At 62.9% G+C, this 53702-nt stretch carries 60 protein-coding genes, 1 tRNA gene and 1 pseudogene (2 of these 62 cut by a window edge); 28 read left to right on the top strand and 34 right to left on the bottom strand.

Annotated elements, in window-relative coordinates; translation table 11 throughout:
- The 5 genes from G9C82_RS02505 to mct form a co-directional block, all read right to left on the bottom strand.
- Positions 1–194, bottom strand: the start of a protein-coding gene (locus G9C82_RS02505) for a TRC40/GET3/ArsA family transport-energizing ATPase (protein WP_007190474.1). 895 nt of this gene lie to the left of the window's left edge; the window shows 194 of its 1089 coding nt (coding positions 1–194); its start codon is at positions 192–194; its stop codon lies beyond the left edge, outside the window.
- A gap of 271 nt (positions 195–465) precedes the next feature.
- Positions 466–2919 carry an ATP-dependent DNA helicase gene (locus tag G9C82_RS02500; RefSeq protein ID WP_127013277.1) on the bottom strand — a complete coding sequence of 818 codons (2454 nt, stop codon included), beginning with the start codon at positions 2917–2919 and terminating at the stop codon, positions 466–468.
- 140 nt (positions 2920–3059) lie between these two features.
- The gene (locus G9C82_RS02495; RefSeq protein WP_004516850.1) at positions 3060–3620 is read right to left on the bottom strand and encodes a TATA-box-binding protein; all 561 of its coding nucleotides are present in this window, start codon (positions 3618–3620) and stop codon (positions 3060–3062) included.
- Between the two features lie 203 nt (positions 3621–3823).
- Entirely contained in the window at positions 3824–4264 is a 441-nt protein-coding gene (locus tag G9C82_RS02490; RefSeq protein ID WP_127013276.1) for a TRAM domain-containing protein, read from the bottom strand.
- Between the two features lie 70 nt (positions 4265–4334).
- A complete protein-coding gene (gene mct, locus G9C82_RS02485) occupies positions 4335–5525 on the bottom strand; it encodes a succinyl-CoA:mesaconate CoA-transferase (RefSeq protein ID WP_127013275.1) in 1191 nt (396 codons plus the stop codon).
- A 121-nt stretch (positions 5526–5646) separates the two neighbouring features.
- Between mct and glmS the strand changes: the two genes are divergently transcribed.
- The 5 genes from glmS to citE are packed head-to-tail and all read left to right on the top strand — an operon-like array spanning position 5647 to position 10917.
- The gene (gene glmS / locus G9C82_RS02480; protein ID WP_004592954.1) at positions 5647–6087 is read left to right on the top strand and encodes a methylaspartate mutase subunit S; all 441 of its coding nucleotides are present in this window, start codon (positions 5647–5649) and stop codon (positions 6085–6087) included.
- A gap of 2 nt (positions 6088–6089) precedes the next feature.
- Positions 6090–7553 carry a methylaspartate mutase subunit E gene (locus G9C82_RS02475; RefSeq protein ID WP_127013274.1) on the top strand — a complete coding sequence of 488 codons (1464 nt, stop codon included), beginning with the start codon at positions 6090–6092 and terminating at the stop codon, positions 7551–7553.
- Positions 7543–8811: a methylaspartate ammonia-lyase gene (locus tag G9C82_RS02470; protein WP_127013821.1), complete on the top strand. Its 1269-nt coding sequence runs from the start codon at positions 7543–7545 to the stop codon at positions 8809–8811. The genes G9C82_RS02475 and G9C82_RS02470 overlap by 11 nt, the downstream gene beginning before the upstream one ends.
- Positions 8804–9880: a 2-methylfumaryl-CoA hydratase gene (mch, locus tag G9C82_RS02465; protein ID WP_127013273.1), complete on the top strand. Its 1077-nt coding sequence runs from the start codon at positions 8804–8806 to the stop codon at positions 9878–9880. The genes G9C82_RS02470 and mch overlap by 8 nt, the downstream gene beginning before the upstream one ends.
- Positions 9877–10917 (top strand): L-malyl-CoA/beta-methylmalyl-CoA lyase, encoded by a 1041-nt coding sequence (gene citE, locus G9C82_RS02460; protein WP_007190468.1) that lies wholly within the window; start codon positions 9877–9879, stop codon positions 10915–10917. Before mch ends, citE begins: the two co-directional genes overlap by 4 nt.
- A 15-nt stretch (positions 10918–10932) precedes the next feature.
- On the opposite strand, the gene G9C82_RS02455 is transcribed toward citE, so the two are convergent.
- Positions 10933–12051 (bottom strand): pyridoxal phosphate-dependent aminotransferase, encoded by a 1119-nt coding sequence (locus tag G9C82_RS02455; protein ID WP_127013272.1) that lies wholly within the window; start codon positions 12049–12051, stop codon positions 10933–10935.
- Positions 12052–12089: 38 nt separating this feature from the next.
- Entirely contained in the window at positions 12090–12233 is a 144-nt protein-coding gene (locus tag G9C82_RS02450; protein ID WP_004961837.1) for a hypothetical protein, read from the bottom strand.
- Between the two features lie 78 nt (positions 12234–12311).
- On the opposite strand from G9C82_RS02450, the gene G9C82_RS02445 reads away from it, so the two are divergent.
- Both G9C82_RS02445 and G9C82_RS02440 read left to right on the top strand, forming a co-directional pair.
- Positions 12312–12821 (top strand): CinA family protein, encoded by a 510-nt coding sequence (locus G9C82_RS02445; protein WP_007190466.1) that lies wholly within the window; start codon positions 12312–12314, stop codon positions 12819–12821.
- A gap of 36 nt (positions 12822–12857) precedes the next feature.
- Positions 12858–13364, top strand: a complete 507-nt coding sequence (locus G9C82_RS02440) for a metal-dependent hydrolase (RefSeq protein ID WP_004961832.1) — start codon at positions 12858–12860, stop codon at positions 13362–13364.
- Here G9C82_RS02440 and G9C82_RS02435 read toward each other — a convergent pair.
- On the bottom strand, positions 13361–14122 hold the full coding sequence (locus tag G9C82_RS02435; RefSeq protein WP_007190465.1) for a PHP-associated domain-containing protein: 762 nt from the start codon (positions 14120–14122) through the stop codon (positions 13361–13363). The two genes, G9C82_RS02440 and G9C82_RS02435, sit on opposite strands and share 4 nt — an antisense overlap.
- A 115-nt stretch (positions 14123–14237) precedes the next feature.
- Between G9C82_RS02435 and G9C82_RS02430 the strand changes: the two genes are divergently transcribed.
- Positions 14238–14537 (top strand): hypothetical protein, encoded by a 300-nt coding sequence (locus G9C82_RS02430; protein WP_004961826.1) that lies wholly within the window; start codon positions 14238–14240, stop codon positions 14535–14537.
- 126 nt (positions 14538–14663) lie between these two features.
- Here the strand turns inward: G9C82_RS02430 and G9C82_RS02425 are convergent.
- The 8 genes and pseudogenes from G9C82_RS02425 to G9C82_RS02390 form a co-directional block, all read right to left on the bottom strand.
- Positions 14664–14735: pseudogene (locus G9C82_RS02425) on the bottom strand (transcription elongation factor Spt5); the annotation flags it as partial.
- A gap of 133 nt (positions 14736–14868) precedes the next feature.
- A complete protein-coding gene (locus G9C82_RS02420; RefSeq protein WP_004516836.1) occupies positions 14869–15306 on the bottom strand; it encodes a transcription elongation factor Spt5 in 438 nt (145 codons plus the stop codon).
- A gap of 4 nt (positions 15307–15310) precedes the next feature.
- Positions 15311–15490 (bottom strand): protein translocase SEC61 complex subunit gamma, encoded by a 180-nt coding sequence (locus G9C82_RS02415; protein ID WP_004516835.1) that lies wholly within the window; start codon positions 15488–15490, stop codon positions 15311–15313.
- Positions 15491–15638: 148 nt separating this feature from the next.
- A complete protein-coding gene (locus G9C82_RS02410; RefSeq protein WP_174789825.1) occupies positions 15639–18092 on the bottom strand; it encodes a methyl-accepting chemotaxis protein in 2454 nt (817 codons plus the stop codon).
- Complete coding sequence (locus tag G9C82_RS02405) at positions 18089–19327, bottom strand: ABC transporter substrate-binding protein (protein WP_241244070.1); 1239 nt, start codon at positions 19325–19327, stop codon at positions 18089–18091. Before G9C82_RS02405 ends, G9C82_RS02410 begins: the two co-directional genes overlap by 4 nt.
- Before the next feature lie 128 nt (positions 19328–19455).
- Positions 19456–20616, bottom strand: coding sequence for a cell division protein FtsZ (gene ftsZ / locus G9C82_RS02400; protein WP_004592941.1), 1161 nt, complete (start codon positions 20614–20616; stop codon positions 19456–19458).
- Between the two features lie 103 nt (positions 20617–20719).
- Positions 20720–22075, bottom strand: coding sequence for a D-aminoacyl-tRNA deacylase (locus G9C82_RS02395; protein WP_127013271.1), 1356 nt, complete (start codon positions 22073–22075; stop codon positions 20720–20722).
- Complete coding sequence (locus G9C82_RS02390) at positions 22075–23436, bottom strand: sodium:calcium antiporter (protein WP_121302997.1); 1362 nt, start codon at positions 23434–23436, stop codon at positions 22075–22077. Before G9C82_RS02390 ends, G9C82_RS02395 begins: the two co-directional genes overlap by 1 nt.
- 133 nt (positions 23437–23569) lie before the next feature.
- Here G9C82_RS02390 and G9C82_RS02385 point away from each other — a divergent pair, with 133 nt between their 5' ends.
- From G9C82_RS02385 to G9C82_RS02360, 6 genes are all read left to right on the top strand, one after another.
- A complete protein-coding gene (locus G9C82_RS02385; RefSeq protein WP_007190460.1) occupies positions 23570–24367 on the top strand; it encodes a shikimate dehydrogenase in 798 nt (265 codons plus the stop codon).
- 50 nt (positions 24368–24417) lie between these two features.
- Positions 24418–25005: a helix-hairpin-helix domain-containing protein gene (locus tag G9C82_RS02380; protein ID WP_011223184.1), complete on the top strand. Its 588-nt coding sequence runs from the start codon at positions 24418–24420 to the stop codon at positions 25003–25005.
- A 70-nt stretch (positions 25006–25075) separates the two neighbouring features.
- Positions 25076–26545, top strand: a complete 1470-nt coding sequence (pabB, locus tag G9C82_RS02375) for an aminodeoxychorismate synthase, component I (RefSeq protein WP_127013270.1) — start codon at positions 25076–25078, stop codon at positions 26543–26545.
- On the top strand, positions 26542–27276 hold the full coding sequence (locus G9C82_RS02370) for an aminodeoxychorismate/anthranilate synthase component II (protein WP_127013269.1): 735 nt from the start codon (positions 26542–26544) through the stop codon (positions 27274–27276). Before pabB ends, G9C82_RS02370 begins: the two co-directional genes overlap by 4 nt.
- Positions 27261–28133 carry an aminotransferase class IV gene (locus G9C82_RS02365; RefSeq protein ID WP_127013268.1) on the top strand — a complete coding sequence of 291 codons (873 nt, stop codon included), beginning with the start codon at positions 27261–27263 and terminating at the stop codon, positions 28131–28133. Before G9C82_RS02370 ends, G9C82_RS02365 begins: the two co-directional genes overlap by 16 nt.
- A gap of 92 nt (positions 28134–28225) precedes the next feature.
- Positions 28226–28642: a Rieske 2Fe-2S domain-containing protein gene (locus tag G9C82_RS02360; protein ID WP_127013267.1), complete on the top strand. Its 417-nt coding sequence runs from the start codon at positions 28226–28228 to the stop codon at positions 28640–28642.
- 36 nt (positions 28643–28678) lie between these two features.
- Here G9C82_RS02360 and G9C82_RS02355 read toward each other — a convergent pair whose 3' ends face one another.
- On the bottom strand, positions 28679–28969 hold the full coding sequence (locus G9C82_RS02355) for a transcriptional regulator (RefSeq protein ID WP_127013266.1): 291 nt from the start codon (positions 28967–28969) through the stop codon (positions 28679–28681).
- Between the two features lie 125 nt (positions 28970–29094).
- Between G9C82_RS02355 and G9C82_RS02350 the strand changes: the two genes are divergently transcribed.
- A complete protein-coding gene (locus G9C82_RS02350) occupies positions 29095–29961 on the top strand; it encodes a universal stress protein (protein WP_127013265.1) in 867 nt (288 codons plus the stop codon).
- Positions 29962–30023: 62 nt separating this feature from the next.
- Here G9C82_RS02350 and G9C82_RS02345 read toward each other — a convergent pair whose 3' ends face one another.
- Complete coding sequence (locus G9C82_RS02345; protein ID WP_127013264.1) at positions 30024–30659, bottom strand: FAD-dependent oxidoreductase; 636 nt, start codon at positions 30657–30659, stop codon at positions 30024–30026.
- 205 nt (positions 30660–30864) lie between these two features.
- Here G9C82_RS02345 and G9C82_RS02340 point away from each other — a divergent pair, with 205 nt between their 5' ends.
- The 4 genes from G9C82_RS02340 (at position 30865) to G9C82_RS02325 (ending at position 36003) form a co-directional block, all read left to right on the top strand.
- Positions 30865–32625 (top strand): 2-oxoacid:acceptor oxidoreductase subunit alpha, encoded by a 1761-nt coding sequence (locus tag G9C82_RS02340; protein WP_004961782.1) that lies wholly within the window; start codon positions 30865–30867, stop codon positions 32623–32625.
- A complete protein-coding gene (locus tag G9C82_RS02335; RefSeq protein ID WP_004961781.1) occupies positions 32622–33485 on the top strand; it encodes a 2-oxoacid:ferredoxin oxidoreductase subunit beta in 864 nt (287 codons plus the stop codon). Before G9C82_RS02340 ends, G9C82_RS02335 begins: the two co-directional genes overlap by 4 nt.
- Before the next feature lie 249 nt (positions 33486–33734).
- On the top strand, positions 33735–34529 hold the full coding sequence (locus tag G9C82_RS02330; RefSeq protein ID WP_127013263.1) for a class I SAM-dependent methyltransferase: 795 nt from the start codon (positions 33735–33737) through the stop codon (positions 34527–34529).
- A gap of 103 nt (positions 34530–34632) precedes the next feature.
- Positions 34633–36003: a deoxyribodipyrimidine photo-lyase gene (locus G9C82_RS02325; RefSeq protein ID WP_049938822.1), complete on the top strand. Its 1371-nt coding sequence runs from the start codon at positions 34633–34635 to the stop codon at positions 36001–36003.
- A gap of 29 nt (positions 36004–36032) precedes the next feature.
- Here G9C82_RS02325 and G9C82_RS02320 read toward each other — a convergent pair whose 3' ends face one another.
- From G9C82_RS02320 to G9C82_RS02305, 4 genes are all read right to left on the bottom strand, one after another.
- Complete coding sequence (locus G9C82_RS02320) at positions 36033–36242, bottom strand: molybdopterin-binding protein (protein WP_127013262.1); 210 nt, start codon at positions 36240–36242, stop codon at positions 36033–36035.
- Positions 36243–36327: 85 nt separating this feature from the next.
- Positions 36328–36810 carry a metal-dependent hydrolase gene (locus G9C82_RS02315; protein ID WP_011223194.1) on the bottom strand — a complete coding sequence of 161 codons (483 nt, stop codon included), beginning with the start codon at positions 36808–36810 and terminating at the stop codon, positions 36328–36330.
- The gene (locus G9C82_RS02310; RefSeq protein ID WP_127013261.1) at positions 36810–37358 is read right to left on the bottom strand and encodes a hypothetical protein; all 549 of its coding nucleotides are present in this window, start codon (positions 37356–37358) and stop codon (positions 36810–36812) included. Before G9C82_RS02310 ends, G9C82_RS02315 begins: the two co-directional genes overlap by 1 nt.
- A 68-nt stretch (positions 37359–37426) precedes the next feature.
- Positions 37427–38596, bottom strand: a complete 1170-nt coding sequence (locus G9C82_RS02305; protein ID WP_127013260.1) for a hypothetical protein — start codon at positions 38594–38596, stop codon at positions 37427–37429.
- A 111-nt stretch (positions 38597–38707) separates the two neighbouring features.
- On the opposite strand from G9C82_RS02305, the gene G9C82_RS02300 reads away from it, so the two are divergent.
- From G9C82_RS02300 to G9C82_RS02290, 3 genes are read left to right on the top strand one after another with little or no spacing between them, the layout of a single operon-like run.
- Positions 38708–39943 carry a digeranylgeranylglycerophospholipid reductase gene (locus G9C82_RS02300; protein ID WP_004961756.1) on the top strand — a complete coding sequence of 412 codons (1236 nt, stop codon included), beginning with the start codon at positions 38708–38710 and terminating at the stop codon, positions 39941–39943.
- A 54-nt stretch (positions 39944–39997) separates the two neighbouring features.
- Positions 39998–40711 (top strand): NAD(+)/NADH kinase, encoded by a 714-nt coding sequence (locus tag G9C82_RS02295; protein WP_127013259.1) that lies wholly within the window; start codon positions 39998–40000, stop codon positions 40709–40711.
- A 41-nt stretch (positions 40712–40752) separates the two neighbouring features.
- On the top strand, positions 40753–41214 hold the full coding sequence (locus tag G9C82_RS02290) for a hypothetical protein (RefSeq protein ID WP_004961752.1): 462 nt from the start codon (positions 40753–40755) through the stop codon (positions 41212–41214).
- A 455-nt stretch (positions 41215–41669) separates the two neighbouring features.
- Here the strand turns inward: G9C82_RS02290 and G9C82_RS02280 are convergent, their stop codons facing one another.
- From G9C82_RS02280 to G9C82_RS02245, 8 genes are all read right to left on the bottom strand, one after another.
- A complete protein-coding gene (locus tag G9C82_RS02280; protein ID WP_004517812.1) occupies positions 41670–41939 on the bottom strand; it encodes a hypothetical protein in 270 nt (89 codons plus the stop codon).
- Between the two features lie 10 nt (positions 41940–41949).
- On the bottom strand, positions 41950–42249 hold the full coding sequence (locus G9C82_RS02275; RefSeq protein WP_005534631.1) for a hypothetical protein: 300 nt from the start codon (positions 42247–42249) through the stop codon (positions 41950–41952).
- Positions 42250–42360: 111 nt separating this feature from the next.
- Positions 42361–43125 (bottom strand): cytochrome bc complex cytochrome b subunit, encoded by a 765-nt coding sequence (locus G9C82_RS02270; RefSeq protein ID WP_004961745.1) that lies wholly within the window; start codon positions 43123–43125, stop codon positions 42361–42363.
- A 4-nt stretch (positions 43126–43129) separates the two neighbouring features.
- The gene (locus tag G9C82_RS02265; protein WP_004961742.1) at positions 43130–43933 is read right to left on the bottom strand and encodes a cytochrome bc complex cytochrome b subunit; all 804 of its coding nucleotides are present in this window, start codon (positions 43931–43933) and stop codon (positions 43130–43132) included.
- Between the two features lie 3 nt (positions 43934–43936).
- Positions 43937–44803, bottom strand: coding sequence for a hypothetical protein (locus tag G9C82_RS02260; RefSeq protein WP_007190443.1), 867 nt, complete (start codon positions 44801–44803; stop codon positions 43937–43939).
- Position 44804: 1 nt separating this feature from the next.
- Positions 44805–45224: a hypothetical protein gene (locus G9C82_RS02255; protein WP_004961734.1), complete on the bottom strand. Its 420-nt coding sequence runs from the start codon at positions 45222–45224 to the stop codon at positions 44805–44807.
- On the bottom strand, positions 45224–45880 hold the full coding sequence (locus G9C82_RS02250) for a halocyanin domain-containing protein (protein WP_004961731.1): 657 nt from the start codon (positions 45878–45880) through the stop codon (positions 45224–45226). Before G9C82_RS02250 ends, G9C82_RS02255 begins: the two co-directional genes overlap by 1 nt.
- 64 nt (positions 45881–45944) lie before the next feature.
- Positions 45945–46868, bottom strand: a complete 924-nt coding sequence (locus G9C82_RS02245) for a hypothetical protein (RefSeq protein WP_127013258.1) — start codon at positions 46866–46868, stop codon at positions 45945–45947.
- A gap of 87 nt (positions 46869–46955) precedes the next feature.
- Between G9C82_RS02245 and G9C82_RS02240 the strand changes: the two genes are divergently transcribed.
- The gene (locus G9C82_RS02240) at positions 46956–47438 is read left to right on the top strand and encodes a hypothetical protein (protein WP_004961726.1); all 483 of its coding nucleotides are present in this window, start codon (positions 46956–46958) and stop codon (positions 47436–47438) included.
- A gap of 87 nt (positions 47439–47525) precedes the next feature.
- Positions 47526–48032, top strand: coding sequence for a universal stress protein (locus G9C82_RS02235; protein ID WP_004961725.1), 507 nt, complete (start codon positions 47526–47528; stop codon positions 48030–48032).
- Positions 48033–48048: 16 nt separating this feature from the next.
- Here G9C82_RS02235 and nth read toward each other — a convergent pair whose 3' ends face one another.
- Entirely contained in the window at positions 48049–48732 is a 684-nt protein-coding gene (gene nth / locus G9C82_RS02230; protein ID WP_004961721.1) for an endonuclease III, read from the bottom strand.
- Between the two features lie 117 nt (positions 48733–48849).
- On the opposite strand from nth, the gene G9C82_RS02225 reads away from it, so the two are divergent.
- Together G9C82_RS02225 and G9C82_RS02220 are read left to right on the top strand one after the other, a co-directional pair.
- The gene (locus G9C82_RS02225; RefSeq protein ID WP_127013257.1) at positions 48850–49368 is read left to right on the top strand and encodes a GNAT family N-acetyltransferase; all 519 of its coding nucleotides are present in this window, start codon (positions 48850–48852) and stop codon (positions 49366–49368) included.
- Between the two features lie 55 nt (positions 49369–49423).
- Entirely contained in the window at positions 49424–49963 is a 540-nt protein-coding gene (locus G9C82_RS02220) for a GNAT family N-acetyltransferase (protein ID WP_011223202.1), read from the top strand.
- Here G9C82_RS02220 and G9C82_RS02215 read toward each other — a convergent pair whose 3' ends face one another.
- Positions 49964–50419, bottom strand: a complete 456-nt coding sequence (locus G9C82_RS02215; protein WP_004961712.1) for a redoxin domain-containing protein — start codon at positions 50417–50419, stop codon at positions 49964–49966.
- A 203-nt stretch (positions 50420–50622) separates the two neighbouring features.
- Here G9C82_RS02215 and G9C82_RS02210 point away from each other — a divergent pair, with 203 nt between their 5' ends.
- Positions 50623–50922 carry a PRC-barrel domain-containing protein gene (locus G9C82_RS02210; protein ID WP_004961709.1) on the top strand — a complete coding sequence of 100 codons (300 nt, stop codon included), beginning with the start codon at positions 50623–50625 and terminating at the stop codon, positions 50920–50922.
- Here G9C82_RS02210 and G9C82_RS02205 read toward each other — a convergent pair.
- On the bottom strand, positions 50919–52385 hold the full coding sequence (locus G9C82_RS02205) for a DHH family phosphoesterase (protein WP_004961706.1): 1467 nt from the start codon (positions 52383–52385) through the stop codon (positions 50919–50921). The genes G9C82_RS02210 and G9C82_RS02205 overlap by 4 nt on opposite strands.
- A 255-nt stretch (positions 52386–52640) precedes the next feature.
- Between G9C82_RS02205 and G9C82_RS02200 the strand changes: the two genes are divergently transcribed.
- Positions 52641–52714 (top strand) — tRNA-Lys (locus tag G9C82_RS02200).
- 439 nt (positions 52715–53153) lie between these two features.
- Here G9C82_RS02200 and G9C82_RS02195 read toward each other — a convergent pair.
- On the bottom strand, positions 53154–53702 hold the 3' portion of the coding sequence (locus tag G9C82_RS02195) for a YihY/virulence factor BrkB family protein (RefSeq protein WP_127013256.1). 243 nt of this gene lie beyond the right edge of the window; only the last 549 of its 792 coding nucleotides appear in the window; its start codon lies off the right edge, out of view; it ends in the stop codon at positions 53154–53156.

Genomic DNA, 53702 nt, shown 5'->3' with positions numbered 1-53702 from the left:
TCCGACAGGGAGTGGGCAGGGTCCGTAGAGACGACGAGCGTCGCCGTGTCGTCGCGCGCGGAGGCCAGCGCGGTGGCCGCAGCACACGTTGTCTTGCCGACGCCGCCTTTTCCGCCGTAGAGGACGTACTCCGCCGCATCGATTCCTGCGGGTGCATTAATATCGTCGACCGCTTCGACGTCGAGTTCGCTCATGCCAGAAGCTACGCTTGTCTGGCCTTGAGTACTTCCCGAAAAGGAGTTGTCCTACTGTCTCGAGGACCGCGCTTCACGGACATCCGCGCCGTCCCGGAGTTTGTCCTCACAGTTTGGACAGACCCGGGGGCCATGGCCTTCGACGGCTTCTGGTGTAAAAACCCGTACGTACTGCTCGGTTACAAATTCACCGCAGTTCTGACACTCGGGCATCTATAGGTACACTCGTTCCACGATGTATATGCCTTCCGCTGCCAACGAAATATTCCGGTTAATCGGCACGGTGGTCGGCCCAGAACGAATCCAGTTGGCTCGCGAGGAAATCCGGCGTCATCCGGGTAAACTCCTCGCGCTCGCCGGCGGGCAGGTACGGAGACACCGAATGCCGCGCGTCCGGCGTGTACCGTCGGCCGACCAGCGCCCGCACCCCGACCTCGTCAACGCCACGGATGACGCGGCCGATGGCCTGGCGCGCGCGCCGCACAGCCGGAACTGTCAGGGCATACTCGAAGGCGTTGTCCTCGCCGAAGGCGTCACCGTAGGCGCGCTGGACACCCCGGACACGTGGCGACCCGATGTTCACCAGCGGGATGCCGACGACCGCGCAGGTCGAGAGCTTCTCGCCGTCGTAGTCGACGCCCTCGGTCAGCGTCCCGCGAGTCGATGTGACCATGACTTTTCCATCGCCGCTGAAGAACTCGCGTTTCAGCCGTTCGGTCTCCTCGTTGCTCGATGACTCGTCCACGAGGACCGGCTTCTCGACGGCGTCTTGCAGGTATGCGCCGGCCCAGCGCGCCTCCCGGTAGTTTGGCATCGCCACCATGACGTTGCCCGGTGAGCGGGCCAGCGCGCGTAGCGCCTGTGCGTACTCGTCTCGCGTTGGATTCCAGTTGTCGCCGAGCGGCCGCATCGTTCCGGGGTCGCCGCGGTTGCGTGCGGTAAACGGTGTCGCGTCGACGAGGTACGACGCCCGGTTCTCAGGCGGGAACGGCAGGTCGTAGGTCGTCGACCGGACCGGCCGTCCGTCGCCGGATTGCTCGTCGGGGGCCGTCGAGCCCGTCTCGGCCATCGAGTCCAGCCCCGACACGCGGGTGAACACGTCCAGCGGCTCCAGCGTCGCGCTCATCAGGATACCGCCGCCGAGGTCGTCGAAGACGTTACGCAGGGCCGTCGCTGGCATGCAGTTGTAACACAGCAGTCCCGGCGTGTAGACGGCCTGGTAATCGGCATCAAGGGTCTGGCCGTGGTTCGGCGAATGCTCCAGTTCGATCTCCCGGAGGAACGTTGCGTGGTCGCGCTCCCACCACTGCCCGGCCAGCACGCCGACAGCGGCACACACCGGCTGGCGGGTCAGACCGAGCTGGTCGATAGCGTCCTCGACGGCCGCACCAACCTTCGACAGCGAGCGCCACAGCGAGCCCTCGTAGCCCTTGCGCTCGGCCCACTCGGTCAGTTCGTCCTGTTCGACCGTGTCGGGGTCCCGAAGCGGAATCTCCCTGTCGTGCTCGGGGAGGCTTGACGGGTCCGCGCGCCAGCCCTCGTGTTCGGCGTCGAGGAAGGATTCGATGCGGTTGTCGAGCCACCGAACGAGGTCGTCGTAGAACTTTCGGGCCTGGTCAACTGCGTCCAGCGGGACTTCGCGGGCTGACAGCACCTCACGGACCTGTGCCTTGTGGTCGGCGCTCTGCTGGGCGCGCTGGATGAGTGTCGTGCAGTCGTTGCGCGCTTGCACGATGCTCTGACGGCCGAGGCGGTCCGACAGGAGGTCTCGCACGCGCTCTTCGAGTCGGTGCGCCTCGTCTACGATGACGAGCGTCTGATTGTCGAGTACGTCAGACAGCAGCGGGCGAGAGCCCGGGTCGAACAGATGGTTGTAGTTCCCAACGATAACGTCAGCCTCGTTCAGCATCACGCTCATGACCCGGTGCGGGCAGGTCCCGCGCTCCGTTGCCGCCGGGAGGTAGTCGTCCATCGTCACCACGTGCTCGTCCCCGGCCGAGAAGTCGACGGGCGAGCCCTTGTTGCGGGCGTACCAGTCCGCCTCGAACGGACAGTACAGCGGCGGGTCTGACCCCTCTGCCATCGACTCTGGAGCCGTTGGCTGGGCCTGCCGGTACGGCGAGGCTGCGCCGGCCGTCTGAAGTGTGTCGTCGCCAAGGGTCGATTGCTCGACCGCATCTGGGCGTGCAGCCGCGGCGAGGTCCTGTCCTTTCCGCGGGTCCCACCACTGGTCATCGTCAGCCTCACCGGCGATTGCGGCGTCCGCGACGGCCGCGCCGTCCGAGCGCCCGTCGTCCTCAACTAACCGCGCCGTCGCCTCCCTGAGGTCCTCACAGCGGTCGTGTGTCCCTACGTCGTCCGGGAACTGGCCCTCACGACCGTACGGACAGAGGTCGCGCTTACCGACCAGTGAGATGCCGTCGAACGGCTCGTCGATTCCAGCGTTAAGCGCTCGGAGGTCGTCGACGAACTGCTGGAGTTGCTGTTTGACCGGCGTGACGACGACCATTCGCTCGTACAGGTCTGTATCGCGGACTAGCGTTGCGCCAGCGGTGAGCGCGGCCATCGTCTTGCCAGTTCCGCACGGACCTTCCATCGCGAGAAAGCCGCGTGCCTTGCCCGCCTCGATGGCTCGTTCGACGGCGTCGGCCTGATTCTCGTAGGGCTCGTCGAAGCCGAAATACGTGCGCCAGGACTCTGTGCCCGTCGAGGCGGGGTCTCCCATCGGAACGGGGTTAGTCGTCCCGGTATTTGAACCGCGGGGTTCCTGTCCGTCGCAATCGCTCTGTGCGCGTCGCGTCGGGACCGCAGTGAACCGAAAAACGGGCTGTGACTGGCCGCCGCCCAGTCACTGGCACTGAGCCGTTAGTCCAGCAGGCCGAGGTCGCTCAGCCGCTCGACGATGGTGTCAACGGCTTCTTCGGCGTCCTCTTTGCGCTTGCCACCGGTGACAACGAGCTTCCCCGAACCGAACAGCAGCGCGACCACGTCGGGTTCGTCGAGTCGGTAGACGAGGCCCGGGAACTGCTCCGGCTCGTACTCGATGTTCTCAAGCCCGAGGCCGATAGCGATGGCGTTGAGGTTGAGCGAACTTCCGAGGTCAGCGGAGCTGACGATGTTCTGGACGACGATTTCGGGGTCGTCGTCGACCTGGATGTTCAGGTCACGGAGCTTGTCGAAGACGATGCGCAGACTCTGGTGGACATCGTCTGTCGATTTCGCACCCGTGCAGACAATCTTGCCCGACCGGAAGATGAGCGCGGCGGATTTGGGGTCCTGTGTCCGATAGACGAGGCCCGGGAACTGCTCGGGGTCGTAGTCGGCTCCCTCGAGGTCCATCGCGACGCTCTCAAGGTCGAGTTCTTGTCCGATACCGGTCGAAGCAACGACATTTTCGATGTCAATGCTCTCTTTTGGGTCGACCATATAGTGTTTTAAATACCGGATTTAAATCATATAAACGTTTGTGATGCTGTGATTACTAGTCGTTCTTCGACCTCTACCACGTCCGACAGATTCCATTCAAGTAGGGGTCTGTCGGTTGAACGACCCTGCCGTGACAGTTTGCTCCGGCCTCGTAGTCTGGCCAGCCCGGCGGTCACTGAGCCGCTGAAAACGCGACGATACCGCTATACAGTGTGGCCGTCGTTGTCGACGACGCTCGCAAACGCGACGTTTTCCTGGACGGTCTCGATTTCGACGGTCGGCGAATCGCCCGGCTCGCCGTCGGGGACGATGACGACGTATCCGCGTTCAACCTTGGCGATGCCGTCGCCCTGGTCGCCCAGCGATTCGATGGTCACGTTTCGGATTTCGCCCTCGTCGACTGGCGGTTGCGGGACGCCGGTGTTGGCTCGTTCCGGGTCGGTGTCCTGTTTGGGCGTCTGCGGTTGGGCTGTTGCCGGCGCACTGGCGTCGACCTGCGAGAGCAGGCCGACGCGGTAGGTCTCGCCCGGCGAGACTGCACCGTGAGATACTTCACTTTTCGGAATTTCAACAATATATCGGTCCCCGTCCGTCTCTATTTGGGCACTGAACAATGTACTGAGCGCATCTGGAACTTCGACCATAGCCTATTCTACGGCTCATGATAGATAATGGTCCTGCCCTGATGTGGTGAAAATTGCCGGCATTTGCCGATTAGTCGTCGCTTTCCACTCGATTGGTTCCCGTATCGACCCCAGCCTCATCAAGCAGTTCCGTCCTGTGCTCGTCTAGCAGCGGCGCACGACCGCCGGGCGAGGGCATCGTCTCGGTCATCTTTATTGGGCTGCCGGCGATGGTCATCTGATCGTCCGCGCCCGGCTGGTCCACCTCGGCGAGCATCTCCCGGTCATGGATGTGCGGGTCGTCGAAGATATCGGCGGTGTTCTGGACCGGCGCGGCCGGCACGCGCCCTTCAAGCAGGTCAAGGAGCGTTTCCGAATCGATAGCGGCGGTCCACTCCGCAATTTCGGCCCGCAGCGACTCGCGGTTCGCAATCCGGCTGCCGGCGTCGGGGTACTCCGCGGCGAGGTCCGGGCGTTCCATCGCTTCACACAGCGCCTCCCAGTGACCGTCGGCGAACGCCGCGATGACGACGTGGCCGTCGGCGGCTTCGAAGGAGTCGTACGGGAACAGCGTCGGATGAGAGTTCCCCTGCCGGGTCGGCGACTCGCCGTCACAGGAGTACTGGTACACCGTTCGCTCACACAGCGAGACCATTGAGTCGTACATGGCCGTATCGACGTACTGGCCCTCGCCTGTGCGTTCGCGGTGATGGACGGCCGCGAGGATGCCGACAGCGTTCAGTACGGCAGTGAAGAGGTCGCCGACGCCAGGGCCGACCTTCGTCGGCGGGCCGTCCGACTGCCCCGTGATTTCCATGACCCCGCCCAGCGCCTGCGCGATGAGGTCGAACGACGGCTGGCCCTGTCGGTGGGTTTCACCCGTTCGCGGGTCGCCAAAGCCCCGGATGGACGAGTAGATGAGGTCCGGGTTGTGTTCTCGCAACGTTTCGTAGCCGCAGTCGAACTTCTCCATCGTGCCGGCCTTGAAGTTCTCGACCACCACGTCTGCGCGCTCAACGAGCGAAAGGAACGCCTCGCGGTCTTCATCGGTCCCCAGATTGAGTTCGAGCGAGCGTTTCCCACGGTTGACGCTCTGGAAGTAGCCGCCGTAGGCTTCCTCGTCGCCGTCACTCACGAACGGGGGGTTCGACCTGATGAGGTCGCCGCCGGGGCGTTCGACCTTTACCACGTCCGCGCCCATGTCTGCGAGCAACATCGTACAGTACGGTCCGGCGAGGACCTGTGTCAGGTCGAGCACACGCAAGTCGTCAAGCGCACCCATGCAAAAACCACGACGGGGCGGCCGCATAAACCTTCTTGAATGTCCGTTATAAATTCCTTAAGGCCATATTATCATGAAAGACCATTAGGTTTATCACTACCCGCCGATGACGGGGAAGTACATGCCCCGGACCGTTATCCTCGGCGTGATTGGCTCCGACGCGCACGTCGTCGGCATCACGATTCTAGAGCAGGCGCTCTCGGCCGCAGGCTTCGAGGTCATCAACCTCGGTGTCCAGACCGCACAGGACGAGTTCGTCTCCGCCGCGAAATCTCATGACGCCGAGGCAGTACTGGTATCCTCGCTGTACGGGCACGCCCGCCAGGACTGCGAGGGGCTGCACGACGAGCTCGACGACGCTGGGCTCGACGTGCTCACGTACGTCGGTGGGAACCTCGCCGTCGGACAGTCCGACTTCGAGGAGACGCAGGCGACCTTCCGACAGATGGGTTTCGACCGCGTCTTCGACGCGGAGACGGACCCGGAGGAGGCAATCGAGATGCTCCGCGAAGACCTGCAACTGACGACAACAGAGGCGGAGCAGATCAGGGTTGACGGGTGACTATGCCAACTGACGAGCGACTCAGCGACGACCAGCTACAGCGCATCGCAAACGACCTCAGAGACAACTGGCACACAGGCCGCGAAGTCGACTTCGAGGAGGCCATCGCCTTCCACGAGTCGCTGCCGGCCTCAAAGCAGTTCGCCCAAGTGCTGGAGTCCGCCGACCAGCCGCTCCTCCAGCCGCGAGCGGGCGTCCCTTGCCTCGAAGAACAGATCGACCTGCTGCGGTATCTACAGGACGAGGGCGGTGCGGACCTCCTGCCGACGACCATCGACTCGTACACGCGCGACAACGAGTACGAGAAGGCTGAGGAGGGACTCGCCGCCTCTCGCGGCAGCGACGAAAACGAACTGAACGGCTTCCCCGCGGTGAACCACGGCGTCGAAGACTGCCGGCGGCTCATCCGGGCGCTCGACGCACCGGTCGAGGTCCGGCACGGCACGCCCGATGCCCGGCTACTGGCGATGGTCACGCTTGCCGGCGGCTTCCAGAGCTTCGAGGGTGGACCGATTTCTTACAACATCCCATACACGAAGCGACACGACCTCGCGACGACCATCGAACACTGGCAGTTCGTCGACCGGCTCTGTGGGGCCTACACTGAGCGCGGTGTGACGATTAACCGCGAGCCCTTCGGTCCGCTGACCGGCACCCTCGTCCCACCGAGCATCGCAATCGCGGTGATGCTCGTCGAGGGCGAGCTCGCTGCGACACAGGGTGTCCGGTCGCTCACGCTGGGTTACGGACAGGTCGGAAACCTCGTGCAGGACGTGGCAGCGTTGCGGGCCTTGCGGAAGCTCGGCAACGAGTATCTCCGCGATGAAGTGACCGTCACGACCGTTTTCCACGAGTGGATGGGGGGATTCCCGCCCGACGAGGCGCGGGCAAACGGCGTCATCAGCCTCGGCGGCGCGACAGCGGCCGTCGCCCAGCCGGACAAAGTCATCACGAAGTCCGCCCAGGAGTTCCAGGGCGTGCCGACGAAGGAGGCCAACGCGGCCGGACTGCGAACGACGAGACAGCTTATCGATATGATGATTGAACAGGATATCGACCTCGGGGGTATCGACGAGGAACAGGCGCTCATCGAACAGGAGACACGGGCGCTGATGGACGCTATCTACGAGGCCGGCGACGGCGACGTTGCACAGGGAGTTATCAACGCCTTCGACAGCGGCGCACTGGACGTGCCCTTTGCGCCCAGCGACGCCGCCAAGGGCGCGGTGCTCCCGGCCAGAGACGACGATGGCCGGGTCCGCATCTTCGAGTTCGCGGACCTCGCGCTCCCGGACGACATCAAGGAGATTCACGCCGCGCGACTCGGCGAGCGAGCCGAGACCGAAGGCCGCGACCAGTCGTTCCGGATGGTCGCCGATGACGTGGACGCCATCAGCGATGGGAAGCTCATCGGGCGGCCGGGCGGCGACAACAGCCCCGCAGGGGGTGCAAGCGATGCGGATTGAAGACGTTCGAACGGTTCCAGGCCTCTCCGGGTTCTTTTTCGACGACCAGCAGGCCATCAAGGATGGGGCGACCCAGACCGGGTTCGCCTACGACGGCCAGCCGGTCACGGACGGGTTCGACCGCATCCGCGAGGCCGGCGAGGCGCTCATCGTTGAAATCGAACTCGCAGACGGCTCCATCGCAACGGGCGACTGCGCCGCGGTCCAGTACTCGGGGGCCGGCGGCCGTGACCCGCTGTTCCGGGCTGAAAAGTACCGGCCTGTCGTCGAGGGGGCTGTCGCTGACGCACTCCGTGGGCAGGACGCGACCCAGTTCGGGGCCAACGCGACGATGCTGGAGGAAATGAGCCCACAGCGCTCGGGCGGCGACCAGCTCCACACCGCGGTCCGCTACGGCGTCTCGCAGGCGCTGCTGAACGCCGCCGCGCAAGCACGCGGGGTGACGCCGACGGACGTACTCGCGGACACCTACGACACCGAGCCGGCGACCTCGCCGGTTCCGGTGTTCGGCCAGTCGGGAGACGAACGTCGTATCAACGCCGAGAAGATGCTCATCAAGGGCGTGCCGGTGTTACCCCACGGCCTGTTCAACAGCGTCGAGAAGGTCGGCGAGAACGGCGAAGGACTGCGTGACTACCTCGCCTGGCTCTCGGACCGGGCGACAGCGCTCGGGCCGGAGCCGTACTCGCCGCGCTTCCACGTGGACGTGTACGGCATCCTCGGGAAGGTGTTCGGCCCGCCGTACGACCGGACCGAAGTGACCGACTACTTCGAGACGCTGCGGGAGGCCGCCGCGCCGTACCCCCTTCAGGTTGAGGGACCGATGGATGCTGGCGGTCGGCAGGCACAGATAACCGAGATGGCCGAACTCCGCGAGGGACTGGCCGATGCAGGCGTTGACGTGGACATCGTCGCCGACGAGTGGTGCAACACCTTTGAGGACGTGCAGGCGTTCGTCGACGCGGAAGCGGCCGACCTCGTCCAAATAAAGACGCCGGACCTCGGCGGCATCCAGCGCTCGGCCGAAGCGGTGCTGTACTGCGACGGCACGGACACCCGCGCCTACGTCGGCGGGACCTGCAACGAGACCGTGACCTCGGCGCGGGCCTGTGCCCACGTCGCGCTGGCAACCGACGCCGCGCAGGTGCTGGCGAAACCGGGCATGGGCTTCGACGAGGGGTACATGGTCGTCACGAACGAGATGCGGCGGGCGCTTGCCAGACGGGACGCCACACAGGAGGTGCCGGCTGATGACTGACTGGACTGACCCCGACGCGCTGGACCTCTCGGACGACGAGACGTTCAATCCGCTACTGGACAGGGCTGACACCCGAGAGAAAGGCCACTTCTTCGAGTTCTTCACCGAGGGCGACGAACTCGCTCACGACCCCGGCCTCCGACTCACCCATCACGGCAGCGAGCAGTGGATGGGCCAGACGCTCAACCACGACCCGGCGTACTGGCGGGCCGATACCGCCCGCGAACGCGATTTCGAGGAGCGCCCGGTCCACCCGGATTACCTGCTGGCGTGTGTGATGGGCATCACTGTTGAGGACCTCTCGGAGAAGGGCGGCTACTTCCTCGGCCGCGACGACGTGACGTTCCATCAGCCGGTGACGGCCGGGACGCCGCTGTCGGTCACTTCGACCGTCGTCGACACCCGCACCTCTTCCTCCCGGCCGAAGTACGGTATCGTCACGTGGGAGACGGAGGGTCGGGACCGCGAGACCGGTGAGACGCTGGTCTCCTACCGGCGGACGAACATGATTCCGCGACGCGAGCCAGCGGCCACTGACGGCGGAGCTGTCGGCGAACAGGACGAGGGCGGACCGGCGATACCTGACACCCTCATCTCGCCTGCCGGGGAGCGCTTCGATGACTTCCAGACGGCACTCGAACGCGCCGACACGGAGAACGCCGCCGTCGCCTACCGCCACGAACGCGGGCGGACGATGGACGACCAGCTCGTCGCCGGGCTGCCGCTGGCGACGCTCAACACCGCGCGCCAGCACCACAATCGCGACGAAATGGCCGACTCGCCGTCGGGCGACATCGTCGCGTACGGCGATGTGACACGCTCGGTTGCGCTGGCCCACGCCCGCTCCGACGAGGCGACCTACCGCGAGCGTCGCTTCGCTGACGAGCGGTTCCACGACTTCGTCACGCTGGGCGACACCGTCTACGGCTTCACTCGCGTCCTCGACTGCGACCCCGACGCCGGACCGGAGCAGGCCGGCGCGGTCACGTTCGAGCACGTCGCGTTCAATCAGGACCAGACCCCGGTCTACTCGGGCCGGCGAACCGCACTCATTCAGCGAGATACATGACACGACTCTGTCGCACATTCCAGACCGCACCGGCCGCGATACCGAACGACAACAGCGCGAAGTTCCTCGTCTCGGGACTCACCAGCGAGGGGTTTCAGGCCCCCGACTGGCTCGTCCCCGACATTGAGGACGGCACTGCGCCGTCGATGAAAGACGAAGCCGTCGACAACATAATCGAACACATCCCGGACCACGCCGACGACTTCGCCGGGGACATTCTCCCGCGGGTCGAGTGGGCCTACGACGACGCCGACGCCCGTGAGCGTGGCATCGAGCAGGTGACTCGCCTGGCCGAGGCGGTCGGCGAGGAACTCGACGGCTTCGTCTTCCCGAAGGTTGGTCGCCTCGACGACGTGCGCGACGCCGCAGGCGTCATTGCCGACGCTGAGCGCGACGCCGGGCTTCCCGAGGGGACGCTGGAGATGGCGATCATTCTGGAGACGGCCCCCGGCCGCTCGGACCTCCGCGAGATCTGCCAGTACGCAACAGACTCTCGGCTCTCCGGGCTCGTGTTCGGGCCGGTCGACTACACGGCAGAACTCGGCGGGCGCACGCTCGACGGCGAGCGGCCCCGCTGGGACGGCCTGCTCGAAGCGCTGTCGAACGAGACGAGCGCCGCCGACATCGTCGCCATCGGCGGCCCCTTCGACCAGTTGTTCCACGAACGCGCTGGCGTCACCTACTACAACGCCGAGGGGTACGCCGATCAGGTGGCGTACGAAGCGACAATCGGCATCGACGGCTCGTGGTCGCTCCACCCCAAGCAGACCGAACAGGCGAATCGCATCCACATGCCGACAGTGGAAGAAATGGAGCGAGACCTCCACAAAATCGAGTCGTTCAACGAGGCCAAACGCGAGGGCACTGGCGCGGTCGTCGTCGACGGCCAGATGGTCGACGAAGCGACATACAAGAACTTCGCCAACACCGTCAAAACAGTCCGAGCCATCGACGAGACACATCCTGCCCAGACCGAGGCGTACTACGATGACGACTTGCTGGCGCGGGCGAGAGACGTGGAACTGATTTTTGGCTAAGCTGGCAACAGCTTTTTATCCGAAGTAGTTCGCCAGCCGCTGGGCTGCCTCGTCCACCCGGGAAGTCACGAGCGCGAACCGTATCCAGTCGCTACGGGACTCGCCGAAGGCTTCGCCAGGCATCCCGGCGACGCCGGCTTCGTCGATGAGTTCGTACACGTTCTCGAACGACCCGGGGAAGTCAGGGAACCGCGCCATCACGTAGAAGCCGCCGTCGGGGCGGTTGTACTCGGCCCCAGCCGCAGCCAGTGCGGCACAGAAGTCGTCGACGCGCCTTTCGAGTCGCCGTCGGCAGGCGGCGTAGTAGTCCGGACTCGTCGTCTTCAGCGCCCGCAGGACGGCGTACTGCGCTGGTCGGCTCCCGGTGACGTTCGTGAGCATGTGCTGAGTGCGAGCGCGTTCGAGCAGTGTCCCAGTGGGGCCGTCCTCCGGCGGGAAAATCACATAGCCGACCCTAAACCCCGTTATCGCCATCGTCTTCGAGAAGGAGTTGGTGGCGACGACGTGGTCGGAGTCGGCGCGCAGCGCTGAACTGAACCGACCTGCGTAGTCGAAGTGGTCGTACACCTCGTCGCTGAGTAGCAGGGCATCGTACTCCTCGGCGATGGCTGCAAACTCGGCCATCGCTTCAGCGTCGTACACTGCGCCGGTGGGGTTGTTGGGCGAATTCACCACGATGACGGCCGTCTCCTCGCTCGCGGCCGCCCGAACGTCCGCGGGGGCCAGTCGGTTGTGCTCGTCGACCGGAACGAAGGAGATGTCCGCGCCGATGAAGTTCGCCCGGCCGGCGTAGTACGGGTAGACCGGGTCAGTCAGGAGGATTTCGTTGCCGTCGAAATGATAGAGCCCGCCGGTCATCGCGAGGTGGTTCGCCTCGCCAGCGCCGTTCGTAATGAGTACGCGGTTCCGGTCCACCCCACGCCGAGCGGCGATTTCATCGCGGAGCGGCGTCAGCCCCACGCTGGGTGGGTACTGATAGTCGTCAGCGGACGCTTCGGCATAGTCCCGTAGCCCGTCCCGAAGCCCCTCAGGCGGGTCCCAGTCGGGATTGCCCGACACCATGTCCACCACGTCCCGGTCGGCCCGGGCCGCGTACTGCATGACCCGGAAGAACTGGGGTTCCGTGTAGTCCATATGTCCACTCCGACTGCCGGCCCCGTCTGCTTTTCTGTCTACTGGCGAATATACAGCGTCAGTCCGCCGAGGACGAGCAACAGCATCCCCCACAGGAGGTCGGACCCCGGCAAGACCCAGAGGAACAGCGTCACGAGGCCCGATGTAACGAGTGACCAGCCAAGCGTCGTCTGATAGCTCATATACACAGTTGTGTCTCCAAGCTGAAATATATCGGCCTGCCCTGAACGTTTATTCGCCTATCACGACAACTACGGACAATGGCAGACGACACTGCGGCCCCGGTCGAGAAGCGCGTCGGCAAGCGTCTCCGAGAAGCTGCTGCCACGGTCGCCACCGCGGAATCCTGTACCGGTGGCCTTGTCGGTTCGAAAATAACGGACATACCCGGCTCCAGCGACTACTTCGACCGCTCGCTGGTCACCTACTCCTACGAGGCCAAGCGAGAACTGCTGGCCGTTTCGCGGGAATCGCTGGACGCTCACGGCGCGGTCTCCGAGCCGGTCGCTATCGAAATGGCTCGGGGCGTCCGCGACACCGCCCGGACCGACTGGGGCGTCGCTACGACTGGCGTCGCTGGGCCGAGCGGCGGCTCGCCGGAGACGCCCGTCGGGACGGTGTACATCGCCGTCGCCGAGGCCGCCCCCTGGGGAACCAACGAGTCTGGCGTGACAGTGTCTCGCTACGAGTTCGATGGCACCCGTCGCGAGATCAAATCGGCCATCGCGACACAGGCGCTCCGGGACCTGGAAACCGCCTTACAGGAGTAGTAAGCTCTTTCAGTTGGGACACGGACGGTCAGGTAGATGAACAAACGTGGGCACGTCCTGAACGCCGTCCTCTTGAGCATCGGACTGGGATACGTTCTTGACCCCTCGGGCGACGTGACGACCTTCGCAACAATCGCGGAAGTGTTCCTTCCCATCGTCTTGGGCGCACTGTTTCCCGATGTCGACACCGCCTTCGGCAAGCACCGCAAGACCCTGCACAATCTCCCCGTCCTCATCATATTCTTGGCCCATCCGCTGTATCACGGCGGCAATCTCCAGTGGGTGTGGCTCGGTGTCCTCACGCACTACGTGCTTGACTACTTCGGTTCCCGACGGGGGATTGCCCTGTTCTACCCGTTCTCGGACACAGAGTATGGCTCACCGACGGGCGTGACAACCTCAAGCGACCGCGCCGAAGCCGTTACCGTCGTGATTACCGCCTTCGAACTGCTCGCGGTTGCCCTGCTCGTCCACGTGCTCCCACAGTATCTGCCGCCAACGGTCAGGACCTTCGTCGTCGAGAACAGCGCGTTTCTGGTTTAGTACACCTTCACGTCGTTGAATCGACCGTCGTACGCGACGTGGTCAGGGTGTGTCGGCTCGGTCCCCTGTAACATCAGTCGGTCGAACTTGCCCCACGTGTTTTCCAGCCCCAGATGCGCCCACTCGACCGCCCGGCGGAGGTCGTGTGAGAGACCATCGCGATGGAACAGCGACCGCTCCACATCGTTTTGCAGCGCCACACTGAGCCCCGCCACGCTCTCGAACGCCTTGGTGAACGTTACGTACGCCTCGCCGACGGTGCCGCGAACGTGGGCATACGAGGAGACGAACGGCTCGTGACCGGTTTCCGACGTGAACGACTGCGCACGGTCTCGGTGATGGGACAGCTGCTTGGGGTTGTACACTTCTAGCGCGTCGATGATGTCGTCGTACGCTTCGATGTCGTCCAGTCCGAGACTGACATTGAGAAAACCGGGATGCGGAACCAGTACAGCCGCGTCTTGGCGGTCCAGTTCCCGCATCGCGCCGTCGAAGGTAATGAAATCCGGAATCGGGTCTTCGAGGCCTATCGCCAGTACGTGCCGGCGCTGTTGCCAGGTGCCAGTAAATATCTCTCTGGCCGGAAACACAGTCAGCTCTTCGTCGGAAAACGCCTCTGCTTGCCGCCGTATCTCCGACAGCCGCGTGAAATGCGGCGCATACACCAGCGCGTCGAGGCCACGTGCCTTCGCGCGCTCGACGACCCCGTCGTCGAGCACTTTCACGTGGAGATCAACGGCGTACCCCTCGGGTTGCACGGTCAACGCTAACTCCGTACTGCCATTAGGGGTTTCCGTTTTGGCAATCTGAGAGACAGACTTCTGACAGGTGGCAGCCAACGTTTTTAACCCCGGGTCGCATGCCACTGAGCAAATGCCACGCTGGGAGTGCGACATCGAAGGGGACGAGAGACAGTTCGACCGCGTCGAGGAGCTTATCATCCACCAGTCGGTCGAACACGACCGTATCGAGTGTAAGGTCTGTGGTGCCGTCGTCCCCGACGGCTACTTCGCTATCAAGCACGCGTTCGACGAACACTCCCGCGCGGAGTACGTTCGCGCCTACGACGCCTCCGCCGCCGAGGTCCGCCGTCGTGAACAGATAAAGGAATCCGTTGAGGCCGCCGCCAACATGAGCGAGGTCATCGACCGACTGGAAGGCGGCGAAGCGTAGCAACTACCGCTATTTTACGACGGTGCCTGACTTTGCTCAACAATGATTGCCAACTAGTTTGAAAACGCTTGATTGCTCCCTTGCGGGTCGCTACGCATCCGTTCGAATTGCACGAGACCCGTTCGCCTACCGCTCTTCGGAGTCCAGCACTCGAATCTGGTCACCACGCACGGTAACCGGAATCGGGACCGTCGCCTCCTACTGTTCCACCTTTTTCTTCGTCGGGTGCGCTCACTGTGTTCGCGCACCACTCCTCGAAAAACGTGGGCGAAAACGCGGGCCCTCAGTCGTTCAGGCCCGTGAACCACCGGCTCCGCCGGTGGATATGGGTCTACCGCTCTTCGGAGTCCAGCACTCGAATCTGGTCACCACGCACGGTAACCGGAATCGGGACCGTCGCCTCGTACAGTTCGACGGTGACCTGGTCCTTGCCCTCGTCGATGCGCTGGACCTGCGCCTTCTCGCCCTTGAACGGGCCGGCGATGAGTTCGACGATGTCGCCCTCCGCGATGCCTTCCACGTCCGGTTTCGGCGAGAGGAAGTGCTCGACTTCCGCCATCGAAGATTCGCCCTGCACGACGCCGTTGGCGTGGGGAATCTCGTCGAGGATGCGGTCGAAGACGTTGTGGTCGTCCGCTTCGACCATGACGTAGCTCGTGAGCGAGTCCGGCGCGAGCGCGGCGTGGATCTCGTCTTCCTCGCGGGAGATAATCATGTCCGCGACGGTGCGTTCCTGGCTGGCCGTGGTTTTGACTGCGTAGATCCCCATCGGTTTACACCGGCTTGCTGCCAGGCACGAAGGTCATCACAGCGAAGATGATGAACCCGAGCAGTCCGACCAGCGCGATGCCCGCGCCGGCGATTTTCGCGATCTGGGAGAACTCCTCCCACGACGGCGTACTCGCCAGTTTGAGTACGCGGATGTAGGAGGTGAGATCGTATGGAACGTCCATAGCGGGTCGTACCCACTGGTGGCTTTTCTATATTGTGGTGCGCGGCGACGAGTCCTCACCCTCACAGAATGCGCTGGGTATCGTCTCGAATGAAAAGTAGCCGACAGACCGGGGCGATACCCGGAACAGGCGACCCGAACCCGCTCGGTCAGTCGTCAGTCAGCGCAGTTCCGCCCGATTTGTGTGTCCCCAGCTCGCTACCGTTATCGGCATCGCTGGTTTCGAACTGGTCGATAAGCTGCTTGAGGTCAGTCGCCTGACTGGAGAGCGACTGTATCTTCTCGGTGACCTCCGTGATCGACGCCGTCTGTTCCTCGGCGGACGCGGCGACGTTCTCGGCCTCGGCGGATGTCTCCTCGCTGATCGAGCCGACTTCCTCGGCCATCGAGACGACCTCTTCCATCGAGGCCGCCTGCTCGTCGGTCGCGTCGCTGATAGCCTGCACCCCGTCGTTAGCTTCGTTGACCTGCTGGACAATACTGGTCAGCGAGTCGGTTGCGTTTTCGACCGTCTCTTTCCCGGTATCGACGCTCTCGCCCATGTCCCGCATATCCTCGACGGTGGAGTTCGTCCGGGACCTGATTTCGCCGATCATCGACTCGATGTCAGTCGTCGCTTCCTGCGTCTCCTCGGCGAGCGTCTTGATCTCGCGGGCCACGACGGCAAACCCTTCGCCTGCCTCACCGGCCCGAGCGGCTTCGATGTTCGCGTTAAGCGCGAGCATGTTCGTCTGTTCCGCGATTTCGTCGATGAGCGTCGTCACCTCGCCGATGCGCTCCATCTCTTCCGCGAGTGACTCCACCTGTTCGATAGCCTCGGTGGACTTCCGTTCGAGCGCTTCGATTTCGGTGGCGGCCTGCTCGGCGTACTCGCGGCCGGACTCGCCGTCATTGACGGCCTGCTGGGACTTCGACGCGACTTCGTCGGTCGACGAGGTGATTTCCTCGACAGTCGCCGACAGGTCGGTCATCTCGTCGCTCACCTGCTGGATGTTCCGATTTTGCTCGTCAGCGCCTTCGGCGATCTGTTGCACCGACTCGCTCACCGACTCGCTGGCCGACCGCACTTCCTGTGCGCTCGCCGAAATGGTCTCCGTTGAACTGTCAACGGTTCCAGCGAACCCTTCGATGCGGTTGACCGTCCGTTCGAGTTCCGCGATCATCTCGTTGAAGCTCTCCGCGATATCGACCATCGCGTCGTAGTCGCTGTCGGTGGCCATCCGCTGGGTGAGGTCCCCGTCCGCCGACTTGTCCATTACGTTGCTGAACTCGGCTGCCTTCGCTTCGAGGGCAGACGCCATCGACTCGGCGTCTTCTTTTGCCGCCTCCGCCTCGTCTCTGGCGGCCTCGACGTCGGTAATCAACGTCTGGATATCCTCGCCCATCTCCTCCAGCGCCGCACCGAACTCTCCGGGGATGCTTTCGTCGAGCGATGGGTCGTCGAACCGCTTTTCGGCGAGCGCGTCAGCCTGGTCCGCGGCGGTCGTCAGGTACGCCTGCATCGACGCGAATGAGTCGTACAACTGTCCCATTTCGTCGACGCGCGTGGTCTCCGGGAGGGTACTGTTGATCTCACCGGCGGCGATGTCTTCGGCGCTTTCGGCCACGCGGGAGAGTGCGTTTGCGGTTCCGCGCCCAATTGTCACGCCGACGACGAACAGTGCCCCAACAGCAAGCGCCACCAGGAGTGCGATATTTTGCGAGACAGCCGACTGCAGGGCGAATGCGCGGTCCTGGGGCACGTGATACAGCAACGCCCAGTCAGTGCCGGTCACCGGCGTGTACGCCATCACGTACTGCCCGTCTTCCATCCCCGTTCTGGCGGAGACGGACTTGTAGCCGGTTTCGCCGTTCAGTGCCGAGTCAACACTGGTATCGGTCGCGTCCCCGGTTGCCGCATACTCTTCGAGAATCGAACTCTTCCGATTGTCGAGGATGATCTGCCCGCTCGACCCGACGACCTTCACGTCGCCGGTCGCAAATGGTGATGTGAACTCGTGGGAGCGCGCCTCGAGCGACGCCGTCAGCACGATGTATTCGTCGCTGCCGGAGACGGGCTGGACGAATGCGATGACCGATTCGTTCCCGCTCTGGTACGCTTCGGACGTGCCCGTCGGTCCCGACGAGACGACTGCACCACTCGCGTCGGTCCACGGGTCGTCAACGTTGCTCAGTGCGACGCCGTTGAGTTCGTCGTCAGTGCTGGCGGTGACTGTGCCGTCAGCGGCATCGACGTAATGCAGCGCCCGGACATCTCCGGGGAGCCCGATAAGCTTCTGTTCGAGCCACTGCTGCTGTTCTCTGTCCGATGTCGATTCGGACCGGTCACCGATAGACGCTGCAAGGAACGTCGCCGTCGACTGCTTGTTCGAGACCCAGCTCGACACGGAACTCGACTGGGACTCCGCAACACCGATGATCTGTTCTTCGGTCTGTGACTCGACCAGCGACCCCGTATCGAGGTGGATCGCCGCGCCGCCCAGCGCGAGAACGACGACCACGCCGAGCAGCAGGACGCCGAACTTCGCCGCGTACCGCCGCCGAATAACGTCAGGGAGCGCACGTTCCGTCGCCTGAACCATCCGGCTCGGGAGTGAACTCATTGATTCCCTCCCGATGCGAAGAACTGTGGCTGCAATAGCTCTAGCGACTCGACTGACCCATTATTGACTTGTTCGATCAGGTACGAACTCAGCGGTTCGAGGTCCGCAGTCAGGTCGACGCCTCCGGACGCGCCCTGGTAGTTCACTGATCGGCCTGCGTCAGTGAGTGACCGAACACGACCGAAGTCACCGACTGAAACAGTGTGCCCAGACCCGCCGGAAACCGACTGAATGGTTTCGGCGATTGCCGGACCGCTGGCTTCACCGGCCTGTTCGGCGGCACATGCCATCAAAAACAGCGCGTCGTAGGCGTTAACCGAGTACGCTCTGGGCTGATCGATATCCGGGAGTCGGCGGACGAGTTCGAAGTACGCTTGCGTTCGCGCGGAAGACAGACTGGCGCTGTAGAACCCTTCAAAGTATGATGGGAGGTCGCCGCCGAACATTCCCGCTGACAACACCCATGGAACGTCGTACTCCGACTGGCTGTACGCATCAAGGATACCGCGTTCCTGACCGGAGACGCTGGTGAAAGTGACGGCATCAGGGTCGTTCTGGAACACTTCTGCGAGCGTGTCGTCGAACGATTCCGACGATGGGTCGTACCGAACATCGGCGACGACCTCGGCGTCCAGCGCCTCACGCTGTGCCTCGGCCAGTCCAGCACCGAACGAGTTGTCGAGGCTCAGTAATGCGACGGAGTCCGCATCGATGTACAGCGAGTCATCGACGACTTTCGCCATCACCAGTGCTTGCGTCCCGTCGCTTGGCACCGTTCGACCGAAGAATTTCCGCCCGTTGGCCTGGCCGGCCGTCGATAGTTGCGGGGCGGTGCTGGCTGGGCTGACTTCCATGATCTCGTCGCTGGCCGCCTCCGGTGCAAGGGCGAGCGACGCGTCACTGACGAGGCCACCGACGAAGCCGATGACACCACGGTCGACAAGCGTCCCGTACTGCTCGACAGCGGTTTCGGCGTTCGCTTCGGTATCGAGGATGGTCACTTCGACATCGTTACCGCCGATACCACCGGCCGCGTTGACGTCGCTCGCTGCCTGCTCGACCATGCGCTTGCCGTGTTGCCCGAGCGGAGCGAGCGCACCACTGAGTGGGAGAACCGCACCAAACTGGACGGTGTCACCGCTCCCGCCCAGGGTACCAAGGCAGCCAGACGAGAGGCCCAAGCTCCCAGCTGCGATACATTTTTTGAGAACACCACGCCTCGAGTCAGAGTACATAAAGAAAGAGTCTGAATTTCCGGATAAACGCTTTTCGGCGAGAATATCATTTATGATAGAGAAAATGTAGATAGGGCGGCACGTAACGGCGATTACGGGGAAATAGAAAACTGAGACAGCGAGGCAGTTTAGTCGACGTAGTCGATGTCTTCGCCGAGCTGCTGGGCGGCCTTCTCCTGCTCGGCCTCGCTCTGGCCGTATATCTGCGGGCTCTCGACGCCGGTGACGACGATCATCGTCTCCATCTTGCCCTCGAACTCGTTGTTGACCGACGCGCCCCAGATGATGCGAGCGTCGGGGTCGATACGGTCGTAGATCTCCTCGACGACACCCTCGGCCTCCTCGATGCTCATGTCGGGGCCGCCAACGACGTTGACGAGCGCGGAGTTCGCGCCGTCGAATTCCACGTCGAGCAGCGGGGAGCGAAGCGCCGAGCGGATGGAGTCCTGTGCCTTGTTCTCGGAGTCAGATTCGCCGAGGCCAATCATCGCGACGCCGCCGTTCTCCATAATGGTCCGAACGTCGGCGAAGTCCACGTTGACGAGGCCGGGTTTGGTAATCAGTTCGGTCATGCCCTTGACCGAGCGCATCAGCACGCGGTCACAGATCTTGAACGCGTCCTGCAGCGGCATCGACGGCGCATAGTCCAGCAGGCGGTCGTTCGGCACGACGATGACCGTATCGGAGACCGAACGGAGTCGTTCGAGGCCAGCGTCGGCGTTGGCACGGCGGCGTTCACCCTCCGCGGTAAACGGAATCGTGACGATAGAAATGGTGAGTGCGCCGGCTTCCTGCGCGGCCTGTGCGACGACCGGGGCCGCGCCGGTCCCGGTTCCGCCGCCCAGACCCGCGGTGACGAACACCATGTCCGACCCATCGATGGACTGCTGGATATCTTCGATATCTTCCTGTGCGGCCTCCTCGCCGATTTTCGGGACTGAACCGGCCCCGCGACCGCCGGTACGCTTGCGGCCGATGAGAATCTTGGTGTCGGCGGCCACCTCGTCGGCGAGGTGCTGTGCGTCAGTGTTTGCGGCGACAAGTTTGGCCCCGTGGATGCCCTCCTCCATCATCCGGGTGACCGTGTTTCCGCCAGCGCCACCACAGCCGACGACCGTAATCTTCGTCTCCAGGTCTTTGACGACGCTTGCCAGTTCCTCGTCGGACATCGTCCCCGATGTGGACATGTCCTGCGACGGCGTCGATGTCGTTTCGTCGACAGTCCCGCCAGCCGCGTCCTCCCCGTCTTGTTCTGCCTCGTCGATAGCGTCGTCAATTATCGAATCCATAATTTAAAGCGTCCTTGCAGACGAATAGTTATTAGTTTTCCCCCTGTGTCTGACGCCCGTCTGACGTGTTGAGTGCCAGCTTTGGCGGCTAACGCGCCAGTGTTCACAGCGTATATCGACGTATACGCTCGCGCTGGAACCGCTCCGGGTCGATTTCTTCGCCGTCGATTTGGACTGATTCGCCAGAGGCGAGTTTCCCGAACTTCGGTCCTTCAGGGATATCAGCAGTTCGCGCGAGGTCCGGATCGAACGCTGTCTCGCGGGCAACGAGTTCGTCCGCGTTTCGCTCGACACTGTCGAAGCGTTGTTTGAGGATTTCGACGAGTGGGTCGACGACCGCTTCCAGTTCCGTCGTCGCCGGACAGACAATCGGTCCGGTGACCACGGTCCCGTTTTGCTCGGTTGCGTACGCAATGGACTGACGCTCAATAGTGTCACGTAGTGCCTCGCTATCAACGCCGCGCACGTCCGAGATAAGTTCCCTCGGGAGGTCGAGTACGGTCCACTCGCCGTCGTATCCAGGTGCAAGTGCTCCGAATCGAAGGCCCTCGTCAACTGGCCTGACAGCGTCTTCTAGCGCCTCGACGAGGCCAAGGTCGACACCGGTTGTTTCCTGAACGAACGTCTCACTGACGACGCGGTAGCCCAGCGACTCGATGGCGGCCGTGAGGTCCGGCCGGTCGCCCTCCATGAGAGCGTAGTCGGCCGCGCTGGCCCGGACGGCGCGGTCGAGCACTGTGTCGCGCTCCTCGTCGCTGTCGGCCCACTCCGCCAGCGCGTCCAACGACCAGTTGGCGGCGATGTGGCCGACCGCCCAGTCCGTCTCACGAACAACTCGCTCGAACCGCGGGGCGTAGTGGCCGCCGCCGACCCCGAGGAGGTGGCGGCGCGTCCCGTTCTCACGCGGCCTGTCAGCCGGTTCGTCGGCGAGGTCCAGTATCGCTCTGGCGGTGGCCTCGGCGGCGTCGGGGTCCTCCCACTGTGGCTCCGCACTGCCGACCTCGACAAACATCGACGGGACACCGACTGCTGTCGGGCCGTGGTGCGTACACTCCATCCCGACTTCGTAGTCCGGCGGAGCGTGGCGCTGGAGTGCCGACACCACGGCCTTGTGAGCCCCGGGACAGGCGCGGGCGAACTGCCCGTCTTCGCCGCCGTACTCCGCGACACCGAAGTTTCCGGTATGGTGGGCCGTCAGGAGCTCGTCCGTCTCGCCGGCGTGTTTTGAGGCGAACACCAGCAGGTCCGGGTCGTCGAACGCTGCCGCGACGTTTTCGATGTCCAGATGTAACGCCTCGAACTCGCGGAGTTCCACGCTGTCAATCTGGTACACCGTACCGCCGCCTTCGTCGTCGGGCCGCGTTTCGTCGACGCTCGTTTCCCAGTCCCGCAATGAGCGCAGGTGCTCTCCGATGTGCATCGATGCCGCGTCGGCGTGTGAGACAACGATTCCGAGCATCAATCGGCGTTCTCCAGATGGACCGGTTCACGACCCACCGCGGACCGGACGGCGTCACCGGCCAGCCCAAGCAGGTGTTTCAGCGCCTCGCGGCGCTGGACGAACAGTCCGACCCCGAGGAGGATGTACAGCCCTGTATACGCCAGCAGAAGGTCGTGACTCGATATCGGCAGAGCGAGAAGGTCTCTGATGATGGCGAACTCCAGAACCACCTGCGAGATGAACAGCGCGAACAGCCCGATTGCTTCCCGGATACTGATCTCGAAGTTGACCAGAATGGCGAGCGCAAAGAAGGACTGGGCCGCCGTAATCCAGATCTCCGCGCCCTGTCTGGCGTCGAACGGCAGGACGCCGTACCCGCCGAGTGCGATGGAGTACACCACTGCGATGGTCCCGATGAGCAGCGTCCACTGATTGAGTTTCGAGGAAATGAGGGCGTTGAACCCCGCCGTCGAGCGGGCCTTGTTGACCAGCACGGCGACGACAATGAGCTCAGGTGACTCACTGGCCAGCGGGGCGACCCACTGGATCATGAAGAACTCGGGGATGCCGTTCGCGACGCCGATCTCTTCGAGGCCGTGGGCGAACGGCTCAACCGCGGTGAAAATCATTGCGCCGGAGTAGCCAAACAACGCCAAGACGACGAGTGGCCGCCACGGCAGCGACCACTCCTGGAAGTACTTTGGGACGCCGACGGTGTGCTCGCTGTGTTCGATATCGGACTTGAGCACGAGGCCGATGTACGCGACGTAGAGGCCCACCAGAAACAGCGTATCGAAGATACCGATACCGCCGCCGAGAGGGACAAGAAACGCCCACAGCGTCGCCAGAAAGAGGAAGGAGATCTCGGTTGCGATGTCGGTGTCCAGCTGGACGGCGTCTTTCAGGAAGCCGTCGCGTTTCGTGACTGCGGGGTCCCGTGTCTTTGCGGCGCGCCAGACGGTGAACACGGCGATACCCGCCCAGCCGATACCGATGAGGATGCGGTTCGCGCCGGTCATGTTCGCAATCGCGAGGTTCGCGTCGTGACAGGCGCGAGCGAGCCCCCCGCTTGCGGACTCGATTTCTGCCGCCGTGAACTGGCGACAGGCCTCCGTCGTCGCCCCACCAGCCCCGGCGTTCCAGGCGTACAGCGCGTCAACGGCGTACTCGGGAGCCACGGCGAGAATGGCGAGGACGGCGATAGCGAACGCCCTCGGTACGTCTTTCTCGGCGGTTTCAGCGCCCCAGGCCAAGAGGAACGACGCCCCGAGGACGGCGAGCCCACTGACCGCGACGGTGGTCACGTTCCCGACCTCAATGCCGGAGATAAATAGGTAAATCCAGCCGACAGTCAGGGCCAGCGCGACTGCGACTTGCATCAGTGGATGGCGAAAACGACTCACTGTCGGAAGTGTGGCTGGGTCTGGCTGAAAAGCTTGCGAAAGTGTCGGCTGCAGACCGTGCTTCCCACAGAGCGTGGCGTTCATACGACCGGGGCGCGCTGGCGTTGGTATGGACGTTTACGGACTCATCGGCAACCCGGTCGGGCACTCGCTGTCGCCCCCGATGCACGAGGCGGGCTACGAGGCACTGGGACTTGATGCACGCTACGTCACGTTTGAACCACCAGCGGATGCTGGTGCCGAAGCCATCGAAGCGGCAGAGACGCTCGGAGTCGACGGCCTCAACGTCACAATCCCGTTCAAGCAGGACGTGCTAGACGCCGTTGACCCCGCACCGCTCGCCGAGCGCATCGGCGCGGTCAACACCGTCGATTTCACCGGTGGGACGCCGACGGGCTACAACACCGACGCGGTCGGTGCGGTCCGAGCGCTGGACCATCACGACGTGTCGCTGTCGGGTACGGCGGTCGTCGTTGGGGCCGGCGGTGCGGGGCGAGCGGTCGCGTTCGGTCTCGCCGACGAGGGGCTGTCGGTGCGGATCGCGAACCGGACCGAGTCTAAAGCCGACGCGCTCGCCGATGAAGTCCCGGACGCCTCCGGCCACGGGCTCGATTCGCTCTCCGACCTGCTCGCAAACGCCGACATCCTCGTCAACTGCACCAGCGTCGGCATGGAGGAGGACAAGACGCCGGTCCCCGCCGACGCGTTACACAGCGACCTCGCGGTGCTCGATGCGGTGTACACGCCAATCGAGACCCGTCTGCTACAGGACGCGGCGGCCGCGGGCGCAACGACCGTTGACGGCGCGTGGATGCTCCTGTATCAGGGGGTTGAAGCGTTTGAACGCTGGACTGGCGAGGACGCACCTGTAGACAGGATGAACGGCCGATTGCGCGAACACTTGTAACGGAGCGGTCACCAGCAAGAGATTTGTGTTGGGGATAAATACGTTCATGTATGGGTCTGCTTCAGAAATTGAAATCTGCCCTCGGGCTTGACGGGACTGGGTCATCCACGTCGGGAACCAATCGCGACGTGGACGTGACCGTCGAGCGAGAGCCCTCTACTGAAGACGAAGACGCTGTGAAGGGGACGAACACCGCGACGACTACCGAGACCCACACATCCGATACCACGGACGGGGCCGGGACTGAATCAGGGGATGGGAGTGCAACATCTGCTCAGACGGCCGAGTCGGAGACTGCGGCGTCACCGACTGCGACCGACGACGAATCGACATCTGCGACCGATGCTTCTCCAGCAGGGTCCGAGCAAGAACCAGTGGTCGACGACGAAGCCAGCGACTCGGAGGCCACCGCTGACGAAGAACCGGCCGAGGCTGATGCCGAGACTGAGGACGAGGAAAGTACTGCCCCAGTCACGGAAATAAAGGGTATCGGTCCCGCCTACGCCGACCGACTCGCTGATATCGGTATCGAGACGGTGGGCGAACTGGCCGCTGCGGATGCAGCGGACATCGCCGCAGACACCGACCTCTCAGAGAGCCGCGTTTCGGGCTGGATCGAGCGGGCCGAAGACTTCTGAAACCGTTGACGTTCCGTCTTTTTGCGCCGAACCGCAAGGGAATTAGTCGCCGCACTGTTTTCGTTCGGTAATGCAATCGGTCGAAACCGACCGGACCACGTTCACCGACCTTGCGGCCGACGCGCATCCAGCGGCGCGCGTCCCTGTCGAGGTTCGAGTGGACGTCGATGACCCGTTTCTCGCCTATCGCCGGGCGCGCGACGAAACTGGCGGCGTGTATCTGGCGACGACCGGCGGCCAGTCGGGGTGGGGTTACTTCGGGACCGCTCCGGCGGACTTCCGCGAGGTCGACCCCCGAGCTGGCGGGACCCTCGCCGCACTGACTGAGTTTCTCGACGGCGAGCGGCTGGTCCGTGGTGACTGCGACGTGCCGTATCCCTGCGGAGCCGTTGGATGGCTCTCCTACGACGTGGCGCGGGAACTGGAGTCGCTGCCCGACAGCGCCGATGCCGACCGCGCGCTCCCAAACCTGCAGGTGGCCCGCTACGACCGCTTCGCCGCTTGGGAGGAACCCCGCGGTGAGTCGGTGACGCTGCGCGTGACAGCCTGCCCGCGGGTCGACGACTTTGAGACGCCCGAACTGGCCTACGAGTTCGGCAAGCAGCACGCGCTGGACTTGGCGCGGGCAGCGGCACAGGGCGACCCCAGTGTCGAGGATCCGCCGGTCGAGACCGATGAAGCAACCTTCGAGAGTGACTGCACGCGCGAGTCATTTGCTGACCGAGTCCAAACGGTCAAGCAGTACATCCGCGACGGCGACACGTTTCAGGCGAACGTCTCACAGCGTCTCCGCGCACCCGCCGCAGTCCATCCCGTCGAGGCTTTCGACGCGCTTCGAACTGTGAACCCCGCACCGTACTCTGCCCTGCTTGAGTTCCCTGGCGTTGACCTCGTCAGCGCCAGCCCGGAACTCCTCTTGCACCGCGATGGCGACCGTATCGAGACCGAACCCATCGCTGGCACCCGCCCGCGGGGCGAGACGCCCGACGCTGACGACCGACTGGAAACGGACCTGCTCGACGACGCGAAGGAGCGCGCCGAACACGCGATGCTCGTCGACCTGGAGCGCAACGACCTGGGGAAAGTGAGCAAATTCGGGAGCGTGGAAGTGTCTGACTACCGCCGCGTCGACCGCTACTCCGAGGTAATGCACCTCGTCTCGGTTGTCGAGGGCCGACTCCGCGACGGCGCGTCTCTGCAGGACGCCATCGCTGCGGTGTTCCCGGGCGGCACCATTACCGGCGCGCCGAAACCCCGGACGATGGAGATTATCGACGAGGTCGAGGCCACGCGACGAGGACCGTACACCGGCTCCATCGGCCTGTTCGGCTTCGATGGCCGGGCGACGCTGAACATCGTCATCAGAACGCTGGTCCGGTACGCCGAGGAGTACCACCTCCGCGTCGGTGCCGGGGTGGTTCACGATTCGGACCCGGACCGCGAGTATCAGGAGACGCTGGACAAGGGCCGCGCGCTCGTTAACGCCGTCGACGAGGCGCTGGGCCGGCGTGTCGACCTTGCCATGGAGGACCAGCAATGAGCGGCCACCGTGGCGGCGACGATAGCGGCAACAACACTGCGGGCGGCCCGGCGACGGACTCGCTGGCCCCGACCGTCCTGGTCGTCGACAACTACGATTCCTTCGCGTACAACCTCGTCCAGTACGTCGGCGAGGTGGTTCTCCGACTGGGCGGGACCGAGGACGATGTGGTCGTTCGGCGCAACGACGCCATTGCTGTCGAAGGTATCCGGGAGATGGACCCCGATGGCATCGTCGTCTCGCCGGGGCCAGGGACGCCCGAGGATGCCGGCGTCTCGATGCCGATATTCGAGGAATTGCAATACCCGACGCTAGGGGTTTGTCTCGGCCACCAGGCACTGTGTGCGGCCAACGGCGCGCCAGTCGGCCACGCCGAGGCGGTTGTCCACGGCAAGTCTTCGTCGGTTACCCACGACGGCACAGGTGTGTTCGAAGACATCTCAGACCCGTTCGAGGTCGGGCGCTACCACTCGCTGGCGGTCGACCGCGAGAACCTCCCCGACGTACTGACCGAGACGGCATACACTGTCAGCGACGACGCTGAGGCCGCTGCGGTACCGGAGTCAGCCGACGCTGCCACCGCCGACGGCACGGACGAGTCGCAGGTCGTCATGGGCGTCCGCCACAGCGACCGCCCGCATATCGGCGTGCAGTTCCACCCCGAGAGCATCCTGACAGACCACGGCAAGACCATGATCGAGAACTTCTGCCTACTATGCAATACCACGTAAACGGGACGCTCGTCCCCGAGGACGAGGCAACGGTGTCGGTGCGCGACCGCGGGTTCATGTACGGCGACGCGGCGTTCGAAACGCTCCGGGCCTACGGCGGCGAGCCGTTCCGGTGGGACGCCCACCGCGAGCGCCTGCAGCGGACGGCCGAGACGCTGGGCTTCGCTGACGCCGTGCCCGAGGACCTCGGGGAGCGCGTCGACGAGACGCTCGCGGCTAACGACCTCGAGGAGGCGTACGTCCGGCTGTCTGTCACGCGGGGCGTCCAGCCCGGGAAGCTCACGCCGGGGGCCGACGTCGACCCGACGGTCGTCGTCATCTGCAAGGAACTCCCGCGGGGCGGCCTTGACGGCGAACGCATCTGGGATGAGCCGGCGTCAGTCCAGACGGTTCGGACTCGGCGGATTCCGGGCGAGGCCGTCCCGGCGGACGCGAAGACGCATAACTATCTCAACGGGATTCTCGGCCGGCTCGAACTCCGGAAGGCCGCTGCTGGCGGCGAACCCGCCGACGAGTGTCTCATCCGGGACATGGACGGCAATCTGGCCGAGGGAGCGACGAGCAACCTCTTTTTTGTCACGGACAACGGCCTCCGGACGCCGAGTACGGACCTCGACCTGTTGCCGGGGGTCACCCGCGACGTGGTGATGGACATCGCCCGCGGCGAGGACTTCCCCGTCGAAACCGGCCACTATTCGCTCGATGCCCTGCGTGACGCCGACGAGGCGTTTCTCACCAACTCGACGTGGGAGATCCGCCCCATTGCGACCGTCGACGGCATCTCCGTCGGGAGCGGGCCGATGACGAAGCTCCTGCAGCGACTGTTCGACGAGCGAATCGAGGAGCGCTATTACTGAGGCCGATTCAGTTCTGGTGGTCGTCTCCTCAAGACGAGAATAGGGCCGGGACCGGCGGTTTGAAACGGCTCACATCCTTACGGATGCGTAGTATGGACGAGGACAGCCGTATCGTCGCGCTGGAGGAGGTGCCCGATGACGGCACCTTTCTGTTCACTGTTCGCGACGGGTTCGACACGAAGGAAGCGATTCTCGTCGAGTTGTCCGACGCCGTCGTCGCGTTCGAAAACTACTGTCCACACTGGACGGATGTCCGCCTTGACAAGGGCAGTGGGGCGACGGTCCGCAACGGGGAACTGGTGTGTGAGAAACACGGAGCGACGTTCGAATCCGATTCGGGGCTGTGCAACTACGGCCCCTGTGAGGGTGCGGTTCTGGAAGAAGTCGCTATCACCACCGAGGACGGCGACGTATACCTGAGCGACGAGCGCTACGAGTTCGAAAATCAGGGACCTTCCGGCAACCACGACCTCTCGTCGCGCGGTCGCATCGGCTTCTCCGGGAACTGAACGGATAGAATCGGTGCCGCTGGGACTCCGTACCGGTTAGCTGATTCGGTACGCCGGCTCCGAGACGGCCTCGCATTTACACTCCGGACACCGGCTTGGTCGGTTTGTCAGGTCGTCGAAGTCCGTGAAGCCGCACTCCTCGCACTCGGGCGGTGCGACGAGGAGCTGTTCGTCGGTCGATTCCAGGGATCTCGAAATATGCTCTACGTGCGTGAGCGCGTCGCTGGTCTGTATTTCGAACGCGTTCGCGATTGTCCCGGCGGCCATCGCTTCGTCGCGTAGTTGGTCAGCGATGCGCTGGCGCGTCGTCCGACTTGCCTCGCGCATGGGAGAAGTTGGCATCCGATTGTTATAGGCTTTGTTCTGGACTCACTGCGTCGCAGTGACGCTCTCCCACGTTCCTGTACCAGCCACGATACTTTATCACCGACGGCGGTGAATAGCGACACCCGATGTTCGACAGAATCCTCGTTCCGACCGACGGAAGCCCCGGTTCCGAGCGCGCGTTTGAGGTTGCCGCGGCGCTTGCCAGCACCCACGACGCAACTGTCCACGTCCTCTCGGTCATTGATGAACACGGACCTACCGACGACTGGGATTACGATGGGGACTCTCCAGCGGAGGCCTTCATCGAGTCCCAGACCAACCACGTCGATACCGATGGGCTGTCCGTCACCGCCGCAGTCCGCGAGGGGGTTGTCCACGATGGGGTTCTCGACTACAGTGACGAGAACAGTATCGACCTCATCGTCATGGGAACCCACGGACGCACTGGTGTCCGGCGGTTCCTCCTCGGCAGCATTACCGAAAAGGTCGTCCGCCTCGCCGACGTGCCAGTCCTTTCGGTCAAAGCCGACGCGGAGCCGGGAACCGTCTCGTTCGACGACATCCTGCTCCCGACTGACGGCAGTAGCGGCGCAGCGGCAGCTATCGAACCGACAGGCGCGCTCGCAAGCGAGACCGACGCGACGGTCCATCTCCTCTCGGTCGTGGACACGCGGTCACTCGGTATCGATGTCGGGTCCACCGTTATCGTCGACGAACTGGAGTCGGTCGCGACGGATGCGATTGAGAATGCGGCCGACCGGCTCTCCGGGATGGGAGTCGAGACCGTCGAAACGGCCATCTCCCATGGCATCCCCTACCGGGCCATTCTCGACGCCATCGAAGACAGTGGTGCTGACCTCGTCGTCATCGGCACGCACGGTCGCACCGGCGTTGACCGCTACCTTCTGGGTAGCGTTGCAGAAAAACTGGTCCGAACCTCGCCGGTGCCGGTGATGACTGTTCGAGCGCCGGACGCCGGTGATGAAAGCTAACGTCGCTCCCGGTTATCCATCGGTGAAGTCAGGACCGAGCGGCGACACGGCTCTCGACCGACCTATCCGAAGTTCTCGACCTTCGCGTCGTCGGTACTGACGCCAGCGGCTTCGAGCGCTTCCGTGGCAGCATCGAGGAAGTCCGCGAACCCGTAGATGAACACCTGACCGCCGTCTTCGACGGCTTCGGCGACCGGCGCAGTCAGGGACTCTTCACTGTCGATGACAGAGACGAGCGCCCCGGCCTCGACGAGCGCGTCCAGTCGGTCCTCGTGGACCGGCGCGTCGTCCTGATACACGACTGCAGCCTCGTTGCCGTCGTCCAGTGCGCGCTCGGCGATACCCACGGCTGGACCGACGCCGGGCCCACCGGCGAGGACGACAGCGCGACTCTCGCCTTCGTAGTAATCCGACCCGAACGGCCCGGCGATGCGGACACCGTTGCCCGCTTCAAGCGCGCCGAGCTGGGGGGCTAGCTCGCCGTCGGGGTCGATGCCGACGGTAATCTCGAACGCCTCGTCGACTGTCGGCGAGGAGATTGTGTAGAACCGTGAGATGTCTTCCCCGTCGACGCCCAGCGTCAGCTTGACGAACTGCCCCGGCTGTGCGTCGAAGGCCTCCGGTGTCTCGAAGTCGATCGCCACGGTGTCCGGTCCGACATCTCGGACGGCAACCACGTCGAGGACTTGTTCATCCATACCTGAGAGTTGCCGTGACTGGGCAAGGGGGTTACGGTCGCGGAGTTTCACGCCTACCGGCATCAGTTGCCGGCATTTTCTAACATACGGGTGATTATGCCGCTTTTCACTCGAAACTACCCCGGAATTCACTCGAAAGCGAGTAGTGCGCGCGCGGGCGGTTACGGAAGGCTTTTCCTACCACGCTGGCTACCCGAGGGATATAATGCCAGAGGACCTGAACTGGGCCATCGGCGGCGAAGCCGGCGATGGAATCGACTCCACCGGGAAGATTTTCGCGCAGGCACTCTCCCGGGCTGGTCGACACGTCTTCACCTCAAAGGACTTCGCCTCCCGCATCCGTGGCGGGTACACTGCCTACAAGGTACGGACGTCAGTCGACCGCGTCGAGAGTGTCGTTGACCGCCTAGACATCCTGATTGCACTCACAGAGCGCACCATCCACGAGAACGAGGACGAACTCCACGAGGATTCCGTCATCATCTACGACGGTGAGCGCTCGACGATGCAGGACGTGGAAGTCCCCGGCGACGCGACGGCACTCGAAGTACCGCTGAAACGACTCGCCGAGGACGCGGGTGGGGCCATCATGCTCAACGTCGTTGCCCTCGGTGCGGCGTGTGAAGTCACTGGCTTCCCCATCGAGAACCTCGACGAAAGCCTCGAAAAGCGCTTCGGCGACAAGGGCGAGGCCATCGTCGAGAACAACAAGGAAGCCGCCCGGAAGGGACAGCACTACGTCCAGGAGGAGTACGGCGAGTTCGACTACGACATGGAGACGACCGACGAGGACTACGTGCTTCTCAACGGCGACGAGGCCATCGGCATGGGTGCCATCGCCGCCGGCTGTCGCTTCTACTCCGGCTACCCAATCACGCCAGCGACGGACGTGATGGAATACATGACCGGCCGTGTCGACCAGTTCGGTGGCAAGGTCGTTCAGGCCGAAGACGAACTCTCCGCGATCAACATGGCGCTTGGCGCGGCACGTGCCGGTGCCCGAGCCATGACCGCCACGTCCGGTCCGGGTATCGACCTGATGACCGAGACGTTCGGGCTGGTCGCCACCAGCGAGACGCCGCTGGTCATCTGTGACGTGATGCGTTCCGGTCCGTCGACCGGGATGCCGACCAAGCAGGAGCAGGGCGACCTCAACATGACACTGTACGGCGGCCACGGCGAAATTCCGCGGTTCGTCGTCGCTCCGACGACTGTCTCGGAGTGCTTCTGGAAGACCGTCGAGGCGTTCAACCTCGCCGAAAAATACCAGACGCCGGTCTTCCTCGTCTCGGACCTCGCAATGGCCGTGACGGAACAGACCTTCTCCCCCGAGACCTTCGACATGGACGAAGTCGAAATCGACCGCGGGAAGGTCGTCGACGAGAACGAGATCGACGCCTGGCTGGACGAGAAGGGGCGCTTCCAGGCCCACTTCGCGGCCGCAGACGGGGTCTCGCCGCGTGCGTTCCCCGGCACGACCGACGGCGCGCACATGACGACCGGCCTCGAACACGACGAACTCGGCCGGCGGACCGAAGACACGGACGTGCGTATCGAGCAGGTCGACAAGCGCCAGCGGAAAGTCGAGACCGCCCGCGAGCAGGAGGACTTCGACTACCGCGAGTTCGGCGACTCCGACGCCGATACGCTCGTCATCTCCTGGGGCTCCAACGAAGGAGCCCTGCGCGAGGGGCTGACGCTGCTGGAGGAAGACGGCTACGACGTGCGGTTCCTCTCGGTGCCGTACATCTTCCCGCGGCCGGACCTCTCCGAAGAGATCGAAGCCGCAGAGGACGTCATTGTCGTCGAGTGTAACGCCACTGGCCAGTTTGCGGATGTCATTGAGCACGACGTCCTCGAACGGGTACAGCGCATCAACAAGTACAACGGCGTGCGGTTCAAAGCAGACGAACTGGCAACCGAGATCAAGCAAACGCTTGACACACCCCCGGAGGCAACACAATGAGTTCCGACGTTCGCTTCACAGACTTCAAATCCGACAAGCAACCGACCTGGTGTCCCGGCTGCGGTGACTTCGGGACGATGAACGGCATGATGAAGGCACTGGCAGAGACGGGCAACGACCCCGACAACACCTTCATCGTCGCCGGTATCGGCTGTTCCGGTAAGATCGGGACGTACATGCACAGCTACGCGCTCCACGGCGTCCACGGCCGCGCGCTGCCGGTGGGCATCGGCGTGAAGATGGCCAACCCGGACCTCGAAGTGATGGTCTCGGGCGGTGACGGTGACGGGTACTCCATCGGTGCCGGCCACTTCATCCACGCGGTGCGGCGCAACGTCGACATGAGCTACGTCGTGATGGACAACCGGATTTACGGGCTGACCAAGGGGCAGGCCTCGCCGACCTCGCGTGAGGACTTCGAGACCTCGACCTCACCTGACGGGCCGAACCAGCCGCCGGTCAATCCGAAGGCGCTGGCGCTGGCTTCCGGTGCGACGTTCATCGCGCAGTCGTTCTCCTCGAACGCACAGCGACACGCCGAGATCGTCCAGAAGGCCGTCGAACACGACGGCTTCGGCTTCGTGAACGTCTACTCACCGTGTGTGACGTTCAACGACGTGGACACCTACGACTACTTCCGCGACGCCATCGTGGACCTCGACGAGACCGACCACGACCCGGCGGACCGCGACCAGGCCAAGGACAAGATCCTCGAAAGCGAGAAGGAGTACATGGGCGTCCTGTATCAGGACGAAGACTCCGTTCCCTTCGAGGAACGCGAGGGCGTCGAGGGCTCGATGGCTGAGATTCCGGACGGCGCGCCTGAGGGCGCGATGGATCTCGTCCGCGAGTTCTACTAAGTACCTTTTTGCGCCTCGGGTGCGCTTCGCGCACCACTCGGCGCAAAAATCTACGCTAAAAAGGCCGGAATCGAGGCCACAGCCTCGATTCCGGTGAAACGGCGGCCTGCGGCCGCCGTATGCTACCTGCTGTTTCTATTGGCTTACCGAGGGGGCCGTTTTTACTAACGGACCCTGGCAGCGAGTTGTGGCGAGTGTAACGCTGCCGAATGGTTTCATTTATGACAACCGGCTGAGGACTGTACGGAGATGGGTGGCACGCTCGACTACGACGAAGCGGAAGCCCGGCAGGAGGAAGCGATATACAGAACACCGGCCGCAGCGGCGCGTCGGGAGCGAGTCCGGGGCCTGCTCGCACCCGAATCAGGCGACACCGTTCTTTCTATTGGCTGTGGGCCGGGCTTCGAGCCGGCGGAGATCGGCTGGGCGGTCGGCAACGAGGGACACGTTCACGGTATCGACCGGAGCCAGGCGATGCTTGAACTCGCCCGAGAACGCTGTGCCTCACTCCCGCAGGTGACCGTGTCACAGGGAGACGCCGGTGACCTTCCAGTGGCCGACGAATCGGTCGACGCGGCCGTTGCGGTGCAGGTGTTCGAGTACCTCGAAACAGTTTCTTCGGCGGTTGCAGAACTGGCCCGAGTCCTGCGGCCCGGCGGGTCCGCTGTCGTCTGTGACGCTGATTTCGCGTCGCTTGTCTGGCGCAGTCCCAATCCAGAGCGAATGGCCCGCGTCCTCAGGGCGTTCGACGACCACTGCCCGCAGCCACGGCTCGGCTCCCGTCTGGCCCCTGTTCTCCGTGAGGCTGGGCTGACGGTCGACCGGGTCGAACCGAACACTATTGTCAACACCCGACTCGAAGAAGAGACGTTCGCGTATCATCTCATGCAGTTCATTGAGGACTATGCGGCCGACCATGGAGCTATCGGGCGGATGGCGGCACAGGCCTGGGCGAACGACCTCCGGGAGCAGGAGGTCGCCGGGGAGACGTTTTTCAGTTTCACACAGTACTGCTATCTCGTTCGCAAACCTGCGTCGCGGTAGGTCGGCGATATGGTGGAGGCGAAGCGCCAGACACCATGTCCTCCGGGCCCACACACAATAGAATCGGGTTCGGACCCATATGCTGGTATCCCTAACAAAATGCATGCACGTTTTCTGGCATCAGCGGGACCTCCGAATACCGGACAATCGAGGGTTGACTGCCGCCGCCGCGGACGACGAAGTACTGCCGGTGTACGTTCTCGACACGGACCTGCTGGCAAACATCGGGAAGCGGCAAAAAGCGTTTCTGCTGGCTGGTGTCCGGGCGCTGAAACAGGCGTATCGGGACCACGGCGGGGAGTTACTCGTCAAGAAGGGGACCGCCGTTGATGTGCTTTCGAATGTTGTCGATGAGTACGATGCCGACCGGGTGTACTACAACGAGCATTACCGGCCCGCGCGGCGGAACCGCCAGCGGCGAGTCGACGAAGCGCTCCCGACGAAATCGCTGACCGACCTCGTGCTCGTCGACCCGGCGGGGCTCGATAGCCAGTACGAGAACCACAGTCGCTTTTACGACGACTGGCAGGCCCACCACAAGCTGCCGCCGGTCGGCAGTCCGGACTCGGGCTCACTCGTCGACGTGTCGGACCCGACGACAGCGCCGACCATTGAGACGGAGATGGACCTGCCGACGCCCGGCTACGAGGGCGCACGGCAGCGGTACGACGACTTCCTCACCGGCGGCATCGAGACGTACAACGATACCCGAGATGATATGCAGGCCGCCGTCGAGCGGCCGACCAGCGCTGTCTCGCGTATGTCGCCGTACCTCGCAGCGGGGATGATCGGCATCCGCGAGATGTGGCGCGATGCCTCTGACCGACATACAGAAGCCACTGGCGACGCCCAGCGGAACATCCAGAAGTACCGCTACGAACTCTCGTGGCGCGAACAGAGCTACCACCTGCTGTACTACAACCCAACGCTGCTGTCGGAGAACTACAAGACGTTCCCGAACCGTATCGAGTGGGAAAACGACGAGGACAACTTCGAGGCTTGGAAGCACGGCGAGACGGGGTATCCATTCATCGACGCCGGGATGCGCCAGCTCGAACAGGAGGGGTACATCCACAACCGGCCGCGCCAGAACGTCGCGTCCTTCCTCACAAAGCATCTCCTCGTCGACTGGCGCGAGGGGGCGCGACACTTCCGGAAGCGACTGGTCGACCACGACCCGGCTAACAACGCCGCCAGCTGGCAGTGGACGGCCTCGACCGGGACCGACTCCGTGGACGTGCGAATCTTCGACCCGGTCGCACAGATGAGCAAGTACGACAGTGGGGCGGACTACGTCACCGAGTACGTTCCGGAACTTCGTGGCGTTCCGTCGACCAAGATCGTCGACTGGCCAACGCTCTCGGACGGCGAACGCGAGGAACTGGCCCCGGACTACTACCACCCAATCGTTGACCGGAACGCCGCCTACGAGCGCGCACAGCGCGTGTTCGAGACAGCGCTGGGGAAGCGGTAGTCGGTTCGAGCGCGTTGCTGACGCCGTTTTCAGTCCTTGTCGACCATCACTTCACTGGCCTTGATTACCGCCGACACCTCGTCGCCTTCGGCAAGGTCGAGTCGGTCGGCGGACCCGCGTGTGATCGTCGACGTGACCGTCTCGCCGCCGTCCAGTTCGATGACGATCTCCGCCATCACTTCGTCCGTCGTCACCGAGCGAATCGTCCCGCTGAGATTGTTCTGGGCACTGAGTGCCATGCGAATTAGTTAGGTAGGTAACAGTAATACAGTTGTCATCCCGGGAAGTATGGCCGCGGGGCTGGCAGGCAGACAGCCGGTATGGTCATGATTCGGCCGTGAACAGCCATGCCGACACCGCGATAGCTCCGGTGACGCCCGTGAGCCAGATGTCCGTACTCAGATACAGCCCCGGCGTCGGCGGGTGGTACTGTGTCAGGGGCCACAGCACTTCGTACGACCGTCCAGAGGCCTTCAGCAGGAGCGCATCGGCAAACAGGTGACTGGCCGCCCCGAGCGACAGCAACCCGACCACGCGCCGTCGGTCGGAGCGGTTCACGACGACCGCCCCTACGAGAACGGCGACGAACGCGCCGCCGAGCGTGTGGACGCCCAGCCAGTCAAAGGGGATGTCCAGCGCCGCCTCGACGGTCGCGGAGTCCACTAGGAGCTTGATTTTCGCCATATCCGGAATAAACGCGCCCGCCATACCCACAGTCACATACTCGCCAGTGAGCCAGTCGTACCGCAGTGACAGGAGGGTACAGATGGTGAACGCGATGAAAGCGTGCGAGAGCAGGTCCGGCATCAGGCACGCACCTCCTGCACCTGTGTGCGGAGAGCCCGTATCGGCCGGAGTGGCTCCTCACGCCGGCATAGTGCCCCTGTCTGCCAGTTCAGCCGCCAACCACAGACTAGCCGTCCGAGGGTCCACAGGCCGGCGAGGGCAGAAACGAGGTACATCGCAACGTAGTTTGTCGCGGGCACACTCACGCTGTTCTCCGCAGTGATGGTCCAATCCGGGCCGAGCGTCCCGTACACCTGCAGCGATTCGCCTTTGGCGACGGCTCTGTCGACGTTCCGGACCACGATCGCGAGTGTGCCGCTGTAGCGTTTGCCGTTGGCAGCGTACTCGTACTCGACGGCGATTTCGACCGGCTCAGTTCCGGTGACCGTGCCAGTCACCTGAACAGACTCGCCGACGTACCTGTCGTAGTCCGCAGCTAGTGCGTCCTCTGCGGGATAATCGCCCAGTTCGGAGGCCGGCGTGGCGGTGCCGAATCCGACCATGAGTGCGAACAGCACGGCCAGCAATCCGCAGATAGCTGCGGCCCTGCCCACCCACGAGTGAAGCATTCAAATCTCGGTGCGGGCGGCGGGATATAAACTCTGGCGCTTGGGTCGAATCGATATCGCTCGTGCGCCTACTCAGGCTTGCCGGGCAGGACGTCCGGGTCGCCGGAGCGGTAGATGTACTCGACAGCGACGCCGGTCAACGGCGAGTCGGCGGCCGTTGCGTAGGACTTCGCGAGGTCGAGGTACTGTTCGGTCACGTCGACGACGCGCCGATAGGCGGCTTCGTCGTCGGGCGCGAGCAGATACTCGGCGGTAACGGGTGTCAGTTGCCCCTCCGCGCGGTCGTCGTTGTAGTCGTCGACGTCGTCGAGCCACACCTGTGCGCCGATGATGGCGAGGACGATGGCCTTGGCGAACTCGTCGTCGATATCGAGGCCAGCGAGTCGGTAGAGGTCAAGCATCCCGTCGTAAAGGACGCCGACACGGGCGTACTGGGTCTTGCTGTAGGGGAGTTCCTTCTCCGTCTCCGTGAGTGTCGCTGGCTCCTCGCCGTACTCGGCGAACTTGTACGCCTCGCGGATATCGGTCAGGGCATCGGCGTCACCGTCCTCGGCCGCGGTCATCAGCTCCCGGAAGTAGTCGTCACGGTCCTGATGGGCTTCGCTGTAGTCGACGGCCCACTGGTACGCGTTCTCGACAACAGGTGGCATGTCTTCCAACAGACCGTCAAGATGGGACTGTAGCGCGGATTGGGCGACCTCGGCGACGCGGCGGCGGTCGGCCTCGCTCGCGTCAAAGTCAACCTCGAAATCTTCGAACTCGTCGTCATTGATGGCGTCGCGCATGTCGCCGTCGATGAGCGCCTCGATAGAGAGGCGAGTCATCTGCTCGGCGCGGACGACCATCTCGCGGGGGGCGAGGTCCTGTGCCGGCCCCTGTTCCAGCGCCGTCTCGTCGACTGTTGGAACCCCGTCGGCGATAGCGTCAATGACAGGGTCACCGGGTGCTTGCTGACGAGCGTTGCGGTAGACGTAGCCCAGCGTTAGCTGTGCGGGCAGAATAAGTTTCGTGTCATAGGAGAACTCGACTGGCCGGCCGAACTCGTCTTCGAGGGCGTCCTCGATACGGTCGGTTACGTCGTTGACCATCGCCTCTGTGCGCTCGTCGATCTCGGATTTCAGCGAGAGACTGCCGGCGTCGAACACGCCGGTGTCCGCGTAGTATCCCAGCACTGCCCGTAGTGCCGTGGGAAGCCGCCGCCTGTCCGCGAGCACGCCCGCGCCTGTCTTGAGAACCATTGTATGTCGCCCCGGGTGTTCCCGTCATGGTAGTGGGGCCGTCTTTACCCTTTCGAGAGCGCCCTCGGTGGATTCGGAAAGACTGATTACCGACAGGAAATACTCACAACCATGCGCGAGCGCTTTGACGTGGTAATAGCCGGAGCCGGGCCTGCCGGGGCGCAGTGTGCCCGTGATCTAGCGGAGCGAAACTACGAGGTGCTCGTTCTCGAAAGCGAGCCCGAAGACGGGTTCCCGCGTCAGAGCAACAAGTCCACCGCCGGGACATTCATGTCGGCGATGACGGGCTTTGCCATTCCCGATGACGTGGTGATGAACTACACGGACAACGTCGTCCTTGAGTCCCCTAACGACCACTACGTCCGCAATCAGACCGGAGCCGTTCTGGAGTTTGCGGAGTTCAAACAGTGGCTTGTCTCGGAGGGACGAGACAAGGGCGCGACCTACCGCTTTGACTCCCGCGTCTCGGCCCCCATCATGGAAAACGGTGAGATCGTCGGTGTCCGCTATGACGGCGACGAAGAGGTGTATGCGGACATCGTCATCGACGCCACCGGCCCTGCCGCGCCGCTGGCGAAGGAACTTGACGTGTGTAACCTCCAGCGGAATCATCAGGCTATCGGCGTCGAGTACGAGTTTGAGGGCGTCGAAGTCGACCACGACGACTACGCTGACCTCCGAGATGCGATGATGCTCCGCCTAGATCACGACCTCGCCCCGGGTGGCTACTCCTGGATTTTCCACACCGGCGAAGACACGGCGAAAGTCGGCCTCTGTTACATCCAGAACGGCTCCCACCAGAAGTACGCGAAAGACGGGATGGGCATCGACGACTATCTCGAGTACTGGCTCGACTCCGACCCCCGGTTCGACGACGCCGAGCGAATCGAGGGCACGCAGGCCCACCGCGGGTCGGCCCACATCCAGCCCCCTGACTCGATGAGCACGGACAACTTCATGGCTATCGGCGATACTGTTCCGACCGTCGACCCGCTGTGGGGCGAGGGGATTCATAAAGGGATGAAGTCGGCCCGCGCCGCCGCCGCAACGGCTGATTCGGCGCTCAAACCAGACGAACCCGACACCTCGGCGGAGAACCTCTCTGTCTACGACCAACTCTGGCACAGCGAGGTGGCCCCGAAACACAACGCCCGCCTGATGATGACGGAACTGCTGTATCTCGCCCCGAACGAGCGGTACGACCAGCTGATGGACGACCTCCGGAGCACCGGACAGGACACCCTTCGGCAGATCAACGGCGGCGACCGTCGGGCGATTGCGAAGCTAACCCACCTCTCGGATATGCCGATTCTCGTCGAATACGCGCGCCGCCGCCTCGATATTTGAGGCGACCGCGCGAAGTGCGGCAGGTTTTTTTCCGCCGGCCCGGAGTTTCAGACGATGGGAACCCCCGTTGGTGTAGTCGGTGACGACGCCCTGGCAGATGTGCTTCGAGACGCCGGCGTGGCAGTTGAACGGGGTAGTGACGGCGCTGTTCCGAAGGCCGACCGAGTCGTCGCTGTTGGCGAGGACGCCGTCGCTACCGTGGCACGGGCCAAGGGTGACCCGCTTGTGTTGCCGGTCGCGGCTGGTCGCGGCGTCCGGTCAGTACCACGGGACACCGCTGTCGCCGCCGTGTCGGGGCTTGCTGACGCCCGGATTGAAACGCATCCCGTTCTCCATGTGACGATGCCTGATGGGACGGTCGAGCAGGCATTCTGGGACGTGACCCTCGTCACTGCTGACGCCGCCCGCATCTCCGAGTTCACTATCGCGTCGACAGCCGACCGCATCGGACAGTTTCGGGCCGACGGTGTCGTCATCGCGACGGCCGCTGGCTCACCGGGCTACGCCCACCGTGTCGACGGCCCGATTCTGGCGCCGTCGAATCAGGCAGTAGTGGCACCGATCGCACCGTTTGCGACCGACCCGGACCACTGGGTGTTGCCTGTCGACGGACTCAGTGCCTCGATTGAGCGCGACGAGGCGACTGTCGAGTTACTTGTCGATAACCGGGTTTCGCGCCACGTCAGCTATCAGGAAAGTATCACGATCTCGCTCGGGTCATCCGTTCGGACTGCTGTCGTCGACGAGAGCCAGTCCAGGTTCGAGTGAGATTGGAAAGACACTAATGGACGGTGGACAGAGCTTTGCATATGCAGCCATCCGTAACGTTCTTTGGGCCACTGGATACCATTCTGGGGAGCCCCACAGTCGGCGGCGCGCTCCTCATCGAATACATCATCTTCGGAGTGGTAATTGTAAACTTCCTCACACGGCAGCTCGCCCATAGAAGCCACGTCAAACAGTACAAAAACGATGGCGCGGAGGCGGTTAGCCGACACCCGGCACACACGTTCTCCAACATCGCACTGGTCGTGCTATCGTTTTTCTACATGACGCTCCACCATCACGGTGGGATGGTCCTGTCCGTGCTCGTGCTCGGCGCAGTCATCACTGACTTCTTCGAGTTCGAGTCCCGGAAAGTCGAAGCACGCCGTGACATTCCACTGGAACGACCGAAAGGAGCTATCGTCGCCGCTCTCGTGGTGTTCATGTACGCGGGCTACCAGAGCCTGTTCTGGGTCATCAAGGGTCCCTGGAGCGCCATCGTCTAAACACGTCCTCTCATTCTACCGGCGTCGGGTCCCTGTAATTTGCTAGCTGTGCCTATCGGAAGATGCACGCATACGGTCAGCAGCTACTTCCTAGACAGTATCAGGCATTCGTTTGCTTCTATGCCGCTATGGCCTGCAAATGGCCAATTCAAAACAAACTCGGCGACTAATTGGACTGGAATTAGCCGAAATAGTTTAATACCCGCACTGTATCTGTTTCAGTGTAGACGAAAATGTCACACAGGTCCCTCACTACGGCGCTGACACTGTATCGCGGGGAAACACTCACACTGAAAGAAGCGGCGACCTACAGCGGGGTGTCGCCAACAAAATTTGCTACGGCACTTCGTTCTCGCGGAATTCAGGTACGTGACGAGGACAGCGCACCGATCGATCAGACTGCGAACTGAGACTAGTGTCGGTCCCAGCTAGAAAGACACGGTTACTGCGTACTATTATGCCGACCGTTCGTTGAGGTACGCCTGGAATTCACTGATCAGCGGGAGCACGACCCAGAAGGTCAGTGCGCCCAGGACCGCGAACCAGAAGAACGCATCGCCCATGAACAGAGCGATCTGGTCGAACGTGGTCGGTTCCTCGATAGTAAGTTCGCCGGTGAGCTGTGCCCCCTCGAAACTCGGCGTGTTGTACCAGCCCTTGATGGTCATCCAGCCCAGTCCGCCGACCATGAGGCACGCGAACCCCTTCATGAACTCGTCAGCCATTATCCGAACGTTAGGTAGCGTCGTCTTTAGACTTTCCCATTTCCTCGGTACGGAACCGTGTCGAAAACGCATAGACGACTGTGCCAGCGAGGATGCACGCGATTCCGGCGATGCCGACCGGAACATCGATCTCCGAGGCGGGCGCTGACGCCCGCTGTGTTGCCACGTCGACGAGAATGAAGCCGGCGACGACGCTGGCGACCGCAAACAGCGTTGAAAACACTGTCACGGCCTTGTACACGCGAAGCGGCACCACAACGTCCCGCCGCTCCGACCCGTCTTCAGTCCCCGCTGACTGGTCCTCTGTCATCGCTACTACTACGGACGGGAGCCACTTTACTGCGGCGAGACGAAGTCACTACGCTTGCGGTGGAACGGAGCGGCGGATGCAAAGAAACGACGGAGAAACTGGCCGAGTCGGTTACTTCGGCGGTCGCAGCCGGTAGTACCGACGGTTGAGGTCGAACATGTAGCCCTCGCGCATCGTCTTGAGCACCGCGTAGGTGATCGTCGCGCTGATGATGGGGACGAGGAACGTCAGGTCGAACAGCAGGTGGGAGTCCATCGGAACGAGGTTCTTGATGGACAGTGCAGCGATGGTCAGGCTGAAGATGACGCCGGACATCCCGACCGCAGCCCAGAACGGCTGCTCGACGGGACGGCGTGCAGACCCCTTGTTCAGGAAGGGGACGATCGCGACGAAGCCGACGACCACGACGTTTGCCAGCACACCGTAGGTTCGGTCAGCCATGAGCTTCGAGCCGCCGAGGATGCTCAGGTCCGGGTTCAACGGACCGAGCTTGAGCAGGCCAAAGGACCAGTAGAGATACCAGTCCGGCAGAATGATCGCCGGCGTCACGCTGGAGTTGGCGGGGTTCGGCATTTCCGGTGGCAGTGTCGCCGAGACGAACAGAATCATGCCCACAAAGAAGGAAGTCAGCGCAATGTTGCGCATCATCTCGTGGGGCCAAGCCGGGAACGCGAGCACGTCACGCTCGACGTAGTCCGACTGCTGGCGAAGGTCCTGGTCCTCGCGGCGCGCCCGCTCGAAGTACTCGTAGGTCAGCCGGGAGAGCCCCTGGGTCCGCTCTTTGCGTTCGGACCATGCGGGGGTCTCGTCGTCCGGCGAGACGATACCGGTGCCGGAACCGTCCGTGCGAACGTCGTCTGTGTCGTTGTCGCTCATAGTATTAGTGTGGTTCAGCGATCCCCTGCATCCAGACGATGCCGATGTGGACCGCGATGATGGCAGTCGTGATGAACGGCAGGAAGAACACGTGCAGGATGTACATCCGCTGTAGCGTGGCCTGCGAAAGCGTGAACCCGCCGAACATCAGCTGTGCAACCCACTCACCGATAAGCGGGATGGAGAGGGACATCTCGACACCGATCTGGCCGGCCCAGAACGATAGCTGGCTCCACGGCAGCAGGTAGCCGGTGTATCCGAACACCAGCGTCAGCGAGATCAGGACGATGCCGATGAGCCAGTTCAGCTCGCGCGGTTCCTTGTATGCCCCGGTGAAGTACACACGGAGCATGTGGAGGAACACCGCGGCAACCATAATCTGCGCGGCCCAGCGGTGGACCGAGCGCAGGAAGTAGCCGAGGTTGAGCTGGCCCATGATAAGCATCACTGAGTCGTACGCGACCGTCGGCGACCCGTCAGCAGCCGCGGCGGCCGGAGCGTAGTAGAAGCCCAGCAGCGCGCCTGATATCGCGGCAACGATGTACGCAACTGTCGAGAACGACCCGAGTGCATACAGTGGGTACCAGTACCAGAATTTGTTGTCGAGGTTGTACTGTTCCGTGTGGCTCTTCGGCATCTGCATGTTGACCTTGTAGTAGAGATCCTCAAGGATCTCCAGATAGTCAACAACGCGCAGCCGTTTGTCGAGCCAGATGAGCACGGTCAGGTACACCGATTCGATCGGTGTCAGCTCGCGCGATTCCATCCAGCCTTTGTGATCGTGTTCGTCTTTGCGTTCGAGACTCATTGGTTAATCCGTCTGTGGTGGGCGTGGCAGCGCCACGAACGTCGATTGCACGGGACTGAACGGGTCGTACACTGATTGGTGGCACTGACAGTAAATAGAGTTTGCGCCGCCGAAGCTTGCACTCCCTTCCTGCGTCTTGAATCCAGGCACACAGCAGAAGTGTGTACATTTGTTCAGCCAGGCGATGAAGCCTTGATCAGTCGCCTCTGAAATGAATGACTGGACGTTTCCGGGAAGGTCTCCGTACTCGCCCTCGCCGTTGGCCATCTTCTCGACTTCGACTGATCGGATTATCTGCACCGGAGCGCCGTTCTTTCCGTCGCTGTTGGTCCGCCAGACGACGCTTGCAGGCTTCCCGACGCCGGGGTCGCCGATGCCGTTGCCCCACTCCTTGTAGTCCTCAAACATATCGACCGTGAGTGGTTTGCCGGATTCATACTCTCCCTGCCAGGAGAAGGTCCCGGTGTCGTTGAGAAACGTGCTGTTCCGGTCTGACTGAGGGTAGATAGCGGCAGTGCTCTGGATACCACAGTACTGGAACCACTGCGAGGAGTAGTCGATACCGCTCCCGCCGAAGTCAGGTGCAACGGCCGCCCCGGCGTTCTCGTCGTACTCTGGCCAAAGCCCACTGATCTCGCCACCGTTTATCTCGATCGGGATGATCGGCATTCCCCGTGGTGCCGGTCCGGAGGTATTTTCGACAGCGACGAACGGGGTTGTCCCGCCACCTTCGCCGGCGGCGTCTGTTGTCGCGTCAACGGCTGCTGCGCCACCGACGCCAACGCCTGAGAGTGCTGCACTCCCGACGACGCCCTTTACAAAGCGACGACGGCCTGTTTCAGCCGGATATTTGTCTTCATCAAGTGGCATATTATTTCTTGTAGTACGGGTACACTGCGCGTTTGAATGTCTCTGCGAGCTTGTCGCCGTCCGCCACCGTCGTGCCGTCGACGTCTTCCTGACGGATGTAGAGGTCTTCCCACTTGCGACGGCGCTTCTTGACGATCATCACGTCGGGAAGGAACTCCTTGCGGTACAGCAGCATGATGAACGACAGGTCGATGAATATCGCCGTCAACACGCCGCCCATGAACATATTGGCCTCGATGAGGCGGACCGTCAACGTCGTCCCGATACCGGACGCCCACCCGGCAATCATGCCGTAGGTGAAGAGCCCGACAAGGCCGACCTGAATGATCGTCAGGAGCACGATGCCGACAGCCGCTGCCGTGCTCTCGCGTGGCGGTTCGTACCGGTGAATATCGCCGTAGGTGGAGCCTTCGGATGCCATCAGTTGTTCCCTCCGCTAGTGTGGGGCGACTCGCCGTACTTCAGCTGGAAGAAGGTGAAGATCAGCGGGATGATGACTGCAAGTCCAGCGCCGAACCCAACGAAGTGGGGCTGAATCGGGACGCCGGCGTAGTGTGGGTCGACCTCGACCGGGCCGCCGCCGCCGATTGTCTGTGTCGGGTACTCCTCGCCGACAACAATCGCCCCTTTCATGTTGAGTCCCTCGTGGGGGACACAGAGGTACGGGTAAATGCCGTCCTCCTCGAAGGTGTGCTCGTAGTTGACGCCGGCACTGGAGGCCGTGCTGCCGGAGTCCAGCGGACCGTCGCCGTCAGAGACGACGTTGTGGCCGCCACCGTTACCCGTCCATTCGAACTGGACGGTCGCGCCGTTGTCCACGTGGACGGCTGGCGGACCGAATCCGTACGCGCCGCCGTTGGCCTGCACGCCGACCTCGACAGTTACTGTGTCCTGCCCGGTCGCGTCGACGGTCGACCCGTCGAAGTTCCCGACCGAATCCAGGAAACCGCCGTAGTCCGGGACGGTTTTGGCACCGTCACCGCCTTCCTCCTGTGCGGCGGCTGCGCCGGTGGCGCTGAGGGTCGCCGCAGCACCGGCGGCCCCCCCTGCTGTCCGGACGAACTCCCGTCTATTCATATACACTCTGGAATCAGGACTGAGTTTGTATAAACCCACCGAATACCACCCGCAGGAACCGTCATTACCCGGCTTCGTCAGTTTCGCCAGCCCCCTCCTCAGACCCCGAATTCTGCGGGCTCAGCTCCGGAACGAACTCCGGTCGTTCGCCATCCTCGAGTCCGATTGCCCGCAGTCTGTCCCGGTACTCCTCAGAGCGGAACGTGTCCGAGAGCCGCGCGTTTGCGACGGTGAAAAAGAGGACAAGCGACACACCGATGAAGGCAACACCAGCCACGACTAGCAGCGCGATGCTGGTCCCCCTGTTGCCGATGACGCCACCGGTCGCCAGTGCTGCACCCCCGAGCAGGGCAACCCCAGCAAGGAACTGTGCCCCGGCAATCGCCTGTAACATCCAGTTTCCGAGTTCGCCACCGCCCTCGGGGACCTCTTCCGGCTGGGGGAGGGGCCTGTCAGGGACGTTCTCAGGTACGTCGTAGGAATCCATGGAACACAGCGCGACCGTGGGCTTTACATCACGCATGACGGTCCCCTCACCTTCGAGGCTCCCATCGGGATAGACGATTGCGTAGCCCTCGTCGGAGTACGCGAGCACCCGCGGCGGGTCCTGATGCCGCTCGATGCGAGCGAACACATCACGGTTCGCCACGCGGTTTCGCAGGTCCCGCGCAACTCGGTCGAGGAGTTCGTCGCCAATGATCCAGGATTCCTCGTCGAAGGCAACGTCCCACTCCTCGGCGGTCATCTCGGCCATGTCCGCCGGGCCGAAGTTGTCGAAGTCGTACTTTTCTTCGACCTGCTTCCGGAGCGCCTCCGTATCAAGTGCCTCGCCCGGCTCGCCATCATCGCCCGACTCGCCAGCACCGGCCGTCTCAGCGCTGTCGCCCGTAGCTCCGGGTTCGCCAGGCTCGGTTTCGGCAGCTACCGCATCCGCAGGGGTGTTCCCGCGCTCGTCCTCCGTGGGAGACGTCGAGTCCGGGTCGGCCATTGCTCGGGTGTAGGGACCGCGACGGCTTACAAGTTCTGACCTTCGGCATCCGGCAGTCTTTAGCGAGCACTGTCCCTAGGTCGGCCCATGGTGTCGGACGGCCTCGTGGCCACAGTCGTGTTACTGTCGGTGAGCCTCAGCCTCCCCTGTTTCCTGTATGGTGCGTACTACATCATCGAGACGGAGCCAGTCACCTGGGACGTGCTGATACATCACCTGAAGTTCGTCACAACAGGGCTGGTGTTGACCACCGTCCCAATGGTGTTCTGGATGATCCCGCGCCTGCCGGACCAGCTTGGTGGCCTGTCTGCTGTCCACGCGATGCTCGGCCTGCAAGCCTACGCACTGCTTGCCTTCGGTGGCACGGGAATCGTCCGCATCTTCCGCGCGAAGCGAGAGCACGACCTCTACAACGAGTACGACGAGGACCTGTTGCTGGACGAAATCGGCGACGAGACGTTCAGCCACTGGCGTTCTCGGCTCCGCATCGGGGTGTTCGGCTACGTCATCTTCTGGCTGCTGGCGTATCTGGTCGGTATCGCCCGGTACGCCCTCCGGTACGTGGCGTGAGTGCCGACAGCGGGTCTGATTCTCGGTTTCTGCGAACAGGCTAGATGTTTCATTAGCCTTGCATGTCCATCCCTAGTTGTGGTTCCAATGTACGAACACATCCTCTTTCCAACCGACGGTAGTGACGGAGCAGCAGCCGCACTCGCGCATGCACGCAATCTCGCCGAGACGCACGACGCGACGTTACACATCATGACGGTGCTCGATACGTCGTCGCCGCACATTGGGATGACCTCCGCAGGCCCGGAGGGAGCGACGACTGGCATGATTGCGGAGGAACACGACGAGTCGGAGCCGGGCATGGTCGGTGAAGACCACAACATCGAATCGTCGCTACAGGAGCGGTCACAGGCCATCGTCGAGGCAGCGGCGGACGAGGTCGACACAGTCGACACCGTCACCGCCATTGAGCGCGGTCCCCCGCACAGAGCAATCCTCGACTACGCCGACGAGAACGCCATCGACCTCATCGTCATGGGGACCCACGGCCGGACGGGCATTGAACGGTATTTGCTCGGTAGCGTCGCCGAAAAAGTCGTTCGCACGTCCGACGTGCCAGTGCTCACTGCGCGTTTCAGTGACGACGAAAGCTGAGTCGCTCGGCGCGGGGCTACCATGCCTCGCCGCTGGCGAGGTCGACCTCGCTGTCGCCCTTCTCCGAGGGACAGATGTCCGCGAGCACGCACGCCTCGCAGTCGGCCGAGCGCGCACCACACACGGCTCGCCCGTGGTCGATGAGCAAGTGCGTAAACTGTTGCCACTCGCTTTCCGGCACCACGTCGAGCAGGTCCTGCTCGATAGCTTCCGGGCGCTCTTCTTCGGTGAGCTCCAGCCGCCGCGAGAGCCGCTGGACGTGCGTGTCGACCACGATGCCCTCGACGATGTCGTGGCCATGCTGGAGGACGACGTTCGCCGTTTTACGGCCGACACCCGGGAGGTCAGTGAGGGCGGACATCGTGTCCGGGACCTCGCCGTCGTGTTCTTCGGTCAGAATCTCACCGATTCCCTGGAGATAGCCGCCCTTGTTGTTGTGGAACGTGATGCCGTAGATGTCCTCAGCGAGTTGCTCCTCGGAGGCCGCAGCGTAGTCCTCGGCACCCTGGTACTTCTCGAATAGGTCTGCTGTGACCTCATTGACTCGCTCATCGGTACACTGCGCCGAAAGGACGACGGCAATTAGCAGTTCCAGGCGGCTACTGTAGTTCAGTGAAATCGTCGAGTCGGGGTATTCCTCATGTAGTCGGTCGACGACCTCTGTTGCCTGTTCCTCGCGTGACTCCAGCGGCGTTCCCATACCGCAGGGCAGTGCTGGGTTCCCTTTGGCGTGTCGTTCTCGACTGCCTAGTATGTGAATGGTGTCACGTCACATACCACGACAACACCCTTGTATCATCTGCGAGTGGTTTCACGCGTGTCAGGACCAGCGTTCATCCACGGTGAGCGCGTGACGCTCCACCCGCAGCAAGCAACCGATAGCGACCTGCTACAGCAGCTATTGAACGAGCCGCAGGTCCGGCACAACATCGGGTTCAACGAGCCACTCTCCGAGCCAGCCGCCGAAGACCTCAACGCCCGTGATGCTGACACGCACTTCGTCGTCTGTGTGGACGATGATCCGGTGGGAACGTGTATGTTGCACGAAGACCACCACCCGTGGGGATTCGGTGTGCTCGGGTACTCGATCTGTCCGGACCACTGGGGCAACGGCTACGCGACCGATGCTGTGGACTGTCTCGCACAGTATGCGTTTCAGGAACTGCGACTGAACAAACTCGGTGCGGACTGCTACGCCACCAACCCGGCCTCCGCACGTGTGCTGGAAAAAGTGGGATTCCAGCAGGAGGGACGACGGCGCGACCACGCCTTCGTCAACGGCGACTACGTAGATCTGCTGGAGTACGGCCTGCTCGCCGATAACTGGGCTCCATGAAGCTCACTCACACACCTTCCGAAGCTTCTTTCAGCACCCCTTCATCGGGTTACATATGCCCGGACCAGCATTCCTCCGGGGCGAAACAGTAACGCTCCGAACGGTCGAAGGCGAAGATGTCGAGTTCCTGCAAGAGACAGTCAACAATCCGGATGTCAGGCACGGTCTCTCGGCCACAGAGCCGATCTCCGAACAGGCTGAGCGTGAGTGGGTCGAATCCGTCACCAGCGGCGAGACTGATGACGTGCATCTGCTCATCTGCGTCGACGGCGAGGCGGTCGGTATAATCGGTCTGAACGATGTCACAGACCGGATCGGAATGGCCGAACTTGGCTACTGGCTCACGCCGGATGCGTGGGGCAACGGCTACGCGACCGACGCCGCCCGGAGGCTCACCGAGTACGCCTTTCAGGAGCGTCGATTCCATCGAGTGTACGCGAAGGTCTTCGTCGGCAACGAGGGCTCCCAGCGCGTGCTTGAAAAGACGGGGTTCCAGCGAGAGGGGACGCTGCGGGACCACTGGTTCCGCGATGGCCGCTACGAAGACGTGTACATCTACGGTCTGTTAGAAGGCGAACTGGACCACGGTGAGTAGCTACAACTCGGCAAGGCCACGCAGAACCGTGTCGATGGCCGGCATGGTCCCGTCGGTGTCGTCGAACACAGTTGCCACCTGAACACGACATCGCTGGTCGACGACGAACGCCGCTCGCTGGATACTCCCGCCCTGTTTTCGGACGCCGAACTGCGTAGCGACGCCGTGAGTGTCGGCCAGCAGCGGGTAGGGAAGCGACAACGCCGCCGCGAGCGACCGGCAGTCGTCGATACCTGCTGGGAGAACGCCAAAGACAGCCACGGCATCCGATACGCTCGCCCAGTCTGCATCGGCCAGCGCACTGAGGACGGTCCGCGACTCGGGGTCGTCGCCGGGAACGAACGCCACGACCGCCGGCGCGCGGTTCGTCGCAGCCGACAACCGATAGGCACCAGCACCTCCGTCCGCGGTCCCTTGCAGGTCGAAATCCGGGGCAGGGTCACCAGGGGAGAGCATACCGAGCGAACGGGAAAGCAGGGTAAAAGTCCCGCGGCCCGAACAGACGACTGGTACCCGTGTGGCGGTAGTGCTACTGGGAAGACAGAATCAGCCCGACAATCGGTTTCGGAAGTGCTGCATGGTACTGACTCCCCGCGCCGCGGACGTTTCAGTCGCAAAGAAGCTTTATAAGCCGTCCGACCAACCACCGTCGTATGGGAATGGAGAATCTACCACAAGAGATTACAGCCCTCGTGGGTCGCGAGGTGTATTCGAAAAACGGCGTGTTCGTCGGCGAAGTCGAGGACCTCCGGCTGGAACTCGACCGCAAGGAAGTGACAGGGCTGGCACTCCACCAGCTTAACACGGAACTGTTTGACGAAGAGGTGAACGCGTCGCGAGGCGTCATCATTCCGTACCGGTGGGTCCAGGCTGTCGGCGATGTCGTTATCGTCAGCGACATTGTCGAACGGCTCCGCCAGCCCGAGGCCGGCGACGAAGAAGAAGAAGTCCCCGCCTAGTTACCGTTCGAACTCTCGCTACTAGAACTGTCGACACCCATTGCTTCAAACAGTTTCCGCTTAACTGCTTCTTCAGTGAGTTCCAGCAGTGTATCTCTGTTGTCATCGCTTGTATCGAGGCCGGTAAAGATGCCAAGCGGTATCTCGACGCTGGCATCGGTGGAGTGGCCCGCTGTCTCGCCCATCCCGCCGAACGCGTCTGATAGTACTTTGCCGATGTTCATCCGGATGTCCTTGGACCGAGCGGCGAGATAGATTGTATCATCGGCGATAGCGAACACCGCTGTGGTCGTGATGCCCTCCAGATTGAGGAGGTGCTGGGCCGCCTGTGCCAGCGCATCGCGGTCCCGAATGAACCCGGCGTTGGAGACGAGGTGGCTTCCCTGCACCTCGCGGTTCCGAATCGCTTCGGCAAGCACGTCCAGCGTTTCCGGACTCATCGACGGCGATTCGACCTGTTCGAGCGTGTCGTGGTCGGCGAACGGATACAGGTACGCCGCGGCGGTCAGGTCCGCCGGCGTCGTATCTCGCTTGAAATCCAGTGTCTCGGCGCGAATACCGTACAGCAGCGCCGTGGCGACACTCTGGTTGAGATTGAGGTCCAGTTCCTGAATGTACTTCGTCAGGATCGTCGACGTGGCCGAGATATTCGGCCGGATATCGGAGAAGGCGGCGTCGTGTTCCAGTTCGTGCTCGTGCTCGTAGTGGTCGATGACAATATCGACCGACTCGACAGCCGGTTCGCCTCCCTTAGCAACGTCCACCAGCGCGAACGTGTCGTACTCATCGAGGTTGACATCCTCGTTCGAGGTTAGCTCGATACCGAGGAGATTAACGAACGCGCGGTTCTCCTGATGCCCGATCTCGCCCTCGTAGATGATGTCGGCGTCCACGTCGCGGCTTGCGGCGATGGCCCGCAACGCCGCCGCCGAGGCGATGGAGTCCGGGTCCGGTGACCGGTGGATAAGTATCGCCATGCGTTCTTCGGTCCCGTCAATGACATCCCCTAGCTGTGAGGCCTTGTACTCCAGTTCACCCGTTTCCAGCGCTCGAAGCGCCGAATCGGCGATGACCGCGGAGGGATTGATGACCACGTCCGCACCGAGTTCCGTGAGGTCGTCGGCAGACACCGGGTCGTCGGCGCGAGCGATGATGAACTGCTCGCCGCCGGACTCACGGATGTTCTGGACTGCTTCGGCGTTGGCGGTCACGTCCGGAGACATGATGAGCACCACGTCGCGGTCGGCCACCGTCTGGGCGACGTCGGTTTCGCAGATGTCCGCCTGCTGTGCATTAAGATCTTGATCGCGGAGGGCCTCGACTCGCCCCTCGTCCGCGTCGAGGATGAGGACGTCTTTCCCCTCCTCGACGAGTTCTTCCGCCACGGCGTGGCCAACACTCCCACACCCGAGGATGGCGTAGGTCGACATAGAGGCCATCGTGATGCCGCTGGCTGTACTCATTAGTGTCTGTATCGCTTGGCGTCAAGCCCCTTTAATGCCAGCTATTTCTCCAACAACTGGGAACGGTTTCCTGAAAAACGGGCTTGAGAGGCCGTCAGACATCGCCAGGCGCGATCATAGTCGCGCACCGTGCGATTCGTCTGTCAGTCCGTCACCGCTAGCCGACTACTGTGTACAAGAAACGTGATACCGACCGACACGAGGCGTCCGAATGAAAACCTATTTTACCGGGCCGTCCAGAGAATTGAGTGCACTGGGCCGGTAGCTCAGTCTGGCAGAGCGACGGCCTCTTAAGCCGTCGGTCGAGGGTTCAAATCCCTTCCGGCCCGCTTTTGCGACGAACACTTCGTGAGGAGCAAAGCGGCTACGAAGCGGTTTTGAACTATGGAACGAGCGACCTGTGGGAGCGAAGTTCCGGTGGTTCAAATCCCTTCCGGCCCGTTTTCCTGCGAACGACAGTGAGCAGTGAAAACGTTCAAAGGATTTGAATCAGGGAGGTCGCGCGGAGCGAAGCGAGCACGTCCGACCGTGGTTCAAATCCCTTCCGGGCCGCTACTTACTGCGGCTCGTAAATTCGCGAGTCGCTGGTATAGTCAGCCGAAGAGGTTTGCATCAGGGAGGTCACGCGAAGCAAGCACGCCCGACCGTGGTTCAAATCCCTTCTGGCCTGTATTCTTGCACCGCGAACAAAAACCGTGAGCGGCGCGAATTCGATAGGAAGGGGTTTGAATGATGGAACGAGCGACCCAGAAGAGGACGGTCACAGCCTCAGCCACTTGCGTCGTACAGGTCGTCAGCGTCGGTGGCGAGTACTGCGTTGACAACGACGCCGACCATCAGGACAATCGCGGCCACGTACGTGCTCGTGAGGATGAGTATGAGCCCGCTGAGAACGCCGTAGATGGCGTATTGTCCGGCGTTGGCGGCAAAGAACTGGATTGCCGCGTGGAGAGCGGTCCAGCCCATTGCGGTCGTCATCGCGCCGGGGAGGGCATCTTGTGGCGAATTCGCGACGCGTGACGGGACGAAATACAGGGGCAGCAGCGTGACGGTCAGCGCGACGAACAGGACGGCGAACCCGACGAGTACGCTCAGCGGGCCGGTAGCAAAGAGAGCCAAGAATACGCTCTGGACAAGTATCACCAGAACGGCGGCCGTAAGCGTCCCGAGGACAGTTGCGGCGTCACACACCTGCCGCGCGAGTGGCTGCTCTGTCACCGCCTCGATACGCTCGACGACGGTCAGGACGCCGACGGCGACGTTGGCACCGCTCCACGCCAGCACGACCACGGAGAGGACAGTCGCCGCTGTCCGGCC

The organism is Haloarcula sp. R1-2 (assembly GCF_011627385.1).
Taxonomy (GTDB): Archaea; Halobacteriota; Halobacteria; order Halobacteriales; family Haloarculaceae; genus Haloarcula; species Haloarcula marismortui.
Note: the sequence above shows the minus strand (reverse complement) of the source record. Positions and strands in the feature narration are given on the sequence as shown.

What these genes read in the sequence shown, in the direction of transcription:
- G9C82_RS02500 (WP_127013277.1), bottom strand. Translation starts at nt 2,919, where the DNA reads ATGGGAGACCCCGCCTCGACGGGCACAGAGTCCTGGCGCACGTATTTC.
- G9C82_RS02495 (WP_004516850.1), bottom strand. Translation starts at nt 3,620, where the DNA reads ATGGTCGACCCAAAAGAGAGCATTGACATCGAAAATGTCGTTGCTTCG.
- G9C82_RS02490 (WP_127013276.1), bottom strand. Translation starts at nt 4,264, where the DNA reads ATGGTCGAAGTTCCAGATGCGCTCAGTACATTGTTCAGTGCCCAAATA.
- mct (WP_127013275.1), bottom strand. Translation starts at nt 5,525, where the DNA reads ATGGGTGCGCTTGACGACTTGCGTGTGCTCGACCTGACACAGGTCCTC.
- glmS (WP_004592954.1), top strand. Translation starts at nt 5,647, where the DNA reads ATGCCCCGGACCGTTATCCTCGGCGTGATTGGCTCCGACGCGCACGTC.
- G9C82_RS02475 (WP_127013274.1), top strand. Translation starts at nt 6,090, where the DNA reads ATGCCAACTGACGAGCGACTCAGCGACGACCAGCTACAGCGCATCGCA.
- G9C82_RS02470 (WP_127013821.1), top strand. Translation starts at nt 7,543, where the DNA reads ATGCGGATTGAAGACGTTCGAACGGTTCCAGGCCTCTCCGGGTTCTTT.
- mch (WP_127013273.1), top strand. Translation starts at nt 8,804, where the DNA reads ATGACTGACTGGACTGACCCCGACGCGCTGGACCTCTCGGACGACGAG.
- citE (WP_007190468.1), top strand. Translation starts at nt 9,877, where the DNA reads ATGACACGACTCTGTCGCACATTCCAGACCGCACCGGCCGCGATACCG.
- G9C82_RS02455 (WP_127013272.1), bottom strand. Translation starts at nt 12,051, where the DNA reads ATGGACTACACGGAACCCCAGTTCTTCCGGGTCATGCAGTACGCGGCC.
- G9C82_RS02450 (WP_004961837.1), bottom strand. Translation starts at nt 12,233, where the DNA reads ATGAGCTATCAGACGACGCTTGGCTGGTCACTCGTTACATCGGGCCTC.
- G9C82_RS02445 (WP_007190466.1), top strand. Translation starts at nt 12,312, where the DNA reads ATGGCAGACGACACTGCGGCCCCGGTCGAGAAGCGCGTCGGCAAGCGT.
- G9C82_RS02440 (WP_004961832.1), top strand. Translation starts at nt 12,858, where the DNA reads ATGAACAAACGTGGGCACGTCCTGAACGCCGTCCTCTTGAGCATCGGA.
- G9C82_RS02430 (WP_004961826.1), top strand. Translation starts at nt 14,238, where the DNA reads ATGCCACGCTGGGAGTGCGACATCGAAGGGGACGAGAGACAGTTCGAC.
- G9C82_RS02420 (WP_004516836.1), bottom strand. Translation starts at nt 15,306, where the DNA reads ATGGGGATCTACGCAGTCAAAACCACGGCCAGCCAGGAACGCACCGTC.
- G9C82_RS02415 (WP_004516835.1), bottom strand. Translation starts at nt 15,490, where the DNA reads ATGGACGTTCCATACGATCTCACCTCCTACATCCGCGTACTCAAACTG.
- G9C82_RS02410 (WP_174789825.1), bottom strand. Translation starts at nt 18,092, where the DNA reads ATGAGTTCACTCCCGAGCCGGATGGTTCAGGCGACGGAACGTGCGCTC.
- G9C82_RS02405 (WP_241244070.1), bottom strand. Translation starts at nt 19,327, where the DNA reads ATGTACTCTGACTCGAGGCGTGGTGTTCTCAAAAAATGTATCGCAGCT.
- ftsZ (WP_004592941.1), bottom strand. Translation starts at nt 20,616, where the DNA reads ATGGATTCGATAATTGACGACGCTATCGACGAGGCAGAACAAGACGGG.
- G9C82_RS02395 (WP_127013271.1), bottom strand. Translation starts at nt 22,075, where the DNA reads ATGCTCGGAATCGTTGTCTCACACGCCGACGCGGCATCGATGCACATC.
- G9C82_RS02390 (WP_121302997.1), bottom strand. Translation starts at nt 23,436, where the DNA reads ATGCAAGTCGCAGTCGCGCTGGCCCTGACTGTCGGCTGGATTTACCTA.
- G9C82_RS02385 (WP_007190460.1), top strand. Translation starts at nt 23,570, where the DNA reads ATGGACGTTTACGGACTCATCGGCAACCCGGTCGGGCACTCGCTGTCG.
- G9C82_RS02380 (WP_011223184.1), top strand. Translation starts at nt 24,418, where the DNA reads ATGGGTCTGCTTCAGAAATTGAAATCTGCCCTCGGGCTTGACGGGACT.
- pabB (WP_127013270.1), top strand. Translation starts at nt 25,076, where the DNA reads ATGCAATCGGTCGAAACCGACCGGACCACGTTCACCGACCTTGCGGCC.
- G9C82_RS02370 (WP_127013269.1), top strand. Translation starts at nt 26,542, where the DNA reads ATGAGCGGCCACCGTGGCGGCGACGATAGCGGCAACAACACTGCGGGC.
- G9C82_RS02365 (WP_127013268.1), top strand. Translation starts at nt 27,261, where the DNA reads ATGCAATACCACGTAAACGGGACGCTCGTCCCCGAGGACGAGGCAACG.
- G9C82_RS02360 (WP_127013267.1), top strand. Translation starts at nt 28,226, where the DNA reads ATGGACGAGGACAGCCGTATCGTCGCGCTGGAGGAGGTGCCCGATGAC.
- G9C82_RS02355 (WP_127013266.1), bottom strand. Translation starts at nt 28,969, where the DNA reads ATGCGCGAGGCAAGTCGGACGACGCGCCAGCGCATCGCTGACCAACTA.
- G9C82_RS02350 (WP_127013265.1), top strand. Translation starts at nt 29,095, where the DNA reads ATGTTCGACAGAATCCTCGTTCCGACCGACGGAAGCCCCGGTTCCGAG.
- G9C82_RS02345 (WP_127013264.1), bottom strand. Translation starts at nt 30,659, where the DNA reads ATGGATGAACAAGTCCTCGACGTGGTTGCCGTCCGAGATGTCGGACCG.
- G9C82_RS02340 (WP_004961782.1), top strand. Translation starts at nt 30,865, where the DNA reads ATGCCAGAGGACCTGAACTGGGCCATCGGCGGCGAAGCCGGCGATGGA.
- G9C82_RS02335 (WP_004961781.1), top strand. Translation starts at nt 32,622, where the DNA reads ATGAGTTCCGACGTTCGCTTCACAGACTTCAAATCCGACAAGCAACCG.
- G9C82_RS02330 (WP_127013263.1), top strand. Translation starts at nt 33,735, where the DNA reads ATGGGTGGCACGCTCGACTACGACGAAGCGGAAGCCCGGCAGGAGGAA.
- G9C82_RS02325 (WP_049938822.1), top strand. Translation starts at nt 34,633, where the DNA reads ATGCACGTTTTCTGGCATCAGCGGGACCTCCGAATACCGGACAATCGA.
- G9C82_RS02320 (WP_127013262.1), bottom strand. Translation starts at nt 36,242, where the DNA reads ATGGCACTCAGTGCCCAGAACAATCTCAGCGGGACGATTCGCTCGGTG.
- G9C82_RS02315 (WP_011223194.1), bottom strand. Translation starts at nt 36,810, where the DNA reads ATGCCGGACCTGCTCTCGCACGCTTTCATCGCGTTCACCATCTGTACC.
- G9C82_RS02310 (WP_127013261.1), bottom strand. Translation starts at nt 37,358, where the DNA reads ATGCTTCACTCGTGGGTGGGCAGGGCCGCAGCTATCTGCGGATTGCTG.
- G9C82_RS02305 (WP_127013260.1), bottom strand. Translation starts at nt 38,596, where the DNA reads ATGGTTCTCAAGACAGGCGCGGGCGTGCTCGCGGACAGGCGGCGGCTT.
- G9C82_RS02300 (WP_004961756.1), top strand. Translation starts at nt 38,708, where the DNA reads ATGCGCGAGCGCTTTGACGTGGTAATAGCCGGAGCCGGGCCTGCCGGG.
- G9C82_RS02295 (WP_127013259.1), top strand. Translation starts at nt 39,998, where the DNA reads ATGGGAACCCCCGTTGGTGTAGTCGGTGACGACGCCCTGGCAGATGTG.
- G9C82_RS02290 (WP_004961752.1), top strand. Translation starts at nt 40,753, where the DNA reads ATGCAGCCATCCGTAACGTTCTTTGGGCCACTGGATACCATTCTGGGG.
- G9C82_RS02280 (WP_004517812.1), bottom strand. Translation starts at nt 41,939, where the DNA reads ATGGCTGACGAGTTCATGAAGGGGTTCGCGTGCCTCATGGTCGGCGGA.
- G9C82_RS02275 (WP_005534631.1), bottom strand. Translation starts at nt 42,249, where the DNA reads ATGACAGAGGACCAGTCAGCGGGGACTGAAGACGGGTCGGAGCGGCGG.
- G9C82_RS02270 (WP_004961745.1), bottom strand. Translation starts at nt 43,125, where the DNA reads ATGAGCGACAACGACACAGACGACGTTCGCACGGACGGTTCCGGCACC.
- G9C82_RS02265 (WP_004961742.1), bottom strand. Translation starts at nt 43,933, where the DNA reads ATGAGTCTCGAACGCAAAGACGAACACGATCACAAAGGCTGGATGGAA.
- G9C82_RS02260 (WP_007190443.1), bottom strand. Translation starts at nt 44,803, where the DNA reads ATGCCACTTGATGAAGACAAATATCCGGCTGAAACAGGCCGTCGTCGC.
- G9C82_RS02255 (WP_004961734.1), bottom strand. Translation starts at nt 45,224, where the DNA reads ATGGCATCCGAAGGCTCCACCTACGGCGATATTCACCGGTACGAACCG.
- G9C82_RS02250 (WP_004961731.1), bottom strand. Translation starts at nt 45,880, where the DNA reads ATGAATAGACGGGAGTTCGTCCGGACAGCAGGGGGGGCCGCCGGTGCT.
- G9C82_RS02245 (WP_127013258.1), bottom strand. Translation starts at nt 46,868, where the DNA reads ATGGCCGACCCGGACTCGACGTCTCCCACGGAGGACGAGCGCGGGAAC.
- G9C82_RS02240 (WP_004961726.1), top strand. Translation starts at nt 46,956, where the DNA reads ATGGTGTCGGACGGCCTCGTGGCCACAGTCGTGTTACTGTCGGTGAGC.
- G9C82_RS02235 (WP_004961725.1), top strand. Translation starts at nt 47,526, where the DNA reads ATGTACGAACACATCCTCTTTCCAACCGACGGTAGTGACGGAGCAGCA.
- nth (WP_004961721.1), bottom strand. Translation starts at nt 48,732, where the DNA reads ATGGGAACGCCGCTGGAGTCACGCGAGGAACAGGCAACAGAGGTCGTC.
- G9C82_RS02220 (WP_011223202.1), top strand. Translation starts at nt 49,424, where the DNA reads ATGCCCGGACCAGCATTCCTCCGGGGCGAAACAGTAACGCTCCGAACG.
- G9C82_RS02215 (WP_004961712.1), bottom strand. Translation starts at nt 50,419, where the DNA reads ATGCTCTCCCCTGGTGACCCTGCCCCGGATTTCGACCTGCAAGGGACC.
- G9C82_RS02210 (WP_004961709.1), top strand. Translation starts at nt 50,623, where the DNA reads ATGGAGAATCTACCACAAGAGATTACAGCCCTCGTGGGTCGCGAGGTG.
- G9C82_RS02205 (WP_004961706.1), bottom strand. Translation starts at nt 52,385, where the DNA reads ATGAGTACAGCCAGCGGCATCACGATGGCCTCTATGTCGACCTACGCC.